The sequence below is a fragment of the Fulvivirga lutea genome, from assembly GCF_017068455.1.
GTDB classification, from domain to species: Bacteria; Bacteroidota; Bacteroidia; order Cytophagales; family Cyclobacteriaceae; genus Fulvivirga; species Fulvivirga lutea.
This window is the reverse complement of sequence record NZ_CP070608.1, coordinates 482,501-540,171: the sequence shown is the minus strand read 5'-3', so window position 1 is coordinate 540,171 and position 57,671 is coordinate 482,501. Positions and strand designations below refer to the sequence as shown.

At 37.2% G+C, this 57,671-nt stretch carries 55 protein-coding genes and 2 tRNA genes (1 of these 57 cut by a window edge); 37 read left to right on the top strand and 20 right to left on the bottom strand.

All coding sequences use genetic code 11. The features are described 5' to 3' along the window. Both JR347_RS02605 and JR347_RS02600 read left to right on the top strand, forming a co-directional pair. A protein-coding gene (locus JR347_RS02605; protein WP_205722498.1) for an ABC transporter permease crosses the window boundary here: on the top strand, positions 1–29 show its end. It extends 2,350 nt beyond the left edge of the window; only the last 29 of its 2,379 coding nucleotides appear in the window; its start codon lies off the left edge, out of view; the stop codon is at positions 27–29. A 55-nt stretch (positions 30–84) separates the two neighbouring features. Further along, positions 85–714 (top strand): 2OG-Fe(II) oxygenase, encoded by a 630-nt coding sequence (locus tag JR347_RS02600; RefSeq protein ID WP_205722497.1) that lies wholly within the window; start codon positions 85–87, stop codon positions 712–714. Positions 715–761: 47 nt separating this feature from the next. On the opposite strand, the gene JR347_RS02595 is transcribed toward JR347_RS02600, so the two are convergent. The 6 genes from JR347_RS02595 to JR347_RS02570 all read right to left on the bottom strand — a co-directional run bounded on the left by JR347_RS02595 (position 762) and on the right by JR347_RS02570 (position 6,334). Then, entirely contained in the window at positions 762–1,361 is a 600-nt protein-coding gene (locus tag JR347_RS02595; protein WP_205722496.1) for a hypothetical protein, read from the bottom strand. Positions 1,362–1,424: 63 nt separating this feature from the next. Continuing rightward, complete coding sequence (locus JR347_RS02590) at positions 1,425–2,729, bottom strand: hypothetical protein (protein WP_235689737.1); 1,305 nt, start codon at positions 2,727–2,729, stop codon at positions 1,425–1,427. A 53-nt stretch (positions 2,730–2,782) separates the two neighbouring features. After that, positions 2,783–3,859 carry a hypothetical protein gene (locus JR347_RS02585; RefSeq protein ID WP_205722495.1) on the bottom strand — a complete coding sequence of 359 codons (1,077 nt, stop codon included), beginning with the start codon at positions 3,857–3,859 and terminating at the stop codon, positions 2,783–2,785. A 371-nt stretch (positions 3,860–4,230) separates the two neighbouring features. After that, positions 4,231–4,770: a hypothetical protein gene (locus tag JR347_RS02580; RefSeq protein ID WP_205722494.1), complete on the bottom strand. Its 540-nt coding sequence runs from the start codon at positions 4,768–4,770 to the stop codon at positions 4,231–4,233. Positions 4,771–4,867: 97 nt separating this feature from the next. Next, positions 4,868–5,035, bottom strand: a complete 168-nt coding sequence (locus JR347_RS02575; RefSeq protein WP_205722493.1) for a hypothetical protein — start codon at positions 5,033–5,035, stop codon at positions 4,868–4,870. 186 nt (positions 5,036–5,221) lie between these two features. Then, positions 5,222–6,334: an amidohydrolase family protein gene (locus tag JR347_RS02570; protein WP_394369440.1), complete on the bottom strand. Its 1,113-nt coding sequence runs from the start codon at positions 6,332–6,334 to the stop codon at positions 5,222–5,224. A gap of 111 nt (positions 6,335–6,445) precedes the next feature. Here JR347_RS02570 and JR347_RS02565 point away from each other — a divergent pair, with 111 nt between their 5' ends. The 5 genes from JR347_RS02565 (at position 6,446) to JR347_RS02545 (ending at position 11,326) form a co-directional block, all read left to right on the top strand. After that, on the top strand, positions 6,446–7,555 hold the full coding sequence (locus JR347_RS02565; protein WP_205722492.1) for a tetratricopeptide repeat protein: 1,110 nt from the start codon (positions 6,446–6,448) through the stop codon (positions 7,553–7,555). A 127-nt stretch (positions 7,556–7,682) separates the two neighbouring features. Beyond that, positions 7,683–9,119, top strand: coding sequence for a fasciclin domain-containing protein (locus JR347_RS02560; RefSeq protein ID WP_235689736.1), 1,437 nt, complete (start codon positions 7,683–7,685; stop codon positions 9,117–9,119). Between the two features lie 61 nt (positions 9,120–9,180). Next, a complete protein-coding gene (locus tag JR347_RS02555) occupies positions 9,181–10,197 on the top strand; it encodes a sensor histidine kinase (RefSeq protein WP_205722491.1) in 1,017 nt (338 codons plus the stop codon). Then, a complete protein-coding gene (locus tag JR347_RS02550) occupies positions 10,194–10,964 on the top strand; it encodes a LytR/AlgR family response regulator transcription factor (protein WP_205722490.1) in 771 nt (256 codons plus the stop codon). The genes JR347_RS02555 and JR347_RS02550 overlap by 4 nt, the downstream gene beginning before the upstream one ends. Further along, complete coding sequence (locus tag JR347_RS02545) at positions 10,949–11,326, top strand: hypothetical protein (protein ID WP_205722489.1); 378 nt, start codon at positions 10,949–10,951, stop codon at positions 11,324–11,326. The genes JR347_RS02550 and JR347_RS02545 overlap by 16 nt, the downstream gene beginning before the upstream one ends. On the opposite strand, the gene JR347_RS02540 is transcribed toward JR347_RS02545, so the two are convergent. Next, the gene (locus tag JR347_RS02540; RefSeq protein WP_205722488.1) at positions 11,327–11,608 is read right to left on the bottom strand and encodes a DUF427 domain-containing protein; all 282 of its coding nucleotides are present in this window, start codon (positions 11,606–11,608) and stop codon (positions 11,327–11,329) included. Positions 11,609–11,714: 106 nt separating this feature from the next. Here JR347_RS02540 and JR347_RS02535 point away from each other — a divergent pair, with 106 nt between their 5' ends. Further along, the gene (locus JR347_RS02535) at positions 11,715–12,608 is read left to right on the top strand and encodes a diacylglycerol/lipid kinase family protein (RefSeq protein ID WP_205722487.1); all 894 of its coding nucleotides are present in this window, start codon (positions 11,715–11,717) and stop codon (positions 12,606–12,608) included. Here JR347_RS02535 and JR347_RS02530 read toward each other — a convergent pair. After that, positions 12,589–13,155 carry a class I SAM-dependent methyltransferase gene (locus JR347_RS02530; RefSeq protein ID WP_205722486.1) on the bottom strand — a complete coding sequence of 189 codons (567 nt, stop codon included), beginning with the start codon at positions 13,153–13,155 and terminating at the stop codon, positions 12,589–12,591. The two genes, JR347_RS02535 and JR347_RS02530, sit on opposite strands and share 20 nt — an antisense overlap. Then, positions 13,136–13,993 carry a patatin-like phospholipase family protein gene (locus tag JR347_RS02525; protein ID WP_205722485.1) on the bottom strand — a complete coding sequence of 286 codons (858 nt, stop codon included), beginning with the start codon at positions 13,991–13,993 and terminating at the stop codon, positions 13,136–13,138. The genes JR347_RS02530 and JR347_RS02525 overlap by 20 nt, the downstream gene beginning before the upstream one ends. Positions 13,994–14,017: 24 nt before the next feature. Between JR347_RS02525 and JR347_RS02520 the strand changes: the two genes are divergently transcribed. Further along, positions 14,018–14,554: a DinB family protein gene (locus JR347_RS02520; RefSeq protein WP_205722484.1), complete on the top strand. Its 537-nt coding sequence runs from the start codon at positions 14,018–14,020 to the stop codon at positions 14,552–14,554. A 63-nt stretch (positions 14,555–14,617) separates the two neighbouring features. After that, positions 14,618–17,134 carry a M14 family metallopeptidase gene (locus JR347_RS02515; protein ID WP_205722483.1) on the top strand — a complete coding sequence of 839 codons (2,517 nt, stop codon included), beginning with the start codon at positions 14,618–14,620 and terminating at the stop codon, positions 17,132–17,134. 28 nt (positions 17,135–17,162) lie between these two features. Here the strand turns inward: JR347_RS02515 and JR347_RS02510 are convergent, their stop codons facing one another. The 3 genes from JR347_RS02510 to JR347_RS02500 all read right to left on the bottom strand — a co-directional run bounded on the left by JR347_RS02510 (position 17,163) and on the right by JR347_RS02500 (position 20,120). Continuing rightward, complete coding sequence (locus tag JR347_RS02510; RefSeq protein WP_205722482.1) at positions 17,163–18,719, bottom strand: Rne/Rng family ribonuclease; 1,557 nt, start codon at positions 18,717–18,719, stop codon at positions 17,163–17,165. A gap of 213 nt (positions 18,720–18,932) precedes the next feature. Continuing rightward, the gene (locus tag JR347_RS02505) at positions 18,933–19,757 is read right to left on the bottom strand and encodes a tetratricopeptide repeat protein (protein ID WP_205722481.1); all 825 of its coding nucleotides are present in this window, start codon (positions 19,755–19,757) and stop codon (positions 18,933–18,935) included. A 60-nt stretch (positions 19,758–19,817) separates the two neighbouring features. Further along, positions 19,818–20,120, bottom strand: a complete 303-nt coding sequence (locus tag JR347_RS02500; protein WP_205722480.1) for an HU family DNA-binding protein — start codon at positions 20,118–20,120, stop codon at positions 19,818–19,820. Between the two features lie 140 nt (positions 20,121–20,260). Here JR347_RS02500 and mutY point away from each other — a divergent pair, with 140 nt between their 5' ends. The 12 genes from mutY to JR347_RS02440 all read left to right on the top strand — a co-directional run bounded on the left by mutY (position 20,261) and on the right by JR347_RS02440 (position 35,005). Then, a complete protein-coding gene (gene mutY, locus JR347_RS02495; protein WP_205722479.1) occupies positions 20,261–21,325 on the top strand; it encodes an A/G-specific adenine glycosylase in 1,065 nt (354 codons plus the stop codon). A gap of 54 nt (positions 21,326–21,379) precedes the next feature. Further along, the gene (locus tag JR347_RS02490; protein WP_205722478.1) at positions 21,380–21,841 is read left to right on the top strand and encodes a single-stranded DNA-binding protein; all 462 of its coding nucleotides are present in this window, start codon (positions 21,380–21,382) and stop codon (positions 21,839–21,841) included. Between the two features lie 87 nt (positions 21,842–21,928). After that, positions 21,929–23,218, top strand: coding sequence for a gliding motility-associated protein GldE (gene gldE / locus JR347_RS02485; RefSeq protein ID WP_235689790.1), 1,290 nt, complete (start codon positions 21,929–21,931; stop codon positions 23,216–23,218). After that, positions 23,193–23,783: a gliding motility lipoprotein GldD gene (gldD, locus tag JR347_RS02480; RefSeq protein ID WP_205722477.1), complete on the top strand. Its 591-nt coding sequence runs from the start codon at positions 23,193–23,195 to the stop codon at positions 23,781–23,783. The genes gldE and gldD overlap by 26 nt, the downstream gene beginning before the upstream one ends. A gap of 22 nt (positions 23,784–23,805) precedes the next feature. Then, positions 23,806–24,096 (top strand): nucleotidyltransferase family protein, encoded by a 291-nt coding sequence (locus tag JR347_RS02475; RefSeq protein WP_205722476.1) that lies wholly within the window; start codon positions 23,806–23,808, stop codon positions 24,094–24,096. A 48-nt stretch (positions 24,097–24,144) separates the two neighbouring features. Then, on the top strand, positions 24,145–24,450 hold the full coding sequence (locus JR347_RS02470; protein ID WP_235689735.1) for a HepT-like ribonuclease domain-containing protein: 306 nt from the start codon (positions 24,145–24,147) through the stop codon (positions 24,448–24,450). Between the two features lie 36 nt (positions 24,451–24,486). Beyond that, positions 24,487–26,580 carry an ATP-dependent DNA helicase RecG gene (gene recG, locus JR347_RS02465; protein WP_205722474.1) on the top strand — a complete coding sequence of 698 codons (2,094 nt, stop codon included), beginning with the start codon at positions 24,487–24,489 and terminating at the stop codon, positions 26,578–26,580. A gap of 66 nt (positions 26,581–26,646) precedes the next feature. Next, the gene (gene tpiA, locus JR347_RS02460) at positions 26,647–27,408 is read left to right on the top strand and encodes a triose-phosphate isomerase (RefSeq protein ID WP_205722473.1); all 762 of its coding nucleotides are present in this window, start codon (positions 26,647–26,649) and stop codon (positions 27,406–27,408) included. Then, the gene (gene prmA / locus JR347_RS02455) at positions 27,408–28,244 is read left to right on the top strand and encodes a 50S ribosomal protein L11 methyltransferase (RefSeq protein ID WP_205722472.1); all 837 of its coding nucleotides are present in this window, start codon (positions 27,408–27,410) and stop codon (positions 28,242–28,244) included. The genes tpiA and prmA overlap by 1 nt, the downstream gene beginning before the upstream one ends. 100 nt (positions 28,245–28,344) lie before the next feature. Continuing rightward, positions 28,345–33,210 carry a hypothetical protein gene (locus JR347_RS02450; protein ID WP_205722471.1) on the top strand — a complete coding sequence of 1,622 codons (4,866 nt, stop codon included), beginning with the start codon at positions 28,345–28,347 and terminating at the stop codon, positions 33,208–33,210. 51 nt (positions 33,211–33,261) lie between these two features. Continuing rightward, on the top strand, positions 33,262–33,912 hold the full coding sequence (gene plsY / locus JR347_RS02445) for a glycerol-3-phosphate 1-O-acyltransferase PlsY (protein WP_205722470.1): 651 nt from the start codon (positions 33,262–33,264) through the stop codon (positions 33,910–33,912). 43 nt (positions 33,913–33,955) lie between these two features. Continuing rightward, the gene (locus tag JR347_RS02440) at positions 33,956–35,005 is read left to right on the top strand and encodes a mechanosensitive ion channel family protein (RefSeq protein ID WP_205722469.1); all 1,050 of its coding nucleotides are present in this window, start codon (positions 33,956–33,958) and stop codon (positions 35,003–35,005) included. Between the two features lie 4 nt (positions 35,006–35,009). Here the strand turns inward: JR347_RS02440 and JR347_RS02435 are convergent, their stop codons facing one another. Next, positions 35,010–36,641: a M28 family metallopeptidase gene (locus JR347_RS02435; protein WP_205722468.1), complete on the bottom strand. Its 1,632-nt coding sequence runs from the start codon at positions 36,639–36,641 to the stop codon at positions 35,010–35,012. 138 nt (positions 36,642–36,779) lie between these two features. Between JR347_RS02435 and JR347_RS02430 the strand changes: the two genes are divergently transcribed. Continuing rightward, on the top strand, positions 36,780–37,328 hold the full coding sequence (locus tag JR347_RS02430) for a DUF2911 domain-containing protein (protein WP_205722467.1): 549 nt from the start codon (positions 36,780–36,782) through the stop codon (positions 37,326–37,328). Here the strand turns inward: JR347_RS02430 and JR347_RS02425 are convergent, their stop codons facing one another. Beyond that, on the bottom strand, positions 37,329–39,038 hold the full coding sequence (locus JR347_RS02425; RefSeq protein ID WP_205722466.1) for a TolB family protein: 1,710 nt from the start codon (positions 39,036–39,038) through the stop codon (positions 37,329–37,331). 97 nt (positions 39,039–39,135) lie between these two features. Between JR347_RS02425 and JR347_RS02420 the strand changes: the two genes are divergently transcribed. From JR347_RS02420 to metK, 3 genes are all read left to right on the top strand, one after another. Further along, positions 39,136–39,897 (top strand): alpha/beta fold hydrolase, encoded by a 762-nt coding sequence (locus JR347_RS02420; protein ID WP_205722465.1) that lies wholly within the window; start codon positions 39,136–39,138, stop codon positions 39,895–39,897. A 1-nt stretch (position 39,898) separates the two neighbouring features. Next, complete coding sequence (locus tag JR347_RS02415) at positions 39,899–40,606, top strand: SAM-dependent methyltransferase (protein ID WP_205722464.1); 708 nt, start codon at positions 39,899–39,901, stop codon at positions 40,604–40,606. Positions 40,607–40,692: 86 nt separating this feature from the next. After that, positions 40,693–41,946 (top strand): methionine adenosyltransferase, encoded by a 1,254-nt coding sequence (metK, locus tag JR347_RS02410; RefSeq protein ID WP_205722463.1) that lies wholly within the window; start codon positions 40,693–40,695, stop codon positions 41,944–41,946. 51 nt (positions 41,947–41,997) lie between these two features. On the opposite strand, the gene hpf is transcribed toward metK, so the two are convergent. From hpf to JR347_RS02390, 4 genes are all read right to left on the bottom strand, one after another. After that, on the bottom strand, positions 41,998–42,294 hold the full coding sequence (gene hpf, locus JR347_RS02405; RefSeq protein ID WP_205722462.1) for a ribosome hibernation-promoting factor, HPF/YfiA family: 297 nt from the start codon (positions 42,292–42,294) through the stop codon (positions 41,998–42,000). A gap of 28 nt (positions 42,295–42,322) precedes the next feature. Further along, positions 42,323–43,204, bottom strand: coding sequence for a tyrosine-type recombinase/integrase (locus JR347_RS02400; RefSeq protein WP_205722461.1), 882 nt, complete (start codon positions 43,202–43,204; stop codon positions 42,323–42,325). 70 nt (positions 43,205–43,274) lie between these two features. Next, entirely contained in the window at positions 43,275–43,469 is a 195-nt protein-coding gene (gene rpsU / locus JR347_RS02395) for a 30S ribosomal protein S21 (protein ID WP_205722460.1), read from the bottom strand. Positions 43,470–43,602: 133 nt separating this feature from the next. Continuing rightward, entirely contained in the window at positions 43,603–44,772 is a 1,170-nt protein-coding gene (locus tag JR347_RS02390) for an acyl-CoA dehydrogenase family protein (RefSeq protein ID WP_317192610.1), read from the bottom strand. A 161-nt stretch (positions 44,773–44,933) separates the two neighbouring features. On the opposite strand from JR347_RS02390, the gene JR347_RS02385 reads away from it, so the two are divergent. Together JR347_RS02385 and JR347_RS02380 are read left to right on the top strand one after the other, a co-directional pair. Further along, positions 44,934–46,247, top strand: coding sequence for a UDP-glucose dehydrogenase family protein (locus tag JR347_RS02385; protein ID WP_205722459.1), 1,314 nt, complete (start codon positions 44,934–44,936; stop codon positions 46,245–46,247). Then, positions 46,240–47,229, top strand: coding sequence for a UDP-glucuronic acid decarboxylase family protein (locus JR347_RS02380; protein ID WP_205722458.1), 990 nt, complete (start codon positions 46,240–46,242; stop codon positions 47,227–47,229). Before JR347_RS02385 ends, JR347_RS02380 begins: the two co-directional genes overlap by 8 nt. On the opposite strand, the gene JR347_RS02375 is transcribed toward JR347_RS02380, so the two are convergent. Further along, positions 47,230–49,470 (bottom strand): AsmA-like C-terminal region-containing protein, encoded by a 2,241-nt coding sequence (locus JR347_RS02375; RefSeq protein WP_205722457.1) that lies wholly within the window; start codon positions 49,468–49,470, stop codon positions 47,230–47,232. Between the two features lie 414 nt (positions 49,471–49,884). Here JR347_RS02375 and JR347_RS02370 point away from each other — a divergent pair. The 4 genes from JR347_RS02370 to JR347_RS02355 all read left to right on the top strand — a co-directional run bounded on the left by JR347_RS02370 (position 49,885) and on the right by JR347_RS02355 (position 52,333). Beyond that, positions 49,885–49,959 (top strand) — tRNA-Val (locus JR347_RS02370). A gap of 211 nt (positions 49,960–50,170) precedes the next feature. Next, positions 50,171–50,245 (top strand) — tRNA-Val (locus JR347_RS02365). Between the two features lie 143 nt (positions 50,246–50,388). Continuing rightward, a complete protein-coding gene (locus tag JR347_RS02360; protein ID WP_205722456.1) occupies positions 50,389–51,270 on the top strand; it encodes a glycerophosphodiester phosphodiesterase family protein in 882 nt (293 codons plus the stop codon). Between the two features lie 67 nt (positions 51,271–51,337). Beyond that, positions 51,338–52,333 (top strand): adenosine kinase, encoded by a 996-nt coding sequence (locus tag JR347_RS02355; protein ID WP_205722455.1) that lies wholly within the window; start codon positions 51,338–51,340, stop codon positions 52,331–52,333. Here JR347_RS02355 and JR347_RS02350 read toward each other — a convergent pair. Further along, the gene (locus tag JR347_RS02350; protein WP_205722454.1) at positions 52,330–54,033 is read right to left on the bottom strand and encodes a M61 family metallopeptidase; all 1,704 of its coding nucleotides are present in this window, start codon (positions 54,031–54,033) and stop codon (positions 52,330–52,332) included. The genes JR347_RS02355 and JR347_RS02350 overlap by 4 nt on opposite strands. Before the next feature lie 124 nt (positions 54,034–54,157). Between JR347_RS02350 and rpmH the strand changes: the two genes are divergently transcribed. From rpmH to JR347_RS02325, 5 genes are read left to right on the top strand one after another with little or no spacing between them, the layout of a single operon-like run. After that, positions 54,158–54,313 (top strand): 50S ribosomal protein L34, encoded by a 156-nt coding sequence (gene rpmH, locus JR347_RS02345; RefSeq protein ID WP_205722453.1) that lies wholly within the window; start codon positions 54,158–54,160, stop codon positions 54,311–54,313. 57 nt (positions 54,314–54,370) lie between these two features. Next, positions 54,371–54,736, top strand: coding sequence for a ribonuclease P protein component (gene rnpA, locus JR347_RS02340; RefSeq protein ID WP_205722452.1), 366 nt, complete (start codon positions 54,371–54,373; stop codon positions 54,734–54,736). Beyond that, a complete protein-coding gene (locus tag JR347_RS02335; RefSeq protein WP_205722451.1) occupies positions 54,729–56,369 on the top strand; it encodes a S41 family peptidase in 1,641 nt (546 codons plus the stop codon). The genes rnpA and JR347_RS02335 overlap by 8 nt, the downstream gene beginning before the upstream one ends. Then, positions 56,366–57,043, top strand: a complete 678-nt coding sequence (gene tsaB / locus JR347_RS02330; RefSeq protein ID WP_205722450.1) for a tRNA (adenosine(37)-N6)-threonylcarbamoyltransferase complex dimerization subunit type 1 TsaB — start codon at positions 56,366–56,368, stop codon at positions 57,041–57,043. The genes JR347_RS02335 and tsaB overlap by 4 nt, the downstream gene beginning before the upstream one ends. A 13-nt stretch (positions 57,044–57,056) precedes the next feature. After that, the gene (locus tag JR347_RS02325; RefSeq protein ID WP_205722449.1) at positions 57,057–57,569 is read left to right on the top strand and encodes a DUF2480 family protein; all 513 of its coding nucleotides are present in this window, start codon (positions 57,057–57,059) and stop codon (positions 57,567–57,569) included. Positions 57,570–57,671 lie beyond the last annotated feature (102 nt).

Sequence of the window (57,671 nt, the reverse complement as noted above, 5' to 3'; positions counted from 1 at the left end):
ATCCAGCTTCTATATTAAAAGAAGAGTAAATACAGCATTTAATTTAGAAAAAGAGCGTACTTCGCACCATTATTCTTTGAAAGAATGCTAAGTGTGAATGAACATCTGTTGGAGCAAATTGCGGATCAGTTAGCTACCAGCGACTATGCCGTTATTGATGACTTTCTTTCTGCGAAAGAAGTGGAGGCTATATTAGCTGTTTTTGATATTCATCGTGAACATGGGCGTTTTAAACAGGCTGCTATTGGTGATTCTGATAACCAGGAAATTAATAAATCTGTGAGAAAGGATTTAATTAAGTGGATTGATGAAGACAATGCCAGACCGGCAGTGCAAGAATTTCTAGAGAAAATTGATGAAGTAAAAAACTACCTAAATAGAACCTGCTTCTTAGGAATCAAAGAATATGAAGCTCATTTTACCATTTATCCTCCCGGAGCGTTTTACAAGCGCCATTTAGATCAGTTTACTACGAGTGATCATCGTAAAATTTCATTTATCTGTTATTTGAACCAGGATTGGCAACCAGAACATGGAGGCGAACTACGTCTCTATCTACCAGATGGTGATATCGATGTTGCGCCTATTGCAGGCCGATTAGCTTGTTTTAGAAGTGATGTGGTAGAACATGAAGTCCTGTTAAGCCATGCTCATCGTTATAGCCTCACAGGCTGGATGCTGGATCAGTATATTGAATTGAGTTTTTTGGGGTAGTTGTTCCTTGATGACCAAATGTGCTTTAAAAGCAACTTTTAGGCTGTTTAATAGCCAAGTTTTTTTAATTCAGTTTTGACATCAAAAACAGTTTTAAAAGCAGCCTTAGTTGATTCGCCCTCTCGGAAATCACAGTCACAACCAGAAAAATGATTGAAAAGTTTTTGGTCGTACTCCAGCAGGCCTTTTTCGGTGTCAGGGTTGTCATATATGAATGTATAATATTGATGACCCATATGCTCATAACTACGTGTCCAATACCTACATAATACACCTAGTTCTCTTGGAGTATCATTATCAGCGTTTACGTAAAAAATGGATATTATTTCAGGTAGCCCGGCATCTTCATAAATAGGTTCCAACTCAATTCGTTTAAAGCTATCTTTTGATACTGGTAAGTAGATATATCCAAATATTGTATTAAAACCTTGGTTTGCATCTGGTTGGTCATATCCATAAAACGCGATAATTGCCTTGGAATCTTTAGACCATTCAGTTGATTCAATTATTGAATGTGCAAGTTTAAGAGTGTCAGGAATAGTTCTTTCCACAAACTGTTCTGGTGATTCATTGGGCATTCTATCAATAGTTTGACTACATCCAAAAATATTTATCGTGGTATAAATAATAGTTAAGAGATATTTCATATTGTACATTAAATTGCTTAAAACAATTCTAATATAAACACCTGTATTTGCTATATCTTATTATTATTCTTCCACCTTCAAATCACTAGCCGTATTGGGGTTGCTTAGCAACTCTTTAAACACCTCCCAACGTTTTTCAGGGTTGTCAGCCGTTCCACCATTCGCCTCCACATAGGTGGCAACGATATCTTTTCCTAAGTTGTAATTAATCACATAGCTTCTATACTGGTCGAAAAATCCTGTGCGCTGTAATGCTCTTTCTGGTGTATTCAGTGAATATTTTTCCAACCATTTGGCAGCTTCTTCCCTGGTAAATTCTCCATTCAAATACTTGCGTGCGGCTTCGTTACCAGCATAATTTAATTTCCCTTTAATCTCTAAAATTTGATAATACAAATCTGCTTTGGAGCTATCAAGCCCCGCAATTGGAAATAACACTTCTTTTTCATAATCCACACGTTCTTCTCCGGGAAAGGCCACATCTATTCCATAATTGGCGCTGCCTTCTGCTATTAGCGACTGTGGCGAGAATAACGGATACACTGAGAATTCTTTCCAACCCTTGTCTACTACCAAATTCTTTTCGAGCAGTGCATTAAACACATGATGCCCCGGATAGCCCTCATGGCAAGCCAAATCTATCGCCCGCTCAATGTAAATAGGATGATCGGTATTTATTTGAATCAGACTTTCATAATTGCCCTGGTAGTAGTTATAGCCCGACCAATTTTTATTGGTTACATATTCCAGTACAAAGTTTTCATTCCCTGGAAGGGAAACGTTGGCCAGCGTTCTTTTTCTTGCCTCAGCGATAGCCACTCTGAAAACAGTATCAAGCTTAGCTTTAGGGATAATAAATTTATCCGCAAACAAATTAAAACGCTCTGTTAATGTACCTTCTCCCGGCACAAGGCTATCTAATTTACTTAGCAACTGATCGAAATGTTCTTCTGTATATTGTGGAGGCTCGGCATCATAGAGTAGTTGCGCTTCTTTGTCGAAGTCGTAGGTTTTTCCGGCTATCATCTCCAGCTTGGTTTTAATGGCAGTCAGCTGTTTTGTAAACATGGCTTTTCTATTTTTTATCAACACAGAACTATCGTTTACATTAATATCAGATACAGATTGTATCAATTCTTCAGCTCGCACTATAAAATCCTGAACAGGAATACTGTCTTGCTTTTTAGCTGTCGGTTTCCATTCCTCCGGCCCGTAATAGGCGTCAACAAAATCGCTATTATATTGACCAATTTCTAACACAAGTTTCACATAGTTTTCTGCCAGATCGTCCAATGATGCTGGCTTTTGCTCATGAGTGCATGCAATAAATAGTACGGATAAAAGTGTAGAATATAGAATGTATTTCATTCGTAACAAGAGGTTTAAATATGATTACGATATTAAGAATTATTTTTGAATCACTACCAACCTCGGGCATTGGCTTCCTTCATCACCTGTAGCCAGGCTTCTTTATCAGTGCCATCGTAATTTCTTAAACCTAGTGTAGATAAATACTCCACTAGCGCTGGATCATCTCCATAGTACTCTTTCCATTCGTTAATTTGTTCTGGTGATTGATCATGCAGCCAATTGATGACTAAAAAACTTATATTGTCTCTATAAACATCCCACGCAGCAAACATCTGATCATAGAACTCGGCCTGTTGGGCCTCACTACTCTTACAAAACTCTTCACCCGACTGATAGCCAATTTCAGTGATCCATATATCATCATTGGGGAAGAAAGATACCATTCTTTCAAAATCGTCAAATACAGATTCAGGGTCTTGAACCTCAAAACTTGCATTCTGTGGATAATAATTGAGCATAATCACATCGCTGAACTGATTGATGTTAACGATTTTATTCTGTTCGGCTCCAAACAGGCCGCCTGCAACAGTAGTTTTTACTCCTACTTTAATGCTCGGATAATTGGCAGAAATATGATTTTTAGCAGCTTGATAAAATGCAGTATAAGCACTCCAGTCTGCCGCACCATTTAATACGAGATCCACTTCATTCCCGACACTAATGCTATGAATTTCTACATTGTCGGGCACTTCATTTACAAACCAGTCAACCATATTATTAAATGCCTGAGCAAACTCAGGTGAATCAGGCGCTGTGCTTTCTAAATATGCAGGCACCTCCCATTGCACGGTGTTTATCACAGCCAGACTAAATGAAACCTTAATATCATTTGCACCATAAAACGAGGTGGCTTGCAGGATACCAAACGGATCTTGATAAACACCTTCTGCTGTTTCAATGGCATTCCAAGGGATATTTAATTCTAGCACCTCAATACCGGCCTTTTGTGCTTCAGCAAACGAAGCTTCAAATCCAAAAACACTATTAGACATGTTAATACCAAACTCTCTATTTCCTTTTTCTATAGGCTCAACTGAGTCTGGGATAGTAGTTTCTGTGCTATTATCGTCATCACAGGCGAGTAAGCTAATCAGCAATAGCAAAAATGTGCAGGTCAGATTTTTCATTGTCCGTAACGTAAGTACATCTTGATAGGTATGATTCTAAAACGAGTTTATATGGCTGTAAGGAAGTTAATAAACACTTTCGCTAAAACCAAAATTGGTAGACCACCTATATCTTTACCAAATTGAAAAATTGCACTTATACCAAAGCAATCCAGTTTGAAGAGAAAACGAATTCCAATAGGGATGTCATTAAAGTTGATAGTCTTATTTTTTCATATAAATCATTGCATCTGACACTCAGACTGTACTCAGAGGGGATGATCTATGTAAATTAAATGTTCTTTGCAGGAAAAGTAGCGTAAAACGATTGTAAGAATCTAACTCACAATCTTCCTCATTGTGCTTAGCTATTGCTAGAAAGTGTTTTTTCTTTATTCGCTTGCATCAAAAATTGGTTTACCAGTTCTCTTTGAATGTTCTTCTGCTAATTTATTATAGAAATCCTCTGGTGATAAATTATTCTGACTCATTAGTTCTTCAACTCTTTTTATTCTTTCTTTATTTATCTGCTCATAATTTTGTTTAAAGAGCTGCAAATAACCTTTGTTCGTTAAATCATCTTTGAGTCTGTCAATTTCTATGAGGCCTAATGAATCAGTCTGCGTTTTTACCTCAACAAAATGATCAGATATATCGGTAATGTAAATTTGAGTCCCAGAGAGTAACTTAAATCCAATTCCACCTTGGACCACCGAGTCTGAATAATTTGTCAATATGTATTGGTCTAAATTTAAAATTATTGTGTCTCCAATATTTGGATTAAATAGTTGCTCAGAAGTCCAGTTTTTTGTTCTAGGTTGCTTCCATGAGTTATAGTAAATCCTCATGTATTGGTCATATAATTCTTCATCAGTAGTTCGTTGATTGCAAGCCCCAATAAATATTAGTGCTATTATGAGTAGTTGTCTCATTTGGATATTTTTAGTGCACTTTGTCACCCATATGATAAGTTAAGCATCGAGAGTTTGATATTTTCTATTGAACTAACAAGAATTTATCTAAAACTCCCTACGACCCACACCCTTCGCACTCAATACTTTGATCCATCGGCTTGGTGCCGTTTAGCTTCATTTTAAGATTATGGATTTTATCTTTGATCTCCATATCTGCGAACATATCGCCAGTGAGTTTTCCTTCTAATTCTGTGATTTCTGCTTGAACCTCTTCTAATGTCATGGCTAAAAATTTTAAGTAGTAGTTGAAAAAGTGAATATAAAAAATTGACACTATCAGAACCGAAGAATTACTGGAATAATTTCAATAGGATTAAATCAATTTTCTGTTTGTCACAATGAGCTTGTCGAAATGCAGACAAACTTTTAGTAAAAAGACTTCGAGAGGCTCAGTCTGACAAACTCTAAGTTATTCCAGAAACAACGATCGATCGATATTTGGAATTACTTCCAGCGCATTTTTATAATAAATTTTCCGAAGTACTTCATCACTTAAATCCAGCCCATACATCCGCCAAAAGGCATGGTAGCGCTTGTAGTAAGGAAAGTATTCATCAGCCGTTTCCAACACGCGGAAATAAGTATAATACTCTTCCGGGTTCCATGAGTCTTTTCCAAACATTACTCGATCCTGATACTTCGTTAAAAATTCTTTGGCCATTCTTGGTTGTCTACCCAACTCGGCAATTACAGCTCCTATTTCAGAATACATGTTTGGGTATTTGTCCATCAGCTCGCCCAACTTGGCAAGATCATTTCCATACCAGCCCAGATGTGCATTTATAAATTTGGTATTCGGGTGTTTCTTAAATATATCGTGCTGCTCGGCAATAATGGTTTCCCATGGAGCAGGATTATCATCTGCTCTTTTTCTGCCAGGCCTTACTTTTAATTCCAACCATCGCTCATTGTTCTCATCATGTTTATCCCAAAAAGGTTTAGGGTCTGCTGCATGGATCAATACCGGTATTCCTAATTCGCCACATTTGGCCCAAACCGGGTCAATTCTTGGGTCATTGATGCTAATTCGTTTGCCATCTACTTCTGCCATGGTCTGACTTTTATATATTTTCAGACCATTGGCGCCTAACTTTACGTCATTTTCTATTTGTTTTACAGTGTTTTCTGTCCAATTAGGTTCGTTAATTGTACCAATACTGATGTTGGTGAAAATGATAAACCGTTCTGGGGCATTTTCATTCACATTATCTAAACAGCCTTTCAAATGTTCATCACTACCCCTTCCTCTTCCGCTAAGGTTCACCATCACAGCCATATTTAACTTATCCATTTCTTCTACCAACTCATTTAAATCTTGAGTAGGCATAGAAAACTGATGGTTATGCACATCTATAAACGGAAACTTGGCTTTTTTAACTTCGTGTTCAGGTACCACCAATGTGCTGGGCGGGTCGTATTTTTCCCAGTCCATTATTAGGTTATCAGTATCAGATTCCTGCGCTCTTGAGCATAATACAAGGATAGAAAATAGCGTTGTTATTGGTAATATTTTATGCATCATGCACTATGTTTTAATCAATAAAACTTTACTAACGACTAATATCTGCCAAGGTTTTTAATAATACCGCACTTCATCGTTATATTTGGTGCCATTCAAACGAATCTAAACCACATGAGAATTATAGCCATTCTTTTTATTTGTCTTCCTACCTTTTTGGCTGCACAAAGTGCTGAGGAAGTGCTTAAGTCAGCCGATGCAAAAATTGCAAATAATAAGTTTAAGGAGGCAGTAGCAGAGCTTTCTGCATTTCTTAATTCGAATGCCAATAACAAAGAAGTTCTAAACAAAAGAGGCTATGCAAAAAATCAACTGGGTGATTTCTATGGCGCCATTGGCGATTACAATTTTGCGTTAGAATTGGACTCTACCTATTCAGATGCATTGAATAACCGGGGTGAAGCAAAATTTAACTTAGGCGATGATTATGGTGCTATTGAAGACTTTGATAAAGCGATAAAGCATGATCCAAAATCAGCGGAAGCGTATAATAACCGTGGCTTTGCCAAATACAATATTGAAGATTTGCAAGGCGCGTATTTTGATTTCTCTAAAGCCATTGAATTAGACCCAAAGGATGCTGACAAATATTTTAACCGAGCGGTAATAAAGGCAGAGCTGGAAGAGTATATCAGTGCAATCGATGATTATAATAAAGCTATAGAGCTAGATGGTAGCAGTGCCGATTCTTACAATTTCAGAGGTGTGGCAAAGTATGGTATCGGGCAGATAGATGAGGCCATTAAAGATTATGATAAGGCCATTTCTATGGAAGCTAAAGATCCTGTAATGTATGAAAACAGGGCATTGGCGAAAACAGATAAAGAAGATTTTGAAGGCGCTCTGGCCGATTACACTAAATCCATAGAATTATATTCTGAAGATCCGGACACTTACAATTTGAGAGGGGTTATCTATTACAACCTGGAAGATTATGACAATGCAATTGCTGATTATGACAAGGCGATAGAGTTAGATCCTTATAATCCAGTGTATTACGACAACCGAGCCCTGGCAAAAGCCGCCAAAGAAGATTACAAAGGCGCAGTGAAAGACTACTCCTTTTCTATCGAGTTATATCCTCAAGACCCTGAAACATTTCATCAACGCGGCTTAGCCAAAATTAATATGGGCGATAACTACGATGGCTGCCTTGATTTAAACACGGCTGTTGAACTTGGCTCAGAGGAGGCGAAAGACTCAATAAAAGAATTATGTAAATAGGATTTGCTCTATTTCATTCGCGTTCATAAATCTGCATTTCACTCTGAAAACTTAACCATTCACTCGTTTTAGGGCTAACACTATCCATTCATTCAAGTTTTAAGGTCAAACATTAAACTTTAAAATCATGAAAAATAGAATGTTAGTAAACTCGAAATTTTTACGTCTATTGTTCGGCTTAACTTTGTTTGCGATGGTTGCCACATCGTGCGATGATGACGATGACAATGGTAATTCCAATGTCACCAATCCAACCCTAACGCAAGCAGCTACTGATGCCGGCTTAACTACTTTAAACGAAGCGGTAACAGCTGCAGGTCTTGTGTCAGACTTGGAAAGCGCTGCTGAGATAACAGTATTTGCTCCAAACAATACTGCTTTCTCTAATTTATTATCTGCACTAAACGTAGATAACCTTGACCAATTGGTAACAGAAATTGGTGGAATTGAAAACTTAGAGGTTGTTCTAGGCTATCATGTTGTGCCGGCAGTTGCTTTTGCTAACGACCTGGCCGATGGTGAGCAGGAACTAACTACATTGAGTGGACAAAGCCTTACCGTTACTAAATCTGCGGCTGGCGTTTCTGTAACTGATGCAGCGGGTAATACATTTGATGTAGTTACTGCTGATGTAGCTATTGATAATGGTGTTGTTCATGTTATTGATGGTGTGTTATTGCCAACATTAACATTACCTACTGTAGTGCAAGCAGCCACTGACGCAGGTCTTTCTACTTTATTAGATGCTGTAACTGCTGCCGATTTGGGAGATGCATTAACCGGTGCTGAAGCAATTACTGTTTTTGGACCAACTAACGATTCTTTTGCTCAGCTTTTAGCGGAATATGGAGTGTCAGACTTAAATGGCTTAATTGATCGTTTAGGTGCTGCAACAGTTTCTGCTGTATTGCAATATCACGTTGTTCCATCAGTCGCTTTTTCACACGACCTATCAGATGGTATGATGTTGGAAACCTTGCAAGGTGAAATGCTAACTGTAAATGTTGATGGTGCGAACGTGTCGCTTACAGACCAAGACGGATTGACTTACAATGTTACTGCCGCAGATGTAGCCATCGTAAATGGTGTGGTGCACGTAATTGATGGAGTTGTACTTCCAATTGACAGACCTACAGTAGTAACTGCAGCAACTGATGCTGGGCTAACTACACTTTTAGATGCAGTTACAGCAGCAGCTTTAGGTGATGCTTTGCTAGGAGCTGATGCCATTACAGTATTTGCACCAACAAATGATGCTTTTGCTGACCTATTGGCTGCACAGTCAGTAACTACATTAGAAGAGTTGATTGATAAGCTTGGTGCAGAAGCCGTTACAGACGTGTTAGAATTTCACGTTGTGCCAGCGGTAGCATATTCTGGTGATTTAACAGATGGAGCTATGTTCGAAACGTTAGATGGCGAAATGTTAACAGTAAATGTGAGTGGTACTGATGTAACAGTGACAGATGTAAATGGTAACACATTTAATGTAACTACTGCCGATGTAACCATAGAAAATGGCGTAGTGCACGTAATTGATGGAGTTCTATTACCAACACTTTAATAATTCATATTGTAATGTAAGTAGGGGTTAGTTGGTAACCCCTACTTTAACTAAATTTAAGATGATGTTTACCCACCGCCTGAGATATTTATTTATACTGCTTCTCTCAGTGTATTCATTCCTGAATATATTATTTACGGAGGGCAATAAGCTTTTTGGCTTTTCTATTTCAAACGTCACTTTTTTTGCAGTAATACTTGTGCTTGTTGCTTTTATATGGGAAGGTAATCGCCTTGTAGAAAAGTATTTAATTCAGCCCGTTCTAAGTAAAAAAGTACATCCGCTCATCATTTTCTTCTTATTAAGTGTGGTTTATGTGGCGATATTATCACTTGCATCAACATTTATTTTGAGTAGGGTTTTTTCAGATACTACACACCAAATACTCACATTTAAGTTAACCTTAGGGTTTACATTCAGAGTGAATTTATTTCTACACTGCATTAATGCGATTTACTTTTTCATAAATCAATACAACACTACGCAGCTACTGGCAGAAAAATTAAAGAAGGAAAGTGCAGAAGCACAATTTGCCGCCCTTAGAAATCAGGTAAACCCGCATTTCTTATTTAATAGTTTCAATGTACTCTCCACATTAGTTTACAAAGATGCTGACACAGCTTCCAAGTTCATAGATCAGTTAAGCGAGGTGTATAGGTATTTGCTTCAAAATCAGCAGAATAAGGTGGTTAGTCTACGCGATGAGCTCAAATTTTTACAGTCGTATATCTTTTTACAAAAAATACGATTTCAAGATAACCTAGACATTACCATTAAGCTTGATGATACAATTCTTGATACCTACGTAGCACCTGCTACACTTCAATTGCTCATTGAAAATGCGATAAAACATAATGTGGTATCCAAGTCAAACCCATTACAGGTGGTGATAAAAAATCAAAATAATTTCATTGTTGTAGAAAACAGTTTAAATCTCAAATCGGTTAAAGAAGAGTCTACACAAATAGGGTTGAAAAATATAAGAAGTAGATACAACTATTTGTGTGGTGATGATGCCATTATTACAAATTCTAATGGCGTTTTTACAGTTAAAATTCCGATAATTCCTGAGTTATGAATGTATTAATTGTAGAAGATGAACCGCTGGCAGCCGAGCGATTGGAATCTCTTTTACAAGATTATGATTCCTCCATTCGCATTTTATCTGTCATTGATACAGTGGACGAAGCGGCACCATTCATTGATAAACACAGGGAAGATCTGGATTTAGTCTTTCTGGATATTCAGCTAGCCGATGGAAAAAGCTTCGAAATCTTTAACAAGATAAGCTATAACAAGCCTGTTGTTTTCACCACTGCCTACGATGAATACGCCATCAATGCCTTCAAATTAAATAGCATTGACTATCTACTAAAACCCATTAAGTATGAGCAGCTAGAAGCTGCATTGAACAAATATCATGAGCTAAATAAAAACTCCACTTCTGAAAATCCAACATTAGATGCTGAATTCATAAAGGAGCTTTTGGGAAGCGCCAAGGCATTTAAAAAGCGGTTTTTGGTTAAGTATGGGAGTAAGATTATGTTCAAGAATACAACAGAAGCTGCGGTATTTTCTGCTGAAGATAAAATTTGCCATTTACATTCGTACGAGGCAGGTAGAAAATATGTGATTGATCATACTCTTGAAGAGCTTGACACCCAGTTGTTAAATCCGGAGCAGTTTTTTAGAATTAACAGGCAATACATTCTCAACCTTGATGCTATTAAAGAATTAAACACTAAAGATCAGAAACTTGAAATACAGCTTAATTTTCCTTTCAAGGAGAAGCTGCAGGTAAGCAGAAGTAAAGTATCTGATTTCAAATCATGGATAGACAGATAAACACCATTATGCATAAAAAACTCATCGCTGTTCTTGCTATTATTTTTTCATGTGCTATTTCTGAAACATTGGCACAGTCGCCCAATTATGATTCGTTAAAACAGGAGATACTTTCAATCAGAACTGATGTGGATCACATCGTTTTGAACTTAGAAACGGCCAAAAGTAAATTCCAGCGCGGAATATTTGTAGCTACATTAGGCTATTCCATTACTATTGCCGGAGGCTTAATGCTGGGCCGCGAGAATGATGAACTCGGACAAGCGCTTTTAGTTGCAGGCGGAGCAACTGGAGGAATAGGTACCTATATGTTGGTAGATGCCTTTAAGTATCTGGGAAGAGTGAGAAATAGGAAGAGGTAACTACTTTGTTACTTCTACCCCTTTCCAAAACGCCACATGCCCTTTAATAGGTTTGGCCATTTCACTAACTTCAGGATAGTACCACGCAGCATCTTCGTTTTTATCGCCATTGACTTCTAAAGTATAGTAAGAAGCAGTGCCTTTCCATGGACACACAGTGTTTGTGTCAGAAGCTTTAAAGTATTCTTTTTTGATGGTGTTGGGCGGAAAATAATGATTCCCTTCAATAACTACGGTATCGTCACTTTCAGCGATTACCTCGCCATTCCAAATAGCTTTCATATCAAGTTGTTTTTATTACGCTTTTAATAACAGGCAACTTAACGAAAAGATTTGTCCCAATTCTGACAGTTGAGTAACTTTCCAGTGGTCAAAAATCAACAACATCATGTATAAAGTCGCATTTATCCTTCATGGGAAGAGTCTCAGAAAAAAGCGATTCTATAAACAGTTACAACAAGCCCGGCAAGAGTTACGAAATATTGAATTTAATGTGGTAGAAACCTCGCAACAGGGGCATGCTACTTCTTTGGCTTCAGAGTTTATCACAGACGGCTTCACACATATTATTGCAGTAGGGGGTGATGGCACATTACACGAAGCTATTAATGGCATCATTAAAAATTACACCTCTGAAGTGGTGTTAGGTTTACTCCCTTTTGGTACCGCGAATGACTTTATAAAATCATTGTCAACCCCAACAAACCTGGCGGATTTATTCGAGGCCATTAGTAAAGACAAACACCAATTGTTAGATATTGGTAAAATTGAACATGAAGGAGGGGTTAAGTACTTTTTGAATATTGCAGATATAGGAATAGGTGCCGAAGTGGTGAAAAGAGTGAACAGCTCCAGCAAATGGTTTGGTTCTAACTTTACCTTTTTCACAGCGATTATCAGAACATTTTTTACGTATAAAAATGTATCGGTCAACTGTAAGGCAGATGACTGGGAGTATGAAGGAAAAGTGAACTCTATAGTAGCTGCTAATGGAAAATACTTTGGTAGCGGTTTGTGTATAGCCCCAAACGCAGATCCATCAGACGGCTCCTTCTCTGTTGTAATATCAGGAGACATAAGCATATCCGACTATCTTAAGAATGTGAACAAAATAAAAAAAGCACAGATCTTAGATCACCCACAAGTTCAATACAAAACTGCTAAGCAACTGGAATTAACTTCTAATGAAACGTGTGGCATTGAGGCAGATGGTGAATATATTGGGCAATTGCCTGCCACCATTTCGATTGATGAACGAAAAATTAAGTTTTTAGTAATGTAAAAACACCCATCGAGCGTTCACCTTTTACCACTACCGACTTCCAGGGTTCTATAAACTGAAGTCCTCGCTTGGTAAATGTATTTTCTATGTCACTTTCTGGGAGTAGATAGGTAAAGCCATTGCTTTGCTTAGATTGAATACCTACATCAGTAGCCATACGAATAAATAGTATTCCTTCATTTTTTAGCAGTAACACGAGCTTATCCAGCATTTGATGAAAGTGCTTTTCATCCTTGGCAAAGTGCATAACTGCTGTACATATAATTGCATCAAAATACTGCTCTGGTAGTTCTAAATCTTCAATGCTGGAATTTAAAAGATTCTCTGAAGGAATATTCTTGTGTGACATCCGCGCCATTTTAATGGCCATAAGATTTGTATCGCAACCATAAATATTGAGTCCACGATTTTCAAAATAGGTTAAATTTCTTCCTTCACCACAGCCTGCATCTAAGAGGTTGCTACAGTTTTCGAATCTGCCTTTTAGTATCTGATCGAGCAGATAGATGTCAATATTGCCAAATTGCTTATTTAAGTCCTGAATCATTCAGTGCTTTTTTAAACTGTTTTTTGCCATGTTCCAGTACTTGTTCCGCTCTATGAAACTCGAACGTTCCGCATGTATCGCGAGAAATTTTAACGACCATTTCAGGCTTACTTTCTTCAATGATATAGTCAGATATTCTATCCTGCATTAAATCCACTGAATAGGTAATCAGGTCGAAATAGCTTAGCCTTTTATTCTTTTTCTTCTCTGGGAAGAAACTATTCCATTTTTCAAGCAAATCAGCCAGTGCACTACCTTTTTTAGGCTCTGGCTTCTTCATAGTATTTTTAATATTGGCATTTACATCGCTGATTACCAGAATGTCGCCTTTTTTTCTTTTTACATGCTTTACCGGTAATGGATTGATGACACCACCATCAACAAGTTCAATATCATCTATTAGGCTCGGTTTAAGTACAGACGGAACTGCCGCAGAGGCCCTTAAAGCTTGATAAAGGGAACCCTTTTTAAACACAACTTCTTTTTTATTAACAATGTCTGTGGCTATAACAGAAAGAGGTATTCCTAAATCCTCGATATTTTGCTCTTCAATGAATTTCTTCATTTCATTAAATACTTTTTCGCCTCTTACAAAGCCCTGGGTACTCAATGTGAAATCGAGTAGCTTGAAAACATCAAACCGATCCAGATTACAAATCCATTCTTTATATTCTTTTAACTTACCTGCTGCATATACTCCGCCAACAACAGCTCCCATTGAACTGCCGGAGATGGAAGTAATTTCAAATCCTTCTTCTAAAAGTCCTTCTATTACGCCAATATGAGCCACACCGCGCGCACCACCGCTAGAAAGTACTAGCGCTACTGATTTACCCATGAGTTTTGATTAATTTTAACACCTATGAATGCAAAAGTTAAAGAAAAGTTTCAATCCTTAGAATATCAAAAAGAATATCTTTTAGTAATGACTGCTGATGTGTCTGAGGCTCAGGCCAATAAAAAGTTTGACGAAGGGCAATGGTCGTTGGCTCAAACGCTATTCCATTTATACTTGGTAGAGCAAAAAACATTTGAAGATATTTCTAAACGAATAAAGAATAATCAGAAAGCAGAAAATGTCGGTATAAAAGAAAAGTTTCGGCACAGCCTGTTGAAACTTTTCCTTAAACTTCCAATAAAATACAAGGCACCTAGAACAGTTAGTGAGCCTATTCCTGAAGTGGTAAATTTAGAAGAATTAAAATCGGACTGGGCAAATCTTCGAGAATCATTTCGTTTACTGTTAAGCATTCAAACAGACAGCCAGTTGGAACTAAAGCTATTCAAACATCCTAGAGTAGGATATCTCAACCTGATTCAAACAATAGAATTTATCAAAGCGCACCATAAGCACCATTTGGCTCAGATAAAACGCCTTTTGTCAAACATTCAGGCGTAAACTACGGTTGATAAACCTAATTAACTGGCTTATTCACTATTTTCGCTGACTAAATTGTTAATCATGAGATATTTGTTGCTAGGCTTTATTTGCATTGTTAATGTCGCATTAGGTCAAAAAAATTTACAAACACCATCAGAATTTTTAGGATATGAATTGGGGTCTAGATTTACCCGACACCATCGTGTGGTGGAATATTTTAAGCATGTGGCAGATGTAAAGGAAAATGTGCTTTATAAAACCTACGGAGAAACGTATGAGCATCGGCCGCTTACATATGCAATTATCAGTAGCACTGAAAACATTAAAAACATTGAAGAAATAAGGTTAAACAACCTTCGAAGGACTCAACTGGTTAAAGGTAATGTTACTGAAGATGACATTACGATCGTTTGGCTGAGTTATAATATACACGGTAACGAAGCTTCTTCCATTGAAGCCTCTATGAAAACCATGTATGCTCTTGCTGATGCGAATAATAAAAGCACGCAAGAATGGCTTAAAAATACGGTTGTAATTATCGATCCTTGCGTCAATCCTGATGGTAGAGATCGCTATGCGAATTTCTATAACCAATATGGCAACAAAAACTTTAATCCTAATGGAGACGACATTGAGCACCATGAAGTATGGCCGGGGGGCAGACCGAACCACTACTTATTTGATCTGAACAGAGATTGGGCCTGGCAAACACAAACGGAATCGGCAAGTAGGTCTAAGATTTACCATGAGTGGATGCCGCATGTGCATGTAGATTACCATGAGCAATTTGTAAATAATCCCTATTATTTTGCCCCTGCAGCGGAACCTTTTCATGAAGTGATTACTTCCTGGCAACGTGAGTTTCAATCTCAAATTGGTAAGAATCACGCTAAGTACTTTGATAAAGAAAACTGGCTTTATTTTACCAGAGAAAACTTCGACCTTTTATATCCTAGTTATGGAGATACCTACCCAACCTACAATGGAGCCATTGGCATGACTTACGAACAAGCCGGCCATGGGTACGCTGGCCTGGGGATTATCACAGAATATGGGGATACGCTCACACTCAAGGATAGAATTGAACGCCATTATACAACAGGAATATCAACCGTAGAAATAGCATCGAAAAATGCAGCTAAACTAAGTGAAGAATTTAAGGCCTACTTCAGTAAAAATGTTACTTCTCCAATCGGCACGTATAAATCGTTTGTAGTTAAAAATAACAATCAGGATAAGCTTGATGCATTGAGCAAGTTTTTAGATAAGCACATGATTCAATATGGGTCAGTCAGTTCCTCCAAGAGTCTGAAAGGGTATAGTTATTTAACTCGGAACACGAAAAGTTTTACAGTCTCTGGCAATGATTTAGTAATCAACACGAATCAGCCAGCGTCTCGACTGATCAAAGCTTTATTTGAGCCGGAAACTAAGCTTTCAGATACGTTAACTTATGACATTACCGCCTGGTCGTTACCATATGCGTATGGTCTGGATGCTTATGCACTAACCGAAAATCTCTCGAACTCTAATGAATTCAAGAAGGAGACAGTTTCTGAAATAGAGGCAGAATCTCCATATGCCTACATTGCCAAATACAATGCTTTGGAAGACGTTAAATGGCTTGGCTACTTGCTTAAAAAGGACGTTAATGTTCGTCTGGCTCATGAACCATTTACAATCAACGGTGATTCATTCGAGAGAGGGAGCTTGGTAATTACCCAGCGGAATAATGAACATATTAAAGGAGGCTTAGATAATCTGATTAAAGAATCAGTAAAAAAATATGAGGCTAACGTAATTGCTGTACAGACGGGTTTTTCTGACAGCGGAGTGGATTTAGGCTCCTCGAAAATAGCCAAACTGAACAAGCCTGAAATTGCTGTAATTACTGGTCCACAAACCTCATCATTAAGTTACGGTGAGATTTGGCACTTTTTCGAACAACAAATCAATTATCCAATTACATCAATTAGCACGGACTATTTTTCAAGAATAGATTTAGATGATTACAATGTACTGATAGTTCCGAACGGGTTCTACAGCATGTTTGATGATAATTTGGTTAAAAGTATAGGAGAATGGGTTTCTGGTGGCGGACGGCTTATTCTTATTGGAAATGCGATATCGTCATTCAAAGAAAAATCGGGTTTTGCAGTGAAGGAATACCTGGATAGTGATGACAAGAAAAAGAAAAAAGAACCAACTGAGGAAGAACTTCTTAGAACTTATACTGAACTAGAACGTGATAATTTGAGCAGTTCAATATTTGGTGCAATTTTTAAAATTGAGTTAGACAATACGCACCCTTTGGCGTATGGTTATTCCAAAAATTACTACTCCCTAAAAACATCATCAACTCGCTGGAGCTATTTAGAAGATGGCTCAAATGTGGGCGTCATAAAAGAAGATAGTAAACCTGTGAGTGGTTTTGCGGGGTCTAAGGCTGTATCCAAACTTGATAAAAGCCTTGTTTTTGGTGTACAATCAAAGGGCAGAGGTGAAGTAGTTTATTTGGTAGATAACCCTTTATTCCGCGGATTTTGGGAGAACGGGAAACTGCTGTTTTCCAATGCTGTGTTTATGGTGGGGAATTAATAAAAAAGCCCCGAATTCGGGGCTTTTCTTATTGTAATTCTATCTGTTCTCCAAACTTATTCAGGAATTGGAATTCCGTGACGGCTATAGAAGAATCTTGTACCAGCTTAATCCACTTAAAGTACTTCATAAACCACTTCAATCTTCTTGAAAGGGTTCCGTTAGTAAAGTAAGCGTAAATGAATGGGTGCACCACTACAGTTATATTACGCTCATTCTGCTGAAGCATTAAATGATCGATATGTTGCTCAATTTGATCAGAAACAAGAATCGAAGCACTGATTTTACCTGTTCCATTACATGTAGGGCATACCTCCTTGGTAGTAATGTTCATCTCAGGTCTCACACGTTGGCGAGTGATCTGCATCAAACCAAATTTAGAAAGCGGAAGCACCGTGAATTTAGAACGATCTGAATTCATTTCGTCCTTCATCACTTTTTGAATCATACGCTTGTTTTCTGCACGTTTCATATCAATGAAATCAACAACGATGATTCCGCCCATATCACGTAGCCTCAACTGGCGCGCAATTTCTTTGGCAGCTTCAATATTTACTGAAACGGCAGTGGCTTCCTGGTCATCTTCTTTATTGGATTTGTTGCCACTGTTCACATCAATTACATGAAGTGCTTCAGTGTGCTCAATAATTAAATAACCACCACCTTTTAAACTAACAGATTGACCAAAAGCTGATTTAATCTGCTTTTCAATACCAAATACTTCGAAAATCTTGGCTTTGTTGTTAAAGTGCTTAACAATTTTCTCCTTATCCGGGGCAATTTTATGAATGTAGCTTTTTACTTCATCATAGATTTCCTTGTCATCTATGTGAATATTATCAAAAGACTCATTCAGCACATCTCTTAGAATAGAAGATGCTCTACTCATTTCGCCAATGACTTTGTCTCTTGGCTTCGCAAATTTTAATTTCTTAGTACCTTCTTGCCAGAGTTCGACAAGGTTACGGAGGTCTGTATCTAGTTCTTTTACTTCCTTACCTTCAGCAACGGTACGAATAATTACACCGAAATTGTCAGGCTTAATAGAAGATACCAAGCGCAATAAACGTTTACGTTCATCGCTGCTGGTAATTTTTTTGGACACATTAACTGTATTAGAAAATGGTACCAATACCAGGTACCTGCCTGGTATAGACAACTCACAGGATAGTCGGGGCCCTTTTGTTGAAATTGGTTCTTTAACAACCTGCACAAGCACTTGTTGATTTTTGGAAAGTACATCTGTAATCTTCCCGTGCTTATCAATGTCAGGTCTTATCTGAAACTTATCCAGTTTGCCGTTAATGTTGTTTTTCTTAAGAGATGCTTTTTTTGTAAAATCTCTCAAAGAATTAAACTTGGGACCAAGATCTAGATAATGTAAAAAAGCGTCTTTTTCATAGCCAATGTCTATAAAAGCGGCATTTAAGCCTTGAACAACTTTCTTTACAGTACCAAGATATATGTCACCAACGGTGAACTGTGTTCCATCTTCGTCATGATGGAACTCAACTAAACTCTTATCTTTTAATAGGGCTATTCGACATCCATTCTGAGTTGAATTAATAATTAATTCGTTACTCAAAACTTTAAATTTTAGATTAAAAAAATAGGACGCGAAATAAAGTGCCCTTGTATGTTACAAGGGACTCAGATTACTTCTTCTTGTGTCTGTTTTTTCTAAGTCTCTTCTTTCTCTTGTGAGTAGCGATCTTATGTCTTTTTCTTTTTTTACCGCAAGGCATAATTTTTTGATTTTTGCCCACCCTAAGGCAGACGGTTCAACAATTTTTTATATTTATTTTAAGTCTTCCAGATAACTATCTACAGTAGCTTGTACTGATGGATCTTTATCCATGGATTTAACCAAATTAAACTGCTCTTTAGCTTTTTCTTTATTGCCTACTTCCAAATAACTAACTCCTAAAAAAAACTGGGCTTGTGTGTTATTATGATATACTGCAACTAGTCCTGAAAAGCGTTCTACTGCTTTATCATATTGGCCAGATTGCATTGAAAGTATTCCTAAATTGAACATTGCTTCCTCGTTCTTCGGATCGGTTTCTAAAATATCACGAAGCATCATAATACCCTGCATGGGATTAGATGTACTCAGATACGTCATCGCTAATTTATTTTTTGCACTTAAATCGCTCGCATCTTCTGTGAGTACTTTGTTAAAGTATTCTCGTGCTTTGGCACCAAGCATTTCTTGCTTGTTTTTATCCATTGCAAAACCGTATGCTTCATAATAAGTATTACCTGTTTTTAACCAGTTAGCCTTATTAGGTTGTTTTTCGGCAATAATTTCAAAGAACTTTGCTGCACTATCGTATTTATTAGCCGCTAGGTACAGCTCGGCTAAAGAGTCTGCAAAGGTAATACTTTTTTCAATATTTTTAGCAACTGCTAAATTTTCCTTCAGCTGTGCGACTTTTTCTTCAGTCTTTTCGTCAAAAGTATCGTTGTGCATAGACTCATCTTTGGCAGATGGTGTCTCTGCTGCCTCCTCTGTTTGGGCAACTTCTTCTTTCTTATTGTCTACAACTACACGTGGTAAGCTAAATAGTAGGACCACTAACACCGCTGCACTTATAAGCAATATAATTCTTGTTCTAAGCATATCCTTGAATTAAAGACTGCAAAGATCAAGTATCAGGGTGTCTTTTAAAAATAGAGCGAATTAAGAATTAATTTCTTTTACTTTTGAGCTCGACTTTATTTTATCAATAAATACTTTTGATGGCTTAAAGCTTGGCACATAGTGCTCGTCAATTACGATAGCTGTGTTTTTAGATATGTTTCGAGCTATTTTCTTTTTACGCTTTTTGTTGACAAAACTTCCAAACCCTCTTACGTATATGTTACTTCCGTCAGCCATAGAAGATTTCACTATATTAAAGAAAGCTTCTACTGTTACGGAAACATCTTCTTTGGGAATCCCCGTTTTATCAGCTATTTCCGATATTACATCTGCTTTTGTCACTGGTTTTATGTTTTTAGGTGGACGTAGGTTAAAAGCAATTACACGTAACTGCTTGTTAATGAGCAAATTTACTGTGTATATACGCAATTAAAAATCAAAAATTCAAAAAAACTCACATCGTACTAAACAGACAGCATTTGATGCAGAATATGGTTAACACGGGTTCATTTTCTAAAAAACTAATCAATTGGTACGAACAAAATAAACGCGATTTACCATGGCGTAATGTTTCCGATCCATACAAAATATGGCTTTCTGAGATCATTTTGCAGCAAACCAGGGTAAATCAGGGGATGCCTTACTACCACAAATTCGTAGAGCTTTTCCCTACTGTGGAAGACTTAGCTCAAGCTGATGAAAGTAAGGTTTTACGCGCCTGGCAGGGGCTAGGATATTACTCTCGCGCCAGAAACTTACATCGCTGTGCCAAAGTGATAGTTCAAAATTATGTAGGAATGTTTCCAAAAACCTATGATGAACTAGTGAAGCTGCCCGGGGTAGGCCCATACACTGCGGCTGCTATTGCATCCTTTGCATTTGGAGAAGCCACTGCTGTGGTAGATGGTAATGTTTTCAGAGCCCTATCGAGAATTTTCGGGATAGAGGATGACATTAATTCGGGTAAAGGGCAAAAGACGTTTCGAGCACTGGCAAACGAATTAATACCTGCCAATAAGCCGGCAGAATTTAATCAGGGGTTGATGGAATTTGGATCTATACAATGCACTCCAACTAATCCTCATTGTGAAGAATGTGTGTTTCAAAGTGAATGTTTCGCCTATAAAAATGATTTGCAGTCAAGCCTTCCTGTCAAAGTAAAAAAGGTCAAAATCAAAAAGCGATACTTTAATTATCTAGTATTTAAAAAAGGCAATGCACTTTTTATGCAGGAAAGGCAAGCTAAAGATATTTGGAAAGGCATGTATGATTTTCCACTTATAGAATCGCAAAAGCCTCTGTCAAAAAAGGAGTTGTTGATAGCTGATGAATTGAAGCCTTTTAATATTTATAGCGAAGCAGTTTCTGATAGTCATGAGTACAAACATATACTGAGTCATCAACACCTTTATACTCGTTTTTTTCTTGTGGAAAGGGCCGCAGATAATTTACCACTAGATAAAGGCAGATTCTTTAGCTATGAAGAAATCCTTGATCTGCCAAAACCAGTACTCATCTCCAGTTATTTGAAGGATTACATTTTTTGACTAGTTTTAAATACAGTTTATATAACTTTGCATCAGAATTAAAGGAATTGAATTATGTCAGGAGTAAATAAAGTAATTATTGTTGGTAGGTTAGGGAAAGATCCTGAAGTAAGACATTTAGAAAACGGAGCAAGTGTAGCGAATTTTCCTGTAGCTACTTCCGAGACATATAAAGATAGAAATACCGGAGAGCGCAAAGAGCAGACTGAGTGGCATAATGTAGTGTTATGGAGAGGTCTTGCAGATGTTGCTGAAAAGTACCTGAACAAAGGAGATATGGTTTATATAGAAGGTAAACTGAGAACTCGTTCATGGGAAAAAGACGGTATTACAAGATATACTACTGAAATAGTAGGTGATAATATGACTATGCTAAGCCCAAAAGGCTCCAATGATGGAGGCCAATCAACGGGTGGTAGTATGAGCAGCAGTGCATCTCAACAGGAACAGAATGTAGCCTCTACACCGGCAGGTGATATTGCTTTGGAGGATGAATCGGATGATTTACCCTTCTAATGTTGGACTAAACCAAAAGTATTGGAAACAACGATAGACGAACCTCCCAGTCAGCTTTTACTAGAAGTACTTTTTTCAGGGCAATCCATGTTTTTCTTGATAAGTGGAGTATCACTCATTGTGCTTCTTTTCTTATCAGCATTAATTAGTGGGTCTGAAGTGGCATTCTTTTCTTTAACAGCAAAGGACATTGCTGAATGCAAGGAAAGAAACCGTCCTGTAGATCAAAAGCTGGTAGCACTAATCCACAACCCCAAGTTGCTTCTTGCTACAATACTCATCATGAATAATTTCGTGAATGTGGCAATTGTAACGCTATCTACGTTCTTAACCTGGGAGATAACTGGTTCAAAAACCACGGAAGGAACAGTGATAGCCGTACTTACTGTAGTAGTAACAATGACTATACTATTCTTTGGTGAAGTTCTACCAAAGGTTTATGCCACACCTAATAATTTGAGCTTTGCAAGACTAACATCACCGTTATTAAAGATTTGTGAAAGTATTTTTAGGCCACTTTCTTTTATTCTGATGACACTGAGCAATATCATCGAAAACCGCTTTGAAAAGAAGGGCTATGATATTTCTGTAGAAGAGCTGCATCACGCATTGGAGCTTACAACTACTAATGAGGAGACTACTGAGGAAGAAAAAGATATTCTCCGTGGCATTGTAAATTTTGGTACACTCACAGTAAAGCAGGTGATGAAATCCAGAATGGATATTACCGCTTTTGATACGGAAATGGATTTCCATGATCTGATGGACAAAGTAAACAAGTCAGGCTTTTCGAGAGTGCCAGTTTTCACTGAGACCATTGATAAGATTGATGGTATTTTATATATCAAGGATTTACTGCCTTACATCGAAAACGATGAAACTTTTGCCTGGACTGAATTACTAAGGCCTGGTTTTTTTGTTCCTGAAACAAAGAAAATTGATGTGTTGCTACGGGATTTTCAGGAGAAACGGGTGCACATGGCCATTGTTGTAGATGAATATGGTGGAACATCCGGTTTGATTACTTTGGAGGATATCATTGAAGAGATTGTAGGGGAGATAAATGATGAGTTTGATGATGAAGAGATTCCGTATGATCAGGTGGATGATAACACGTATATATTCGAGGGAAAAACGACACTCAACGACTTTTGCAAGATAACAGAACAATCACCAGCCCGATTTGAGCAAATAAAAGGCGAAAGTGAATCGTTAGGAGGACTGATATTGGAGATTAATACAAAGTTGCCATCGGCTGGAGAATCAGTAACCTATGAAAATATTGAGTTTACTGTGGTAGCAGTAGATGCCAAGAAAATAAAAAGAGTAAAAGTTCATATCAATAAAACAGATGATACACCGGAACCTGAGGATTGATATACTATTATTTTTAATCGTTTTAGTAGCTTCTGCCTGTGGGAGAGACTACCTGCCAAAACCTAAAGGTTATAATCGCTTTGATATGCCGGCCCATGAATATGTAAGTTTACCGGATTCGTTGCCTTACGATTTTGAATACTCAAAACATGCAAAGTTGTTAAGGGATACATCGTGGATATCTGATAAGTATTGGGTGGAAATCTATTATCCAAAATACAGAGCGAATGTACACTTGACGTATAAGACCGTGTATAATCAGGATTCGTTGAAAGAGTATTTAGATGATGCCTATTTTCTTACAGCCAAACATCAAATAAAAGCATATGCCATTGATGAGAGCATAACGAAAACGCCATTGGGTAAAACAGTGGTGTATGCAGAATTAGAAGGCGAAGTACCCAGTCAATTTCAATTTTTTACTACCGATTCAACGGAGCACTTTTTAAGAGGAGCGCTTTATTTTGATACTAAAGTTCAAAACGACTCACTGAGGCCAGCGATCGAATTTGTAAAAATTGATGTGGTTCATATGATGAATACACTCGAGTGGCGAGAAAATTAATAAGTTTAGTTAATTTTATAAGATGGAGAGTTCTCTGTTAGACAAAAAGCTTAGGATTATTTTGCCTGAAATTAAAGAGCGTTATCAAATTGAGAAGCTCGGTTATTTTGGGTCTTATGCTAAAGGTGAGCAAACGTCTGCTTCGGATGTAGATATTCTTGTGTATTTCAAAAAACCACTCGGCTGGGATTTTTTCGAATTGAAAAATATTTTAGAAGAAAGACTTTCAATGAATATTGATCTGGTATCATATAATGCTCTTATTCCCTCTCTCAAGAATGAAATACTTGAATCAACAAAGTTTATTGACTAACGTGACTCCCGTAGATTTGATTTTTACTTAAAGGATATGCTCACAGCTATGAACAGAATTTCAGAGTATATTTCTGGGCTTTCATTCGAAGAGTTTCAATCAAATTACCTTGTTTCAGATGCTGTTGTGAGAAATTTTGAAGTGATAGGTGAAGCATCTAAAAATGTGCCCGATGAAATTAAGAAGAGACACACTGAACTCCCATGGAAGAATATGGCCGGATTGAGAAACATTATTGCACATCAATACTTTGGAGTTGATTATCACACCTTGTGGCAGATAGCTAAAGAGGATTTGCCAAAGAATAAAAGGGATTTAATTTCTATTATGGGTAAAGAAGGAATCCACTATTAAAAACAAACATTTTTTATTTTTTAATTAGTTTGGTGTGTGCAAGGTTTCTTCGATACCAAAATAGAATTTCTCAAGGGCGTTGGCCCGCAAAAAGCAGCACTTCTTAATAAAGAGTTAAACATCTTCACTTATGGTGATTTAATTCAATACTACCCCTTTCGTCATGAGGACCGCACCAAATTTTATGACATAAAAGAAGTAAATGGTAGTATGCCGTACATCCAGGTGAAGGGGAAGGTAAGGCATTACGAGCTAAAAGGGCCACCACGGAAACAGCGCTTAATTGTTTATATAAATGATGGTACTGGCGAATTAGAATTGGTTTGGTTCAAAGGTGCGCAATGGATGCTAAAAAAAATTCAACCGGGTGTAGAGTATGTTGTTTTCGGAAAACCTACAGTTTTTGGTTCCAAGCTAAATCTGGCACATCCCGAAATAGAAGTGGCAACTCAAGCCAATACAGCTGGCGGGTATTTACAACCCGTATATTCATCTACTGATTTACTAAGGAGAAAATACCTTGACAGTAAGGCCATATCTAAGCTCATTAAAACATTGTTAGATTCTGCACTGCCAAAATTAAGGGAAACAATGCCCGCAGTGTTATTAGAACAATACGCCTTACTCGATAAGCAAAACGCCATCGCTAATATTCATTTTCCGAAGAATTTGGCATTATTGAATAATGCCCAGTTTAGGCTCAAGTTTGAGGAATTATTTTATGTGCAAATACGATTACTCAAACTCAAATTAACTCGAATTGATAAATTCAGGGGCATCTCTTTTGATAATGCGGATCTATTGAATGAGTTCTATACTAATCACCTGCCTTTTGATTTAACAAACGCTCAAAAGCGCGTAATCAAAGAAATTTATAAAGACATGCGCTCTGGAAAGCAAATGAATCGCTTGCTCCAGGGTGATGTAGGTAGTGGAAAGACCATTGTGGCTTTCATTTGTCTATTAATAGCCATTGGCAGCGATACGCAGGGTGCAATCATGGCTCCCACGGAGATTTTGGCTACCCAGCACTACACAGGGCTAAAAGAGTTTGCAGATAAAATGGGGCTGCGCATTGCACTTTTAACTGGTTCCACAAAAAAGAGCGAACGCAAAATCATCCACGAATATTTAAAATCAGGTGAACTGCATATTTTGGTAGGTACACACGCACTTTTAGAAGAGGTTGTTCAATTTAAAAAACTGGGGTTAGCTATCGTAGATGAGCAGCACCGATTTGGTGTAGCACAGAGGTCTAAATTATGGCAAAAAAATACAGATGTTTATCCACATGTATTGGTGATGACGGCCACTCCTATTCCTAGAACGCTAGCCATGACTCTTTATGGGGATTTGGACATTTCTGTTATTGATGAGTTGCCAGCCGGCAGGAAACCTATCAAAACCGTTCATCGCTATGACTCAAACCGACTAAAAGTAAACAGCTTCTTAAAAGAGCAAATTGATCTTGGCAGACAAGTCTATGTGGTTTATCCCCTCATCGAGGAATCAGAAAAATTAGATTTAAAAGATTTGATGGATGGTTATGAAAGCATAGCCAGGGCATTTCCGGAAATACCATTGAGCATTGTTCATGGTAAAATGAAGCCCGATGCCAAAGAGTGGGAAATGCAGCGTTTTGTAAAAGGCGAAACTAAAATAATGGTAGCCACCACAGTGATAGAAGTAGGAGTAAATGTGCCAAATGCTTCAGTGATGGTCATAGAAAATGCGGAGCGTTTTGGGTTGGCACAATTACATCAGCTGAGAGGAAGAGTAGGTAGAGGAGCTGATCAATCATATTGTATTTTAATTTCAGGGTTTAAACTTTCTAAGGAAGCCAGAACAAGAATTGAAACAATGGTGCGCACAAATAACGGATTTGAAATAGCTGATACGGATTTACAACTACGCGGCCCAGGCGATTTAATGGGCACGCAACAAAGTGGTGTGCTTGATTTACTCATTGCCGATTTAGGCAAGGATGGGAAAATACTGCAATCGGCAAGACAAGCTGCTCAGGCAGTTTTAAACGATGACCCTAACCTTAGTGAGCCTAAGAACTCAGTAATTAAAACACAAATTGCATCTATGAAAAAAACAGCTGTGAACTGGAGCAGGATTAGTTAGGCATTTAAAAACGAAATAAAGCTTTAATCAATATCTTTGTCAACTTACTGAAAACGGATAATTAGAATGAGACAACACATAGTAGCAGGAAACTGGAAGATGAATAACTCTCTGAATGAGGGGCTTAAACTTACTACTGAGATAATGAATATGGTGGCAGATGAAGTGCGCGGAAATGCAAAAGTAATTCTAGCACCACCATTCATTCACTTAACTCAAGTAAAGAGTTTAATAAAAGGGGCTAAAAACGTTCATTTGAGTGCGCAAAATTGTAATCATAACCCTTCAGGAGCATTTACCGGAGAGGTTTCTGCCTCTATGTTAAATTCTGTAGGTGTTGAATATGTGATCATCGGTCATAGTGAACGAAGGGAATATTTTAATGAAACCAATGCTCAGCTAGCTGCTAAAGTTAATTTGGCTTTGGAAAACAATCTGTTACCAATTTTCTGCTGTGGCGAATCATTAGAAATCAGGGAGTCTGGTAACTTTATTGACTTCATCTGTAATCAGATTAAAGAAAGTCTTTTTCATTTATCAGAAGAGCAATTCCAAAAAGTTGTAATTGCCTATGAGCCAATATGGGCTATTGGAACAGGTAAAACTGCCTCTTCTGAACAGGCTCAGGAAGTACATGCAGCTATCAGAAAGTTTATAGCTTCAAAATATGGCGCGAATGTGGCTGATGATACTTCGATACTTTATGGTGGAAGTTGTAAACCTTCGAATGCGAAGGAGCTATTTGCTTGTGCTGATGTAGATGGCGGTCTTATTGGCGGTGCATCTTTAAAATCAAGAGACTTTGTCGATATCGTTAAATCCTTCTAATGGATAAGGTAGAGTATCTAAGTGTAAAAATTGAATGTAAACCGGAGTTTACAGAAATTTTGGTGGCTGAATTATCCGTCAGAGATTACGACTCGATGATGGAGACTGAAGATGGACTCGAGGCCTATATCAACAAAGAAGATTATAAGGAAGCGGAAATATTGGAGCTTCAGGAAAGATATTCAGAAGCCAACATTACTTTTTCTATTGAGGAAGTGCGTGAACGCAATTGGAATGAAGAGTGGGAAAAAAATTATGACCCCATTCGTGTAGAAAATACCATCATGGTTCGGGCTACATTTCATCAGCCTGAGCCAGGCTTCAAATACGATTTGGTAATAAACCCCAGAATGTCATTTGGCACAGGGCACCATGCCACCACATATTTAATGCTCAAGCATCAGTTAGAAACAGACCATAAGGGTAAAAGAGTGTTAGATGCCGGTTGTGGTACTGCTATTTTAGCGGTGATGGCTGAAAAATTAGGAGCTACCGAGGTGCTGGCATACGACAATAATAGCTGGAGTACGGAAAACGCGCCTGAAAATATAGAACTCAATAATTGCAAAAATGTTGAAATCCAGGAAGGAACTATTGATACCATAAAAAAAGAAGGTGAGTATGATCTTATATTGGCCAATATCAATAAAAATGTCCTGCTCGATGAAATGGATAAATATTACGATCGCCTTTCCAGTGGTGGTACAATAATATTCAGCGGTTTCTATATTCCGGATAATGAAGATATCACCAAGAGAGCAACTGATTTGGGTCTGAAGTTTGTAAAAGGGAGCGATAGAAATGATTGGTCTTCGCTGATATTTCAAAAAAATTAAAGCCAAACAATCAATTTAATCTGGCTGTCGTTTAAATAAAAGCCTATCCCATTGTGGTTAATTGGTTTATTCGCTTTTATTTGAGAATTTCAAGCATAATATGTTCACTAGGGCAACATCCATATTCACCGTTTTGCTTATTGTCTGCACCCAGGCAATTGGACAGAACAAGGTTCTGCCTGATGATCCGGCCATATTTGCTGATTCGGTGAGTACGTTACTCAATGAAACCAGGGCTAATTCAGCAATGGAAATTGGGGACAATTTTGCTTTAAGTTGGTCACAATTAGGCCTTGACCAGCAGCAAAAGATTATTGCACAGATGAAGTCACTGGAGGATAAGGGCATGAAATTGCGTCCTTTCTTACAGTCATATTGTGCGGTAATTGCGAACGCAGTTCAAATAGAAGGTGCCGATGCTACAAAAATTACAGAATATCTTAACACCGCAGAGAAGGTAATTGCAAATGCTAACAAAGACCAAACATTAAAATTTCTAAATTTTTCTGCTTCATTTTTTAAGAATAAGGCCCTCCATTTTGAGCGCTCTAACAAGTTATTCACCCAAGATGCTAATTATTACTTCGAGTATGTTGAAGCCCCAGTTTATGAAGAGCCTGAACCCGAAGTTGAAGAAACTTCAGATGACGAATGGTTTGATGATATGGATCAGGACTATGAAGAAGACGATTGGAATACAGAGTGGAACGATGATTATAACGATGACTACTATGAAGATTATGATGATTCTTACTACGAGGACGATTATGAAGAACAGTCTTATGAAGAAGAATCATTTGACGATCCTGTAGCGATGCTTCCCATGCCAGCTATTGAAGGCGCGGTAGTGAGGTTTGAAAGTGTTAACCTCAATTTTGTAACCCCATATGATTCTGTGTTTATTCATGATACCAAAGGAGATTATCTCATTCTTTCAAATACATTCGTAGGTGATGGCGGTAAATTTGATTGGTCTATGGCCGGTTTACCAGCTGATAGCGTTTACGCGAACCTTTCCAAATACAGTTTTGATGTAAACTACCCGGCTGTGAAAGCTGAGGAAACCAAACTGAATTATGTAGGGAAAATCACAGATCCTATAAACGGTGTATTTGAATACAAAAGTATTCGGCATGATACCACCACCGATGCGCGCTATCCTAGGTTTATGTCGTACCTAAGTAACATTAGGCTTAAAAATTTAGGACCGGGTTTTATTTATAAGGGTGGTTTTGCTTTGGACGGAGCCAAAATGAAGAGTGCATCTGTCGTGGGCGAGTATTCTCAAATTGAAGTTCAGGATAAAAGCGCTAAAAAATATCGGGCACGAGCCAAAGTATTTGAATTTCAGGATTCAATCATCACCACTGAAAGAGCTTCTTTAGTAATATATCAGGGCAATGACTCCATTTATCATCCTGCTGTTCGACTCAAATATGATATTAAGAATCAAAACTTAACGGTACAAAAAGATAAAGGTGGATTTAGAAATACTCCGTTCACATCTACATTTTTTAACATCGATTTTACAGCTGACATCCTCAGGTGGGATTTAAAATCAGACAGCCTGGATGCCTCAATTTTACAAGCGAGAAACATTGTCCCCGCGTATTTCGAGTCATCCGATCATTATAATGAAGAAGATTATAGTTCTCTGGGCGATCGCGTGTATACGTTCAATCCGCTCACTATCGTGGTAAATTATTCCAGCAAGCAAGGCCTTGATGAGTTTTATGTAGAAGAGCTGGCAAAGTTTTACAAACAAGATAAACAGATTATTAGAGGTGCCATGATAGGCCTGGCCCAAAAGGGTTTAATTGGATTTAATACGCAAACTAACCTGATTACCGTCAAGGAGAAGGCACGTCACCTATATACTTCCAAGTTTAGGGATAAAGACTATGACAACATTATTCTTGCATCGGTAACTAGCGCTAAGCCAAATGCTACGCTCAATTTTAGTAAGAGGGAAATGACAGTACGCGGGGTAGAGGTGTTTAAGTTGAGTGATTCATTGAATGTAATTATTCAGCCCGATAGCAGTGAAATCACCTTCTTAAAGGATCGGGACTTCACTTTTAATGGGAAAGTATCGGCTGGTAATTTTGAGTATATAGGCCGTGATTTTACTTTTAAATACGACTCATTTCTAATCTATCTGAACGAAATTGATTCCATTCGATTTTATGTACGCGATGAAAATAGCAGAGGAGGGAATGGAAGAAGAAAGGTAGACAACTCTTTAGTGGGAGCAGATTCTCTATCCTCAGACGGTACACTTACGAATAATTTGCAAGGATCTTCCGGTACACTTTTTATTAATAGACCTAATAATAAATCTGCTAAAGTAAAGCTGCCTAATTATCCAAAATTCGATTCGGAAAAAGGCGGGGTAGTTTATTTTGATCGTAAACAGGTACTTGGTGGAGTCTACGATAAATCAATGTACTTCCTGGTGCCACCTTTCGATTTGGATAGTTTGGGAGGAGCAGACGCCTCGGCCATTGCCTTTGAGGGTACGTTCGTCTCAAGTGGGATGTTCCCTACTTTTAAAGAAAAACTAACCATTCAAAAAGATTTCTCATTAGGTTTTAACCATAACGTACCAAAGGAAGGGTATCAGTTGTATGAAGGCGAGGGGCGTTTTTATAATAACCTCACGCTCAATAAGAATGGTATTAGAGGTGATGGCAAAATCGATTTTTTAACCTCAAGCTTAGAATCTAAAGACTTTGTATTTTATCCCGATTCAGTGACTGGCTCTGGTAATTACTTTGAAATAAGAGAGGAGGAGTATGGTGGTGTAATATTCCCACAGGCCTCTATTAATAATTATGAAATGCACTGGCTTCCAAAGAAGGATAGCATGTATATCAACAGTGTTGATGAACCATTCCAGTTTTATAATCAATCAGCATCACTTGACGGCACTACCATAGTAAGTGGTGGTGGAGTGTTTGGTTCTGGTTTATTATCTACCAGAGGGTCAGAATCCGAATCTAAAGAAATAACACTGGAACATGATAGCTTCCGTTCTCGACACACACAGTTTGAGCTTAAATCTGATAACCCAGAAAAACCAGCGCTTTATGGAGATGATGTAAGAGTAAATTTCGATTTAAATGATAATTATGCGTTGATAAGCCCTGAGGTGGAAGGTGAAGCAGCCATTCAATTTCCTTATGCGCAGTTTAATACATCCATTACGGAAGCGAGATGGGATTTAAATGCCCAGAAGATAACGATGAAAAAACCACAGAATGTGCCTCTGGAAAATTCGTATTTCTACACTACCCGTGAGGATTTAGACTCTCTTGCATTCATGGCCACTGAAGCTGTTTATGACATTAATACACTGGAGTTAAAAGTTAGTGGTATTCCATACATTATCGTTGCTGATGCTAAGATTACCCCAGAAAACAACGAAGTACTTATCCTTGAAAACGCTAAAATTGGTCAGCTGTTAAATACTACTATAATCCTTGATACTTTGAACGGCTATCACAGACTTACAGAAGGGGTCATTAATATTAAATCCCGAAATGAGTTTAGTGGCTTTGCTACCTATCAGTTTGTGAACAGTGAGAATGATACCATTCCTATTAAAATGGAAAACTTCCGACTGGAGCAAATTCCAAACCCGAACGCTCGAAAAAATGAGCCTCAGTTTACAACGCATACAGTAGCCAATGGGTCTGTAACCGAAGGCCAAAACCTTTTAGTCTCACCTGGTATGTTTTTCAAAGGCGATATGATTTTATATGCGCACCAACCAGCAATGGAACTGAACGGCTATGTAAAACTGGATATGGAAGAACCCGGGTATAATACCTGGATAAAATACTCAAGTAGTGCCGATCAGGAAGAAGTAGTCATTGATTTTGACAACTCAACTACTGAAGAAGGAAGAAAATTAGAAGCAGGGATCCATTTTTCAGCTGGGGATAATAGCCTTTACAATACTTTCATACAAGAGAAATTTAGTCCTGATGATGACGACTTTTTCTTACCGGCAGGCCACCTATTTTATGATAAGATAAAAAGAGAATTTGTGATTGAAGACACTGCTAAAGCTTCAGGCTCTAAACTTGCTGGTCAGATTTATAGATATAACCACCGAACAGCCAGCCTCCAATATGAAGGCAAGGCTTCTTTCATTCCTTATCAAAAAGATTTTGAAGTGCTTTCTTCTGTTATTGGAACAGCCAATCTAAACGAGCAAAAGTACGACCTGAATGCACTTTTGTCTATCAATATGACCCCAGTTCCTACACAAGTATTTGATCAAATGGCCTATGATTTTCTGGATATCATCAATAACCTGGGGGCACCTGAAGGGTTAGGAGATCCAACGCAATTGCTTTACAAACTGGCAGATTTGGCAGGAGAGCGAGCCGCGAAGGAATATGAAGACAGATCGTTACAAGGGTATACACCTTTGGCAGGATTTACGAAAGAAACATCTGCTTCAATTGTTTTAACCGATGTAGACATGAAATGGTCGGTGGATTATAAGGCCTTTTATAGTGAAGGGAAACTCGGGATTTCCAATTTTGGTAGAGCAGATATCAATGGAGCATTCGATGGATTTTTGGAAATTAGACGAATGGATGATGGTGTTCCTGTTTTAAACTTATTCATAAAGGCATCACCAGATTCATGGTATTTCTTCAGTTATGAAGATAATCGCCTGCTTATTTACTCATCAAACAATGCAGTTAACGATTTGGTAAGCAAGAAAAGCAATGGCGGCAAAGCCAAAATTGGTGAACTTATTTTTGCGCCAGCCGATAAGGCCGAAACATTGAATTTTATTAATCGTTTTAGGCTTCAATATTACGGTATCGATGAAATTTACGAACTCGATTCAGAGATAGAAGAAGTGCAAGAAGAACTACCTGACGATGGTTTTGGAGGCGCTACCGAAGAAGAGGAGGAAGAGGAAGATGATGACGAAGGCTTTTAGCCAATTGCCCTATTTTTCGTAAATTTGCAGCCTATCAATTTATAATTCTGAATGATTATAGCTCCACTAATTATTGCCGTTATTCTCGCCTATTTATTAGGTTCAATTCCTACTGCCGTTTGGTTAGGTCGTTCAATGTATGGGATAGATGTGCGAGAGCATGGTAGTGGTAACTCTGGCGCAACCAATACATTTAGAGTTCTTGGTAAACGTGCAGGCATTATTGTTATGCTGGCTGATATCATTAAAGGTATGGTGGCTACTTCAATTGCTATTCTTTTGTTTAGACTGAACTTTATCGAAGAGCAAAATTTAGTAACTGCCAAATTAATATTGGGTGTTGTTGCTGTAAAAGGGCATATATTCTCCGCTTTCTTAAATTTTAAAGGAGGCAAAGGCGTGGCCACTTTATTAGGTATGATGATAGCTATACACTACGAAGTAGCGCTTTTGTGCATAGTTGTATTCATAATAACACTATTGATTTCTAAGTACGTGTCTTTAGCTTCTATTATCAGTGCATTAGCTTTTCCTACATTTTTACTGTTCATTCCTCGCTTTCAAACCAACGAACCCCTTTTAATCATTTTTGGCTTTTTCCTTTTCATAGTGATTGTTTGGACACATAACAAAAACATTAAAAGGATTGCGGATGGCGAAGAAAACAAAACCTACATAATCAAAAGCCAGAAAAAGGACTAGCCTCTATTTTTCATTTGCATCTTTCTTTCAGTAATTTTCACCAATGAGCTGGAACGAACTTATTCAATTATCCTATTTCAGGGTGGCGTTGGTCAGTATTATTGCGTTTATAGGCGCCATTATTATTAGATGGGCGTTCTTCAAAATAATTAATCGATATGCTGAAAACGATGACCTTTTATTTATTCAGGCATTAAAAAATCGCCTCAACAATTCTATTTTCCTTTTTATTCCATTCGTGGCAATGCGAATTATTCTTGATGTTGAGTATCCTGATCAACTAGGCTGGCTAAAGAGTTGTGTAGAGATTTTGGTGGTGGTGAGTATTACCATACTTATCATTAAGCTGATCTATGTTATTCAAGATGTTCTTTTCGAACAGTTTGATATGAATAAGGATGATAATATCAAGGAACGAAAAGCGCTGACACAGATTATTTTTATTAGAAAGTTGGTTATTGTGGTTGTTGCTTTAATTGCAATGGCTATAGTTTTATTAAGCTTCGATAGTGTTAGAAAATATGGTGCAACCATTTTAACGTCAGCAGGTGTTGCGGGTATTATTGTAGGTTTTGCTGCTCAAAAAACGTTGTCAAATCTTCTTGCAGGAATCCAAATAGCCTTTACCCAACCAATAAGAATTGATGATGCAGTTGTGGTAGAGGATGAGTGGGGTTGGATTGAAGAAATTAATCTTACGTATGTGGTGGTTCGAATATGGGATTTAAGGCGATTGGTATTGCCTATTACCTATTTTACGGAAACACCTTTTCAAAATTGGACAAAAAGCTCATCACAGATTTTAGGCGCAACAATTCTTTATCTTGATTATACTACACCCATTGATAAACTAAGGGAGGAATTCGATAAAATACTGGAACGAAGTGAGCATTGGGATAAGGATAAGAAATCTTTACAGGTAACAGATGCTAGTGAAAAAACCATTAAAGTGCGTATGCTAATGACCGCCAGAAACTCTCCGGAAGCGTGGGATTTAAGGTGCTTCGTGCGTGAAGAAATGGTGAAATATATTCAAAAAAATCACCCTGAAAGTCTTCCAACTTTCAGGGCGAATATTAATGAAAAGAGTTAATCTCTTAGTTTTCTCTTATTGCTTTAAACTCAGATCCTTCTTTATATTTAGGATATGTGGCTTCGTTAGCTAGCTTATAGCCAACTTCAAAATATACTTGCGCATCAAGTACTACTCCTTCTAGGTTAAGGCTATCGCTATACTCGTCTGAAGGTTTGTGATAATGATTTTTGGTGTAAGATGCATATTGCTCTTCACCCCATTCTTTTCCATTGGCATCACTATCAGATGCACCTTTTCCGTACAAAGCAGGTATTCCTATTTTCGCAAAATTGAAATGGTCTGAGCGGAAGAACGAACCAGCTTCTGGATGTGGATCAGGAGTAATGTACCTGCCCTGATTCTTTACAGCAACCTCAGCATAATCTTCTAACTCAGATTGTCCATAACCTATGATCGAAAAATCGTTTACTCTACCTATGGGTCGAATCGCATCAACATTAATGTTAGCCACTGTTTTATCTGGATTATAGATAGGGTTAGCAGAATAATGCTCTGAGCCTAACAAGCCTTGTTCTTCGGCAGTAACAGCTAGGAAAACAACAGATCTCTGTGTGCCTGTATTTAGTTTTGTGAATGCTTCAGCTACTTCAATAATGGCGGCTACGCCAGTTCCATTATCAACTGCACCATTATAAATAGAATCACCATCAACTGCCTTCCCTATTCCAAAGTGATCCCAATGAGCCGAATAAATAATAGTTTCTTCAGGGCGTTCCGTTCCTTCAAATAAGCCCACAACATTGTTAGAAACAGATTTTTTGATAGAATTTTTCAATGAAACAGACATTTTTTGATTTAGTGCAAAAGGCTCAAACTCCCTTTTTCTCGCTTCTTCATAATAGTCATAACCTTCTTTACCAGCGGCAGCAAACATTTTGTTGGCACTTTCAGAAGAAATCCAACCCTCTACAGCACAACGACTCATATTACCATCTGCACTTTCTAAATAAAGGTTGGCGCCACTCCAACCACCTTGCACCACTTCAAATGGATAGCTGGCATGGGCAGTTTCATGAATGATGATAAGTGCGGCAGCACCCTGTCTGGCAGCTTCTTCATATTTGTATGTCCATCTTCCATAGTAGGTCATTTCATTGCCTTTGAAAAATGATTTATCCTCGGTTCCAAATCCTGGATCATTAATTAAAACAACCACAGTTTTACCTTTTACATCAATGCCTTCGTAGTCATTCCAATCATATTCCGGGGCAATTATTCCGTAACCAGCAAAAACCATCTCAGAATCTATAACAGATATTGAATCAGTAACCCTTCTTGTTAAAGCCACAAAATCATCCCAATAGGTAAGATCTATATTGGAATCTTCGGATTTGAAAGTCATTAAAGAATCTTTGACAGAAGCAGTTAGCTCTACCATGGGTACCTCTTGAAAATAACTATCACCGTTACCAGGTTTTAACCCAATTTTTTCAAACTCACTTTTTATATAGTTGATGGTTTTAGTTTCTCCTTCCGTGAAAGGTTTCCTTCCTAAAAATTCATCAGAAGCAAGTCTTGAAACTCTTTCTTTAATACTTTCCTCATTAATGCTGTTGTAAGCTTCCTCAAAATTCGGATTCTGCCCGCACGAGAAAATAAATGCGGATAAAACAATCAGATAAAATTTCTTCATAGTTAAGTTAGATTTATGGGCCTTGAAGTTATGAAATTTTTAAATTTTGTTGAAAATAACCATTTCATTGCATCTAAATAGTTGCATTGCAACAAAAAGGCTATAATTGGCGTAACTGTATTTCACGAGAAAGAATTTATGAAAAAGCTTATTGTTGTTGCAGGTGTTTTAATTGCTGTTGTAGCAGCTGCATTTATTGGTATGAGAATCTATACTAAGTCTTTCAGCCCTGAAGGTAATGCAGTATATAGTCAGGATTCAATAAATATTGAGGTGAGTTATGGCCGGCCTTATAAAAAGAATCGGCAGATTTTTGGTGGACTTGTGCCCTACGGTGAAGTTTGGAGAACCGGAGCCAATGAGCCAACCACCTTCACCACCAATGTAGATTTGATGATTGGAAGTGAGAAGTTGCCTAAAGGAACTTATTCGTTGTTTACCATTCCTGAAAAAGATAGCTGGAACATCATTTTTAATAGCAACATCCCTGGTTGGGGAGTGAATTTTTCAGGCGAAGCAGCTAGAGAGCCTTCAACTGACGTAGTAAATGTAGAAGTATCTGCCATCTCAACCAAGAGCACTTTTGAGCAGTTTACTATTGACTTTGAACAAATGCACAACGAAATAGACATGATCCTTATGTGGGATCAAACTCTTGTTGTTGTGCCAATGCATGAAGCCAATTAATTAAAGCGAAAGAATTTTAATAGTCACTTTTACATCCTGTTCTCCCTCCTCTGGCTCGTCTGATCTTTTGCTTTTCTTAGTTTTAATTTTTATTGCTGATTCATCAGCACCTTTTTCTACAAAGTAAGCTTTAATGCTTTCTCCTTGAGCCTTAGTTCTGTCATTGTGGTATGTTTTATTGATAACTAATTCTTTCACAATTTTTGTCTGTGGCTTAGAAATGCTGCCAATGCTATCATTTTTAACAGGTGTGTGTAATGAATCTGGTTCATTAAGAACTGTTAATAAACTGTCGACATCAGAATTTGAGACATCACTCGAAACAGGAATAGCGACCACTTTTTCAATATAAGTCGAATCAACAATCACTTCTGTCAGATCATCGCTAGACATAACCGAGTCTTCCTTGTAATTCGTTTGATGCAGTATGATTTCGAGATTGATAGATTCATTTCTACGAATCATATCACTTAACCTTCTTAATTCATACGTAGAGCGGTCATCAATTTCGCTGGAAGCGTCCTTAAAGAAAATATCTGATTGAAACTCCAAACCTTTTGTCAGTGGAACTAACTCAATCTTCAGCCTTTCTTTGTCTCGTCTACCTACGGTTTCTAAATCGTAAATCTTAGAATAATACTGGTAGCTTGCGTTAGGGTGTAATACAGATAAATCATAGGTGTTACCTTCATTTAAAACCAAGGCAAATTCGCCATTCTCACCAATGTTATCGTTCCAGATTCTGTCTCTTAGGTCTACATTAAAGGCCACTAGTTTTGCGTTCACACGTTCTCCACTACTTTTGTCAGTTACAATGCCTTCAATTCTCATTACTTTCTTAGGCTTAAACTCATCGGGTAACAACACTTCAACTAATTGATGATCCTTGCCCGTGTTTTGTGCTGCGAATGCATATCTACCCTTCGAAGGGATGCTTATAAACTGATCATCTTGAGGTGTATTCATGAAATCCATAGGAACAGGTTTTGTCCATGTGCCGCCTTGGTTTTTACTCATGAATAAATCGAGTCCGCCTTTACCTCCCATTTGGTCAGAAGAGAAGATAAGAGTTTCGCCATCAGCTAGAATTTTAGGGTTTTGAGAATTGCCTGTATTAATGGTGGCAGGTAAAGGCTCAGGTTCTTGCCACTTACCATATTTTTTGGTTGAAACATATATTTGACATCCCCTTGCACCTTTGAGCTCAGTCATTCCATCACAACGCATAAAGTATAGTTTTTCACCATCAGGGGATAAACTCGGTGTACCTTCATTGCTTGCTGAATTGATAGGTCTTCCAAAGTTCACAGGTGCTCCCCAATTGTTTCCTTGTCTTTCAGAGTACCATAATTCAAAGCCTCCCAGCCCGGATTTGCGGGAAGTGAAAATGAGCAATTGCCCATCAAAAGAAAGACAATAACCCCCTTGGTAATTTAATGTAGGACGATTTACCACTTTTGAGACTTCCGTGGGTTCATTCCAAGAGGAAATAGTCTTTCTTGTCGTAAAATTCATTGAAAGGCTACCATCATCTGTATAGTCAGAGAGGTAAACTAAAGTTTCTCCATCTCCGCTCACTACGGGCGCATATAAGTTCACCGATGGTTGATTAATGTTAGGTGGCAGCTTTCGTAGTTGCTCCTGACCAACAGTTGTAAAAAAGCCAAAAAGAATTAGACCGAAAGAGAGGATTATGTTAACTAATTTCATGTTTACAGGGTTTGTTTCAATATAGACATTAATGAAAAGTATATCCAATTAAGAGTTAATCTTTATTCTATTAAGTTTACAAAAATATTTTTATCGCATGGAATTATTTTATCGTGAATTGGGTGAGGGGCAACCGCTAATTATTTTACACGGTCTGTTTGGCTCATCTGATAACTGGCTCTCAATTGCCAAACTTTTGGCCGAAGATTATCATGTCTATTCTGTAGATCAGAGAAACCATGGGCAATCACCACATAGTGATGATTTTGATTACCCAACTATGGCCAAAGATTTGAGTGATTTTATTGATCAGCACGAAATAGAAGATCCGATTATCATAGGTCATTCGATGGGAGGGAAAGTAGCAATGCAATATGCAGTTAACAATCCTCAGAATTGGCAAAAACTAATTGTGGTTGATATTGCTCCAAAGAGTTATGAGGTACACCACGATCAAATATTAGAAGGATTAAATAGTCTTGATTTAGACAACCTCAAATCTAGAGGTGATGCGGATAAAGAACTAAGTGAATACGTGCCTGAGCTTGGAGTTAGACAATTCTTATTAAAAAACTTAAATAGAGATAATAGTGGATTTAGCTGGAAAATTAATCTTCCAGTACTAACTAAAAATATTGAAATAATTGGTGCCGGCTTAGATGGCCGCCTTTCTGAGTCGAAGCCAGTACTTTTTATCAATGGCGAGAAATCAGGCTATATTAAAGAAAAGGACTATTCCTTAATCGATGAGAAATTTCCTGGTGCTACAGTTGTTACCATTAAAGATGCAGGGCATTGGGTACATGCCGAAAAACCAGAAGAATTTATGGAAACACTTACAGCCTTTTTAAATCAGTAGTATGAAAGGCAAGTTGTTTTTGATACCTACGGTTATTGCGGAATCTGAACAAGATACCATACCGGAACAGGTAAAAGAGATAATTAAAAACACAGAGTATTATCTAGTTGAAAATGTTCGGACTGCAAGAAGATATATAAGCTCTCTCAAGTTAGGGCTTACTATCGAAGATCTAAATTTTGAGATACTTGATAAAAAGACCGATTACCAAAAGTTGGGTAAACTGTTGGCACCTTTATCGAAAGGAACGAATGTTGGTATAATAAGCGAGTCTGGTTGCCCAGGGGTGGCTGACCCTGGAGCTTTGGCTGTTGAATGGGCACAAAAAAATCACTTTCAAGTGGTGCCTTTAGTTGGCCCTTCTTCGATACTTATGGCATTAATGGGCTCTGGATTCAATGGGCAAAAGTTCTGTTTTCATGGATACCTGCCGATAGATAAGAAAGAACTAGAAAAGGAAATAAAAGCGTTAGAGGCAGAATCCAGTAAAAAGAATCAAACACAAATTTTCATTGAAACACCCTATCGAAACAACCAATTGCTTACTGCGCTAAGCAAGACGTGCCATCCCTCAACCAAAATTTGTGTAGCAAAGGATATTTCAGGGAAAGATGAGTTTGTAGTAACAGACACAGCCGCCAACTGGCAGAAACGAGAAATTGATCTTCATAAAATACCCACAGTATTTCTTCTTTACGCGGGCAAATAACTTTAGCCGATAATTGATTTTATTATCAGTGCTAATTGGTCTAAATTTGCGCACTTCAAATAATGATAACAATTAATAAAAAATAGATGCCATATTTATTTACCTCAGAATCAGTTTCAGAAGGCCATCCTGATAAAATTGCAGATCAAATTTCAGATGCCCTAATAGATAATTTTTTAGCATTTGATAAAGATTCGAAAGTAGCCTGCGAAACGTTGGTAACCACAGGGTTAACAGTGTTAAGTGGTGAGGTTAAATCCAATGCATATTTAGATGTTCAAAAAATCGCTCGGGAGGTGATTAATAAAATTGGATACACTAAGGGCGAATATATGTTCGATGGTAATTCATGTGGGGTTATCTCTGCCATTCACGAACAATCCCCTGACATTAATCAAGGTGTTGACAGGTCAAATCCTGAAGAGCAAGGTGCTGGTGATCAGGGAATGATGTTTGGTTATGCTACCAACGAGACAGAGAATTATATGCCTTTAGCGCTCGACTTGTCTCACAAGATTTTGATTGAGCTGGCCAAGCTGAGAAGAGAAGGGAAAGAATTGACCTACTTACGCCCAGATGCCAAATCTCAAGTGACGATTGAGTATTCAGATGATAATACACCTCAAAGGATCGAGGCTATAGTTGTTTCTACTCAGCATGATGATTTTGCTTCTGAAGCTGAAATGCTAAAGACTATTAAAAAAGATATTGTTGACGTATTAATTCCGAGAGTTAAGGCTCAATTGAAGCCTGAGCTTCAAAAGTTATTTAATGATCAGATTAAATATCACATCAACCCAACAGGCAAGTTCGTAATTGGCGGGCCTCATGGTGATACAGGCTTAACAGGCAGAAAAATAATTGTTGATACTTATGGAGGAAAAGGAGCTCACGGTGGAGGTGCATTTTCTGGTAAGGACCCATCGAAAGTAGATAGATCAGCAGCTTACGCAACAAGACACATTGCCAAGAATATGGTTGCTGCAGGTATTGCTGATGAAATTTTAGTTCAGGTATCTTACGCGATTGGTGTTGTAGAGCCAATGGGAATATTTGTTAATACATATGGCTCGGCCAAGGTAGAAATGACTGATGGTGAGATAGCTAAGAAAATAAGTGAAATATTCGACATGCGACCCTACGCCATTGAAACCAGACTGAAGCTAAGAAACCCTATATATTCTGAAGCAGCTTCTTATGGCCATATGGGCAGAGAAAATGAAGTGGTAAAGAAAGAATTTATCTCGGCAAGTGGCGAAAAGATTGAAATGGAAGTGGAGCTATTCCCATGGGAAAAGCTTGACTACGTAGATAAGGTTAAATCTGCATTTGGGGTTTAATTAAATACTAAAGAGTATAAAAAAAGGCTTCCAATTTGGAAGCCTTTTTGTTTAGTGAGCCATTTGCTTCACCTTTATTTTTCGTATTTGCCTGCGCAGGGCTTCTACAGCCTCATCAGTAGCCTCTTCAAAAGATTTAGCTTCTTCTTTAGCAAATAACTGGTTGCCCGGTATGTTTAATTTTATTTCAACTGTTTTATTCTCAATTCCCGTATTATTTATTCTTAGAAAGACCTCACCGTCAACAATACGGTCGTAGAAAGTTTCTAGTTTATCAGTCTTTTTTTGTATGAAGTCAATAAGTTTTTGATCTGCATCAAAATGGATAGAATGAATCTGTAGCTTCATAATCGTTCTTTTTAGGGTTAATAATAATTTAAGCTTTAGGGTGCGCCTGGTCAAAGACCTTCTTCAGCTTCTCAAGGGAGTTGTGAGTATAAACTTGTGTTGCGGCTAAACTTGTATGTCCAAGTAAATCTTTAACAGCGTTCAACTCTGCTCCTTTATTGAGAAGGTGCGTAGCAAATGTGTGACGCAACACATGCGGGCTACGCTTATCTATCGTTGTAAATAAATTTAAATATTTTTTAACCAATCTATAAATAAACATTGGGTAAACCTTCACTCCTTGATCTGTAACGATCAGAGTGCTTTCTAATTCTGTATTAAACAGTTTCTTTTTTTCTACTGTAAAATCCCTCATTAGATGACCTAGATTTTTGGCAAATGGAATAATGCGTTCCTTATTTCTCTTACCAAGCACTTTAATAGTACCATTTTCATGATTTATATCACGAGATTTGAGTTCAATTAATTCAGATAACCGAATTCCTGTCCCGTAAAGTAATTCCAGAACCAGTCTATCTCTCAATCCAGCGAACCCTTCTTCAAATTCACAATTATCTAGCAGTAAGTTCATATCCTGTTCGTTTACAAACTGCGGAAGTTTCTTACTTGTCTTTAATACTTTAACTTTCGATGTAGGGTCTTTAGTTATTACACCTTGCTTCAAAAGGAATTTATAATAGGCACGAATAGATGCGATTTTTCTATTTATGGACTTGGGTTGTATGCCTGATTCAACAAGATTGACAATCCAGGATCGTATCAGTGAGTGATTAGCCTCCGAAAGATCAGATAGCTCAAATTCTTTTAATAAAAACGAAGCAAGTTGTGAGAGGTCAGTCTCATAAGATTGGATTGTATGGCGGCTGTATCGCCTCTCATACTGTAGGTATTTGACAAAAGTTTCCTGCATAAAAAAAGTACTACCAACTCCAATCGTGGTAGTACTAATTTAATTAATTAATGCAGGAATGCTGCGAAGATTAGTAATTTTCTTCAGCGTATTTATCCTGAATGTATTTTGCTTTAATAATTTCAGATCGTCTCTTTACGGAAGGTTTTTCGTAGAAAGTTCTAGATCTAAGTTCTTTCAAAACACCTGTTTTTTCGAACTTCTTCTTGAATCTCTTAAGAGCTTTGTCAATAGATTCGTTTTCTTTTACGTTAATAATTATCATAATATATTACCACCTCCCTTCATTTTGGTCTGCAAACTTAGAGCTTTTGTATGTAATTAGAAAATAATCAAAAAAATAAGTGGAGCATGCACCCCACTTATCTATAAAACCTAATTGCTTAATAAAAGGTAAGTTATTTTAAAAGGTCTCTCGATATGACGAGTTTCTGTATTTCTGATGTTCCTTCACCTATAGTACAAAGCTTCACATCCCTATAAAACTTCTCTACTGGGTAATCTTTCGTAAAGCCATAACCACCAAAGATTTGTACCGCCTCATTAGCCGCCTCAACAGCAATTTCGGAAGCATAATATTTAGCCATCGCAGATTCTTTAGTCATAGGCTTTCCATGATTCTTTAATTCAGATGCCTGCATGATTAATAATTTGGCAGCCTCAATCTTTGTGGCCATATCTGCCAACTTAAAGGCAATTGCCTGAAATTTTGATATCGGCTGATTAAACTGTTCTCTTTCTTTAGAGTATTGTAAGGCAGCCTCATAAGAACCAAGAGCGATACCCAAACTGAGTGCAGCAATTGAGATCCTACCACCATCTAATATTTTCATAGATTGGATAAAGCCTTCACCAACCTTTCCTAAAATTTGATCTTTATGAACGCGGCAATTTTCAAATATCATCTCAGCCGTTTCTGAAGCTCGCATTCCAAGCTTGTTTTCTTTTCTGCCGCCTGAAAAACCGGGCGTTCCTCTTTCTACAATAAATGCAGTCATCCCATGAGAATCACCAACATTACCTGTTCTGGCAATTACTACAGCGACATTTCCTGATTTACCGTGAGTAATGAAATTCTTTGCTCCGTTTAGTACGTAGTAATCACCATCTTCCTCAGCAACTGTACGCATATTACCAGCATCAGACCCAGTATTTGGCTCGGTCAAGCCCCAGGCACCAATCCACTCTCCACTGGCAAGTTTTGGCAAATATTTTTGTTTTTGTTCTTCATTACCAAACTGCAAAATATGTCCTGTACATAAAGAGTTATGAGCCGCCATAGAAAGACCAATGGAGCTATCTACTTTAGAAAGTTCAACAATGGCGGTTACATATTCATGGTAACCAAATCCTGAGCCCCCATATTCTTGTGGCACAAGCACTCCCATTAATCCAAGCTCACCAAGTTTATGAAACAGTTCCACAGGAAACTCCTGTGATTCATCCCATTCCATCATATATGGCTTAATTTCTTTCTCACCAAAATCTTTGATCATCTGAGCGATCATTTTTTGATTTTCATTTTCTTGGAAGGCTATTCCGTTAGGTGCTTCTAAAACAGTATTCATTGCTAATTATGTTATTTAGGTCTGCAAAATTAAAGAATCTCAACACTTACCCAAACGAATGTTAGTTTGGTAACGAAATGAAGACAGAAAAGTTGCTCCACTTAAGGGCATTTATACATTTAAAAACCTATTTTTGCAGCCGTTTATAAAATTGAAAATTTATGAAAGTAGCTGTAGTAGGAACAGGATATGTAGGATTAGTAACGGGAACTTGCTTCGCTGAAACGGGCAATACTGTTACTTGTATTGATATAGATGAAAAGAAAGTAGAAAGCTTAAATAATGGTAAAATAACAATATATGAGCCAGGTCTTGAAGCTTTATTTGAGAGAAATATTAAACAGAATCGCCTACATTTTACTACAGATTTAAAGGAAGGCATTGAAGGAGCAAAAGTTATTTTTCTTGCTCTCCCTACACCTCCTGGTGAAGATGGATCGGCTGATTTAAAATATATTTTAAAAGTGGCGGATGACCTAGGTCCGTTATTAAAGGATTACGCTGTTATTGTAGACAAGAGTACAGTTCCTGTTGGTACCGCTGAAAAAGTAACAGCGAAGATAAAGCAAAATGCTAAAGTTGATTTCGATGTAGTTTCTAATCCTGAGTTCCTAAGAGAGGGAGTAGCTGTTGAGGATTTCATGAAACCTGATAGAGTGGTAGTGGGCACAAGATCGGAAAAAGCGAAGAAAATTATGGATATGCTATACGCGCCATTGGTTAGACAAGGCAATCCGGTAATTTATATGGATGAGAAATCTGCCGAACTAACAAAATATGCAGCAAACTCTTTTCTTGCTACGAAAATTACTTTCATGAATGAAATTGCCAACATGTGTGAGCTTCTTGGAGCAGATGTTGATGCAGTAAGAAAAGGTGTGGGAACTGATACTAGAATTGGTAAAAGGTTCCTATTTGCTGGTATTGGATATGGTGGTAGTTGTTTCCCTAAAGATGTTCAGGCCCTCGCAAAATCTGCACAAGAAGTTAATTATGATTTTGACATTCTTAACGCAGTTATGAATGTTAACGACAAGCAGAAAACAAAACTTATTCCTCAGATTAAGAACTATTTCGCGGGTGACCTTAAAGGAAAAACCATTGCACTATGGGGGCTATCATTTAAACCTTACACGGATGATATTAGAGAGGCTCCAGCATTGTATAATATTGATGAACTAGTAAAAGCAGGGGCTAAAGTTCAAGCTTATGACCCTGAGGCAATGGAAAATGTGAAAGGGCAGATCGGAGATAAAATAGTCTATTGTGATGATCAATATAGCGCTTTGGAAAATGCGGATGCATTACTTATTGCAACCGAATGGCCTGTTTTCAGAACCCCTGATTTCGATAGGGTTCATTCCGCACTTAAAAATAAAGTTATCTTTGACGGCAGAAATCTTTATAATCCAGATGACATGGGTGAATTAGGATTTGCTTATTATAGCATCGGGAGAACAACAATTAATGGCTGAGAGAGTACTTATAACAGGAGCTGCAGGATTTCTTGGTTCGCACCTTTGCGATAGATTTATTGCTGAAGGTTTTAATGTTGTTGCCATGGATAATCTTATCACGGGCAATATCAAAAATATTGAGCACCTGTTTGGTAACAAAAATTTTGAATTTTATCATCACGATGTTTCGAAATACGTTCACGTTCCTGGTGAGGTAGATTATATACTTCATTTTGCTTCTCCTGCCAGTCCTATTGATTACCTCAAAATACCAATCCAAACTTTAAAAGTTGGCTCATTAGGCACTCATAATTTGTTGGGTCTGGCAAAGGCAAAAGGCGCAAGAATGCTAATTGCTTCAACTTCAGAAGTTTATGGAGATCCTATGGTGCATCCGCAAACGGAGGAGTATTATGGTAACGTGAATCCAATAGGCCCACGAGGTGTGTATGACGAAGCAAAGCGCTTTCAAGAAGCAATGACGATGGCTTATCATACCTATCATGATTTAGAAACACGTATTGTAAGGATTTTCAATACTTACGGTCCAAGAATGAGACTCAATGACGGTAGGGTACTTCCTGCATTTATCGGCCAGGCACTTCGTGGTGAAGACTTAACCGTATTTGGAGATGGATCACAAACACGTTCTTTTTGTTATGTTGATGATTTAATTGAGGGCATCTACAGACTGCTTTTCAGTGATTATGTCTATCCGGTAAACATTGGTAACCCTGATGAAATAACCATCTCTCAGTTTGCTGACGAGATAATTAAATTAACAGGCACAAAGCAAAAAGTGGTTTATAAAGATCTTCCAAAGGATGATCCAATGCAGCGCCAACCAAACATTGATAAAGCCAGGGAAATATTAGGTTGGGAACCTAAAGTTAGTAGAGCGGAGGGTTTGAAAATTACTTACGACTATTTTAAATCACTATCGGAAGAAGAGCTTTACTCGAAAGAACACAATGATTTTGAAGGGTATATTAGGAAATAGCTAATTGTTATTTTCCTCCCAATCGAAATAATCATCTTCTTCTAATTCTACTTTTTTCTTTTCTTTTAATCCTTTGTTTTTAAAGGCCTCTTTTAGCTCCTCAAATTCTTTTTTTAGGTCCGAAACGATTTTATTCTTTACAGCCTCTTTGTCGTAACCTACTTCATAATTGCTTGTGGTTCCAGTAATTTTGAGATGCAATAATGTTCTGCCTGTATTTGTTTCTTCAATAGCACCAAAGGCCTCATCTTTATCATGTTTCTCTTTTCTTCTTAGTGGAGTTACAACCTTGTAATTAATATGTTGGTCAAATGTATGGGTACCCGATATTTTAAAAGAACTAATATTAGAATTCACTTCAATTTCCGGCAAATAAACCGTTTCATCCTTTATCAGTACTTCCGTGGAAATGTCTGAAAATGTTAAATGATTCAATTTCTCAGCATCTACATACTTTTCTAACTTCTGTAATGGATCAAAATTATTTAACTCACCGCCTTTAATTGTGGTAGTTATTTTACTAACAAGACTTTTGGAGTCCAGACTGAGTAGAGTGTCAAGTGCCAGCGATGCAGAAATTTGGGCATCTACTAAGCCCTTTAAATGTCTTTCTTCTAGAAAATTCTGATTAAAATTTTCAAACACATAAAATGCACTGTCGATAGCTACATTTTTTAGGCCTATTTCGCTATCAATCGTTATTTGATTCTGGCTCTGAGTATTTATTAAGCCCGCCAATGTTATATTGCCACCTAACGCTTTTAGCGAAATATTATCTGTGCTTAGCATTTGATCTTTAATCAAAACTGACCCATTGATATCTTTTGCTTCTAACCTTCTAAAGTTTAACTCATCTACCTTACAATTAAGGTTGAGTCTAAGTTTTGGTGATAATTTAAAGGTATAGTTACTGGCAGAATTATCTTTATTGGCGAGAAGTTCATTTAAATCTAATTGATGTGAGAGAAAAGTTGCCTCTATACCAATTGGCTCATTTGGCAGTAATAGATATGCCATAATATTTCTAAAATAACCATTAAGCTTAAAATCTGAGCCCCCATATAAACCGCTCAAATTGTTGATGGCAATGTCATTTTGGTTAATTAATAGCAAGCCGGTTAATTTATTGACTGGATATTTGAATAAACCGGAGTCAAGAGTAATATCATTTAGTTCAATTTGACCATTTGTCTTTACTCTTTTGGTTAATTCCTTTGATTTTAAGTCACTTAATTTTCCATCGAAATGAATATCTACATCCAATAATCCACTGCTTGAAGAAACTCCTTTTATTTTTAGAAAATCGAATAATTCCGGTGTTGCCAGCGATCCATCAAAATCCAGGTTCAGATGTATATCATTTAAATCTTTAATAATGACGTTACTTTTAAACTGCCTTCCATCAAGATTCCCGTCTACATTTTTCAGCTCTAGTAATGCCGTTTTGTTATCATAAAGTTTAGGTTGGCTATAAAAACCTTCTAGATTGGTATTTGTAATAGATACATTTTTTGCTTCATAATCAATCTGAGCATCGGTAAGTCCAAAATGAATGGTTAATTCAGGGCCACTTTTACTATTTAAGTCACCTATTAATGAAAGATCGAAGTATGCATTACCATTGGAATGATATTGAGCCAATTGTTTCGATGCTTTTTCTGGCAATAAGTTGGCAATAGATTTTATATCGGTGTTTTTGGCTTCCAGAAAAAGCTTTAGGTTACGATTATCTTTAAACTGATAGTTACCATATGTTTCAAATTCTGAATTCTGAATGGTTAAATTACTCGGGCTTATTTCCAATGATTTTTGAGAATCATCATAAAGTAATTTGGAATTGACGTTAACCAATTTTCCATTTAGATAATCCGTTCTATTAATGGTTATATGATCAATATTTAAGTTGCCTTCGGCAGAAATATCATAGAGGTTATTTTCAGCAATTATAGTTGCTTTCATCTCATCTGTTTTAAGCAAAACTTCATTCTGTGATTGCTCATTGAGGTAAGAAAAATTCACGTTACTTAAATGCACATAAGACAACTCGATTTTAAAAGAGCTATTAGTGTTTTCAGACTTTTTAAGTACGGAATAATTAACTTCTCCTTTTGAGTTTATCTCGATATTGCAGCTTGTATTTTTAATCCAAATACCTTCAACTACATAGTGATTGTTTATTATTTGGATCGGATCAAGAGTAAAGCTTAATTTCTCGGCATCTAGTAACTTTTTGTCACTCATCAGACTACCATGCATTTTAACATTATCAAATTGAACCGTGAGTCTGGGAAAAGTTTCTATTAGTGAAACTGAAATTTTGCCAACTTCAACCTTTGTGTTAAGGTGCTGATTAATCTGTGCGATAAATTTTTGAATGATCTTATCTTGATTGTAATAAATATAAATCGAACCTATAGAAATTATAGCTACGAATAGCAGCGTAGAAACAATGAGGGCTTTTCTTAAAATTTTGAGAATAGACAATCTGGGATAAAAGAATTAGGTCGTTTAAATTTTAGACTAATATAATTGTTATGGTCTAACGATACGATGACAAAGAAATTTTTATGTTTTCAATTAAAAAGTGTTTGCATAAAAACAAAACTATATTACATTTGCATTCCCTTACGCAAAAGCGCGTAATTATTAAGAATAGGGCGCTTAGCTCAGTTGGTTCAGAGCACCTCGTTTACACCGAGGGGGTCGGGGGTTCGAATCCCTCAGCGCCCACATTCAAAGGCTATCAAATATTGATAGCCTTTTTTATTTTACAATACATCGAACCAAGAAATAGATGTGGACCTAAGGTTCGAACACAAAAAAGACAGTTAAAGGACTGTCTTTTTTTATGCCCAATTTTTTAACTTCAAGGTATTAAAGGGATATTAGCTCAGTTGCCTGCCTGTCGGCAGACAGGGTTTACCTGCCAGCCGAAATTTATAGGAAGTTAGCTCAGTTGGTTTAGAGCATCGCCTTGACAGGGCGGGGGTCACCGGTTCGAATCCGGTACTTCCTACATTGCAGGCTGGGAGCGCTGCCTTGACAGGGCAGAGGTCACTGGTTCGAATCCAGTATATCCCACTTCTTTAATAAAAGATTAATCTCAAAAATTCATGCTTCACGTTTCGTTAGTTTAGATTTACCGAAACGTTTATTTGAATGAGAATTCCAGCACTACTATTTTCAATATTGTTTTTTCATACTACAATGAGTCAAAGCATTGATATTCAAGGACATCGTGGCGCAAGAGGCATAATGCCTGAAAATACCATTCCGGCTTTTTTATATGCTATGGATCAGGGAGTTACTACTTTGGAACTCGATGTTGTGATTACAAAAGATAAACAGGTACTAGTCTCGCATGAGCCTTGGATGTCACATGAAATATGCATGAATAAAGAAGGACAAAAACTTACTGATGATAAAGAGAAGTATAACATTTACAATCTCACTTATTATGAGATCAAAGACTTCGATTGTGGCTCCATGGGTAATGGGCGTTTCCCTGAACAAGTGAAAATGGAAGTTTCAAAACCACTACTAGCTGAAGTAATTAAATTGGCCGAAAGGCATTCAAAAGGTGTTACTCATAAACAAATCAATTACAATATCGAAATAAAAAGTACGGAGGAAGGGGATAATAAATATCATCCTCCGTTTTCTGAATTTTCTGATATTGTTTACCAGTTAATTGATGAATACCTGCCTTGGGAGCGGGTAACTATCCAATCTTTTGATTTCAGAACATTACGATATTGGAATGATAAGTACCCGGAAGTTCAGTTAGCAGTTCTAATAGAAAATATAAGGACACCCAAAGCCAATATAAAGGAACTTGGTTTTACTCCGGAAATTTACAGTCCTTATTATAAGTTGATAGGTAAAAATTCAATCCAAGCAATTCATCAATTGGGAATGAAAGTGATACCTTGGACTGTGAATGAAATCGATGATATGAAAAAGCTTGTTGGTTTGGGGGTTAACGGCCTCATAACTGATTATCCAAATCGAGCTAAATCAATCGGCCTTACAAAGCCATAACTATGGTTTTCATTTCATTAGTTGACGAACAAACCTATCTTTGCGCCTCAATTTTTAATATTAGAAAATGAAGAAGTATGACGTTTATGGCATCGGCAATGCCTTGGTAGATATAGTAACTGAAGTTCAGGACGATTTTTTAAAGGAGTTTAACGTTGAAAAAGGGTTAATGACTCTTGTAGATGAGGCCAGACAGCATGAGCTGGTGAATGCGATACATTTACCTACTAGTAATATGCAATGCGGTGGGTCTGCCGCAAACTCTATCATAGCTGTGAGTCAGTTTGGTGGGAAAAGTTATTATTCCTGTAAAGTAGCTCAAGATGATATGGGTAAATTTTACTTGGATGATTTAAAAGAAAATGGAGTTGATACGACACTAATCTTTGAAAAAGCCCCAGCAGGAATTACTGGCAAATGCTTGGTAATGACAACCCCGGATGCCAATAGAACAATGAATACTTTTCTTGGTATAACATCTACTTTCTCTAAAGATCAGGTAAACGAGGCTGCGCTGAAAGATTCTAAATATCTCTACATGGAGGGTTATTTAGTTCCGGGAGAATCCGGGCAAGAGGCCATGAAATATGCTAAAAAGTTAGCAGAGGAAAATGGAGTTAAAGTTGCCATGACATTTTCTGACCCAAGTATGGTAAAATATTTCAAACCACAGATGGAAGAAATTGTAGGGGCAAGTGTGGATTTACTTTTCTGTAACGAAGAAGAGGCTATGCTATTCACTGGAAAAGATAGTTTGGATGAGGCGAGAGAAGAATTAAAAAAAGTAGCTAAAAGGTTTGCCATCACACAAGGTGCCAATGGCGCTATGATTTTTGATGGTGATACCTATATAGATATTGAACCATATAAAGTTTCAGCAATAGATACAAATGGCGCAGGCGATATGTTCGCAGGAGCATTCCTTTATGGAATAACCAACGGCCATTCATATGCTGATGCTGGTAAATTGGCCAGTTTGGCTTCATCTAAGGTTGTTTCAAAATTTGGCCCTCGTTTGGAATGGCATGAGGCAAAAGAAGTATTTAAGCATTTAAATCCTTAAGAAAGGTTTAGCCAATTCTCAAATAAATCCTTCTGCTTTGCGGAAGGATTTTTTAGTTTCTCAATTTTCCGCACTTTCAAATAAGAACTATCTGTAGCATTTATTTCAAACTCAATCTCTTCATTTTGTCTCTCCACTAAAAATTTATAAGTACCAGGTTTCAACTCTTTTATTGATTCCTTCGAAACATTTTCATTGTTAATCTTCTTTATCTTGTCCTTAAATGAAAAGAATTGTTCTCCCAATGATTTTTCTTCAATAGACATTACAACCAAAGCCCCATCTTGCTCTGTAGTTTTTAATCCAAGGCAGCCTTCAAGAAAATTTTGATTAGGCTTTACAGATAATTCACAGCCTAATTCTTTTAATAAATCAGAAATTAATGTTGTCTTATCCTTTACTCCATAAACGTAATCCTGAAAATACTGCTCCAAAGATTCTTCATATACATCTTCACTAATCTTCTGAATATCATCAATACTATAGCCTATATTCTTCTTTGCATAATCATTCCACAGAACCCTCATCACATTATTTAGGCTTTTTTCACTGCTGAATTTTGTCCTTATCATAAGGTCAAGTGTAAGTGCCACCATTGCTCCTTCCACATAAATAGAACTCTTTTTATTAGGGGCGCCTACTTGATACCCATCTACCCATAAGTCAAGTGAAGAATCTACCACAGAATTATTTAGTCGTCCTCCGTTATGAAAATGGCGCTGAAACAGGGTATTCAGTTCATTGAAATACCATTCGTAGTCAAATACGCCAGATTGAACAAGAAATAAATCTCCATAGTAAGTTGTAAACCCTTCAGCCACGAAACCAGTTGGGAAAACGGGAGGCTTGCCAAAGTCGTAGGGCATCATTTCTTTCGGCCGTATTTTCAGAATATTCCACGCATGAAAGAGTTCATGAGAACTTACACCAGCAAACTCGCTATACAGGTTAGGCTTAGCCAATTCATTTCCAGGCCCAATGCATATAACAGTAGAGTTCCCATGTTCTACTCCATGATAATGCTTGTAGGATGTAATTTGATTCAAAAAATGATATTCTTTTCTAGGAAAATCACCCATAACATTCACCTGATATTCAGAGAATTTTTTGAAGTCTGATACCACTTTATCTTTCTCTAAATTATGATTTCCTTGAAACCAAATAGCAAAGGGCAAACCGTTAACATCATAATTCCAGCACTGTAATGTTGTGCTTGCAATTAAAGGACTATCCGCTAGGTCATGATAATTTTCTGCAATTAAATTGTCACCTCGTTTATTGAGGCCACAAGCTAGTTTGTAATCCGAAGGTAATTCTATAGTAACTATACATTCTTCTTCTAAGTGCTGTTCAGAATAAAGTATGCAGTTCACAAAATTGATGTATAGCTGATCTTCATTATAAAAGGAATTGCCAGCATCCATTTGATATGCGAAATACCTGTACCTTGCTTTCACTTTTCCTTTTGGTGCAGAAATGCTCCAAGTACTTGCATTCTTCTTTTGATAGCTTAAAACATTACCATCTTCATCCTCAAAAGCTATTTTCTGTATATTCTTTGAGTAATTTGCAGCTTCGTATCTTCCAGGCCTCCAAATTGGAAGTTTAAAATCAATCATTGAATTTTGAGTTATCTGTAACTCTAATTCAATAATGAGAATATGTGATAATGGCGATTCAGGTTTTATAGAGTATTTCATAGTGGAATTGTAGTAAACAAAAATATATTCTTATTTGCAATTAATAAAAAGCTAATTATCTTTGCACCCCATTAAAAATCGAATGTGGAATTAGAGCCTTTTAAAAAGGTTAAATTATAAGAAGATGAAGAGAACATTTCAACCATCGCAGAGAAAAAGAAAAAATAAGCACGGGTTCAGAGAAAGAATGTCTACTCCGAACGGAAGAGCAGTATTAGCTAGAAGAAGAGCTAAGGGAAGAAAGAAGCTTACTGTTTCTAGCGAAAAGTCGCACAAATAAACTGTTTAAAAGCAGAGGTTGATTACTTCATCTCGGCATAAACGTTAGTTGCCGAAAATGAAAAAAACCTTTAAAAAAGCCGAAAGGCTTCATAAGAAAAAATTAATAGAGGAGCTCTTCAGCAAGGGCTCCTATTTTTATTTACCCCCATTTAAGGTTTATTATTCTGTTTCCAGCGAAGTGGAAACTAATCAGATGCTGGTTTCTGTTCCAAAGAAAATATTCAAGAAGGCGGTGGAAAGAAATAAGCTGAAAAGAAGAACTCGAGAAGCTTATCGCAATCACAAACATCTTTTATTGAATAACAACAAATTTCTTATTGGTTATATTTATACGGCTAAAAAATTAGTAACGTACGATCCGATAGAAAGAGCCGTTTTATCATCAATCCAAAAGTTAGTGCGAGAATCAATAAATGAGTAAGAAAAAATACATAATAGGTTCACTCATAATCATTTCGGTTTTGCTAACCGCACTTATTCAAGTAGAGGATAGATATTTTTTAATAGCTAAAAACATAGACACATTCGCATCTCTTTTCAGGGAAGTAGATAAATTTTATGTAGACGAAACAGACCCTGAAGAATTACTAAATGTAGCTGTTGATGGTATGTTAGAGTCATTAGATCCGTACACTAATTATATTCCGCAAAAAGAAGTTGAATCATTTAGAACTACTACAACCGGAGAATATGCTGGAATTGGCGCCCAGATTAGCTCCTTAGATAGCGGCATTTATATTTCCATGCTCTATGAAGGATTTGCAGCACATCGGGCAGGTCTTAAGGTCGGAGATCGCATTGTTAAAATAAATGAAGAATTAGTTAAGAATGCCACTGTTGAAAAGATTAGTAATTTATTGAAGGGAAGACCACGAACAGGAGCCGAAATTAAGGCGCTAAGAGTCGGTAATAAAGACACTCTATCCTTTACAGTTCAGCGCGAAAAAATCAAGGTTAATAATGTGCCCTATTATGGTATGGTTGATGATCATGTTGGCTATATCTACTTAGAGGATTTTACCTCAGGTGCCGGAAAAGAAGTAGAGGAGGCATTGAAAAATTTAAAATCTATTGGGGCAAAATCTTTAATTCTTGATTTAAGAAATAACCCTGGAGGTTTATTAAGTGAAGCAGTAAACGTTACGAATGTTTTTATTCCCAAAAATAAGCTTGTAGTTGAAACGAAAGGTAAAATTGAAGAATGGAACCGCAAGTATAAAACATTGAATAACTCAATCGATGAAGATATTCCACTAGCAGTTCTAATTAATGGAGAAAGCGCATCAGCATCAGAAATTGTGGCGGGAGTAATTCAAGACTACGACAGAGGTATTTTAGTGGGGGGCCAAACATTTGGTAAAGGGTTGGTGCAAACAACTCGTCCATTATCTTATGGGGGTCAGGTAAAAATTACAACGGCCAAATACTACATTCCAAGTGGCAGATGTATTCAAGCCCTTGATTATGTTCATAGAGATGAAAATGGTGAGGCTGTAAAAACACCCGATTCACTTAAATTGGAATTTAGAACTAGGGCAGGAAGAATTGTGTATGATGGAGGGGGGTTGAAACCGGATGTAAAAGTTAAAGGGGATACTTACTCTGCTATTACAATTGAATTAATTTCAGAAGCCTTTATATTTCATTACGCAAATAAATATGTCAGTCAAAATACTGGTAAGCAAGATTACATCTTAAGTGAAGAAGAGTATACTAAATTCAGAGAATGGATAGATAACATGAAGCTTCAGTATTCAACGAATGTAGAAGATGAATTAAATGAGTTGATAGCGAATTCAAAGAATGAAAAATACTTCAATGATATTAAATCAGATATTCAAAAATTGAAATCAGATGTTGGACTTAATAAAAACAGGGATATTATCATCCATAAAAATCAAATCAAGAAAGAGCTAGAGAAAGAGATAGCACTTCGTAATGAGCTTGGTAAAGGTGCTATTAAAAGAGCGATAGTTGACGATCAAGTTATTTTAACGGCAAAATCTAGATTGCAGAATCCGGATAAATACAACTATACTCTAACAAAAAAATGAGCATAATTCTGAGTATAGAAACAGCTACCCCAATATGTTCAGTTGCATTGCATGCTGATGATATGCTAATCGGTAAGATTTCAATTCAAAAGGGACAGAGCCACTCTTCTGTTTTAAATGAGGCCATACATAACCTTATTAACCTTGTTAATATTTCTTTAAAAGATTTGTCAGCAGTTGCCGTTTCCAAAGGGCCAGGTTCATATACAGGGTTAAGAATAGGCACTTCTACAGCTAAGGGATTATGTTATGCTTTGGATATACCTCTCATTTCAGTAGAAACACTTACAGCTATGGCCAAAGGCGTTATCAATATTCATAAGCATTTACTTTGTCCAATGTTAGACGCAAGAAGAATGGAAGTATATGCCTCTGTTTTTACTTCCGACCTTCATGTTTTAAACCCAATATCACCGGTTATTTTAGATGAAAACTCTTTTGCTGATCATCTTCAAAATAATAAAGTAATCTTTTTTGGAGATGGGGCTAAAAAATTCCGGGAAATTACTAAAAGCCTTAATGCACTCTTTATTGATTCTGTTTATCCAGACGCAGAATATATTGGATCCTTAGCATTTGAAAAATTTCAGAATAACGTGTTTGAAGATGTTGCTTATTTTGAACCCTTTTATTTAAAAGAGTTCAAGGCAACCAAACCAAAATCGATGCTTTAGTGTTCATCAAAATATGCAAGAAGAAATTGTAAATAGAGTTGCTAATAGCGGATTAATAACCTTTAACCTGGAAGATTATTTTGATACATCTGAATCTAAATTGCTAGATCTAAAAGATTGGCTTTTTCAGGAAATGATATTAAAGGAAAAAGAATTTAGGCAGTTTGTTAAAGAGCATGATTGGAGTCAGTATAAAGATAAAAATGTAGCCGTACATTGTTCTGCTGACGCTATAATACCAACATGGGCTTACATGCTAGTTACTATTGCGCTGGAGCCTTATGCCAAAAACATAGTTTTGGGTGGTGAAAAAGATTTAAGCATTTACCTCTTCAATCAAGCGTTACGTCAGGTTAATATTAATGATTTTGTAGATGCCAGAGTAGTTGTTAAAGGCTGCAGTAAATACCCTGTGCCCAATAATGCATATGTAGAGATTACAAAATTATTGAGGCCAGTTGCTTCCAGTATTATGTACGGTGAGCCTTGTAGCACAGTGCCACTTTACAAAAAGCCAAAGAAATAAATTTATTTTCTTCTAAATAGTTGCGGGTAATGTATAAGGTGTTACCTTTGCAGTCCTCTTTAGAAGAAAGGGGTTTGAGGTGTTGGAAGGAGGGGTTAGAAA

Bases quoted from the DNA above. Each gene is read 5' to 3' on its own strand.
- JR347_RS02535 (WP_205722487.1), top strand. From the start codon at position 11,715: ATGTATAAAGTCGCATTTATCCTTCATGGGAAGAGTCTCAGAAAAAAG.
- JR347_RS02560 (WP_235689736.1), top strand. From the start codon at position 7,683: ATGAAAAATAGAATGTTAGTAAACTCGAAATTTTTACGTCTATTGTTC.
- rnpA (WP_205722452.1), top strand. From the start codon at position 54,371: ATGAAAAAAACCTTTAAAAAAGCCGAAAGGCTTCATAAGAAAAAATTA.
- gldE (WP_235689790.1), top strand. From the start codon at position 21,929: ATGTTTTTCTTGATAAGTGGAGTATCACTCATTGTGCTTCTTTTCTTA.
- JR347_RS02545 (WP_205722489.1), top strand. From the start codon at position 10,949: ATGGATAGACAGATAAACACCATTATGCATAAAAAACTCATCGCTGTT.
- JR347_RS02360 (WP_205722456.1), top strand. From the start codon at position 50,389: ATGAGAATTCCAGCACTACTATTTTCAATATTGTTTTTTCATACTACA.
- JR347_RS02420 (WP_205722465.1), top strand. From the start codon at position 39,136: ATGGAATTATTTTATCGTGAATTGGGTGAGGGGCAACCGCTAATTATT.
- JR347_RS02450 (WP_205722471.1), top strand. From the start codon at position 28,345: ATGTTCACTAGGGCAACATCCATATTCACCGTTTTGCTTATTGTCTGC.
- JR347_RS02385 (WP_205722459.1), top strand. From the start codon at position 44,934: ATGAAAGTAGCTGTAGTAGGAACAGGATATGTAGGATTAGTAACGGGA.
- JR347_RS02325 (WP_205722449.1), top strand. From the start codon at position 57,057: ATGCAAGAAGAAATTGTAAATAGAGTTGCTAATAGCGGATTAATAACC.
- JR347_RS02355 (WP_205722455.1), top strand. From the start codon at position 51,338: ATGAAGAAGTATGACGTTTATGGCATCGGCAATGCCTTGGTAGATATA.
- JR347_RS02520 (WP_205722484.1), top strand. From the start codon at position 14,018: ATGAATGCAAAAGTTAAAGAAAAGTTTCAATCCTTAGAATATCAAAAA.
- JR347_RS02380 (WP_205722458.1), top strand. From the start codon at position 46,240: ATGGCTGAGAGAGTACTTATAACAGGAGCTGCAGGATTTCTTGGTTCG.
- JR347_RS02350 (WP_205722454.1), bottom strand. From the start codon at position 54,033: ATGAAATACTCTATAAAACCTGAATCGCCATTATCACATATTCTCATT.
- JR347_RS02585 (WP_205722495.1), bottom strand. From the start codon at position 3,859: ATGAAAAATCTGACCTGCACATTTTTGCTATTGCTGATTAGCTTACTC.
- tpiA (WP_205722473.1), top strand. From the start codon at position 26,647: ATGAGACAACACATAGTAGCAGGAAACTGGAAGATGAATAACTCTCTG.
- JR347_RS02590 (WP_235689737.1), bottom strand. From the start codon at position 2,729: ATGAAATACATTCTATATTCTACACTTTTATCCGTACTATTTATTGCA.
- JR347_RS02425 (WP_205722466.1), bottom strand. From the start codon at position 39,038: ATGAAATTAGTTAACATAATCCTCTCTTTCGGTCTAATTCTTTTTGGC.
- JR347_RS02400 (WP_205722461.1), bottom strand. From the start codon at position 43,204: ATGCAGGAAACTTTTGTCAAATACCTACAGTATGAGAGGCGATACAGC.
- JR347_RS02440 (WP_205722469.1), top strand. From the start codon at position 33,956: ATGAGCTGGAACGAACTTATTCAATTATCCTATTTCAGGGTGGCGTTG.
- JR347_RS02390 (WP_317192610.1), bottom strand. From the start codon at position 44,772: ATGAATACTGTTTTAGAAGCACCTAACGGAATAGCCTTCCAAGAAAAT.
- JR347_RS02550 (WP_205722490.1), top strand. From the start codon at position 10,194: ATGAATGTATTAATTGTAGAAGATGAACCGCTGGCAGCCGAGCGATTG.
- JR347_RS02580 (WP_205722494.1), bottom strand. From the start codon at position 4,770: ATGAGACAACTACTCATAATAGCACTAATATTTATTGGGGCTTGCAAT.
- JR347_RS02515 (WP_205722483.1), top strand. From the start codon at position 14,618: ATGAGATATTTGTTGCTAGGCTTTATTTGCATTGTTAATGTCGCATTA.
- JR347_RS02525 (WP_205722485.1), bottom strand. From the start codon at position 13,993: ATGGGTAAATCAGTAGCGCTAGTACTTTCTAGCGGTGGTGCGCGCGGT.
- JR347_RS02430 (WP_205722467.1), top strand. From the start codon at position 36,780: ATGAAAAAGCTTATTGTTGTTGCAGGTGTTTTAATTGCTGTTGTAGCA.
- JR347_RS02575 (WP_205722493.1), bottom strand. From the start codon at position 5,035: ATGACATTAGAAGAGGTTCAAGCAGAAATCACAGAATTAGAAGGAAAA.
- JR347_RS02570 (WP_394369440.1), bottom strand. From the start codon at position 6,334: ATGATGCATAAAATATTACCAATAACAACGCTATTTTCTATCCTTGTA.
- JR347_RS02600 (WP_205722497.1), top strand. From the start codon at position 85: ATGCTAAGTGTGAATGAACATCTGTTGGAGCAAATTGCGGATCAGTTA.
- plsY (WP_205722470.1), top strand. From the start codon at position 33,262: ATGATTATAGCTCCACTAATTATTGCCGTTATTCTCGCCTATTTATTA.
- JR347_RS02415 (WP_205722464.1), top strand. From the start codon at position 39,899: ATGAAAGGCAAGTTGTTTTTGATACCTACGGTTATTGCGGAATCTGAA.
- JR347_RS02505 (WP_205722481.1), bottom strand. From the start codon at position 19,757: ATGCTTAGAACAAGAATTATATTGCTTATAAGTGCAGCGGTGTTAGTG.
- JR347_RS02595 (WP_205722496.1), bottom strand. From the start codon at position 1,361: ATGAAATATCTCTTAACTATTATTTATACCACGATAAATATTTTTGGA.
- rpmH (WP_205722453.1), top strand. From the start codon at position 54,158: ATGAAGAGAACATTTCAACCATCGCAGAGAAAAAGAAAAAATAAGCAC.
- JR347_RS02335 (WP_205722451.1), top strand. From the start codon at position 54,729: ATGAGTAAGAAAAAATACATAATAGGTTCACTCATAATCATTTCGGTT.
- JR347_RS02565 (WP_205722492.1), top strand. From the start codon at position 6,446: ATGAGAATTATAGCCATTCTTTTTATTTGTCTTCCTACCTTTTTGGCT.
- rpsU (WP_205722460.1), bottom strand. From the start codon at position 43,469: ATGATAATTATTAACGTAAAAGAAAACGAATCTATTGACAAAGCTCTT.
- tsaB (WP_205722450.1), top strand. From the start codon at position 56,366: ATGAGCATAATTCTGAGTATAGAAACAGCTACCCCAATATGTTCAGTT.
- JR347_RS02470 (WP_235689735.1), top strand. From the start codon at position 24,145: ATGAACAGAATTTCAGAGTATATTTCTGGGCTTTCATTCGAAGAGTTT.
- JR347_RS02555 (WP_205722491.1), top strand. From the start codon at position 9,181: ATGATGTTTACCCACCGCCTGAGATATTTATTTATACTGCTTCTCTCA.
- mutY (WP_205722479.1), top strand. From the start codon at position 20,261: ATGCAGAATATGGTTAACACGGGTTCATTTTCTAAAAAACTAATCAAT.
- prmA (WP_205722472.1), top strand. From the start codon at position 27,408: ATGGATAAGGTAGAGTATCTAAGTGTAAAAATTGAATGTAAACCGGAG.
- JR347_RS02540 (WP_205722488.1), bottom strand. From the start codon at position 11,608: ATGAAAGCTATTTGGAATGGCGAGGTAATCGCTGAAAGTGACGATACC.
- JR347_RS02435 (WP_205722468.1), bottom strand. From the start codon at position 36,641: ATGAAGAAATTTTATCTGATTGTTTTATCCGCATTTATTTTCTCGTGC.
- JR347_RS02530 (WP_205722486.1), bottom strand. From the start codon at position 13,155: ATGATTCAGGACTTAAATAAGCAATTTGGCAATATTGACATCTATCTG.
- JR347_RS02475 (WP_205722476.1), top strand. From the start codon at position 23,806: ATGGAGAGTTCTCTGTTAGACAAAAAGCTTAGGATTATTTTGCCTGAA.
- JR347_RS02375 (WP_205722457.1), bottom strand. From the start codon at position 49,470: ATGAGTGACAAAAAGTTACTAGATGCCGAGAAATTAAGCTTTACTCTT.
- metK (WP_205722463.1), top strand. From the start codon at position 40,693: ATGCCATATTTATTTACCTCAGAATCAGTTTCAGAAGGCCATCCTGAT.
- hpf (WP_205722462.1), bottom strand. From the start codon at position 42,294: ATGAAGCTACAGATTCATTCTATCCATTTTGATGCAGATCAAAAACTT.
- JR347_RS02490 (WP_205722478.1), top strand. From the start codon at position 21,380: ATGTCAGGAGTAAATAAAGTAATTATTGTTGGTAGGTTAGGGAAAGAT.
- gldD (WP_205722477.1), top strand. From the start codon at position 23,193: ATGATACACCGGAACCTGAGGATTGATATACTATTATTTTTAATCGTT.